Raw genomic sequence first — 57671 nt, 5'->3', positions numbered from 1 at the left:
GTGCTCCTTCGCCGATAAGATTGCCGCTGTGAATATCCATATGCAGCACGGCCAGCCGAAGCGGATGGGGCTCACCGCGGCGTCGCAGACGTTTTAGCACTCTCAGCCAGGTCGCCGTACGGCGCGAGGGCTGACTGCGCTGCCAGTAGCTTATCAGCAAAGGCATGAGTTCAAGTCGGTAGCCAGTCAGCGGCTGGCGATGCAGCCTGGTGATGAGCTCGGCCAGCGGCTCAATCGCCCGATCGAATTCCTCTACGGACAGCACCTCCCCCGGCAGCCAGTCAAGCAGCAGCCAGTTCCGGCTGCGGCCATAGACCGCCGGCACCAGGCCGCTGGCATGAAGTTTACGCAGAATGCGATATTCACGCTGGCGATTAACGCCGGGCATCTGCAGCGATCCGGCTGCACGGCGCGCCAGCAGGGTCAGACCAGGAAGAGAAACTTTCATGCTGTAACCGCTGAGCCCTTCCAGCGGAAAAACGGTACCGGCGGCCTGCGCCGCCGGAAACTGTCGGAAAATCAGCTGCTGCAAATCGGTGTTAATGTTGAACGTCACCATTACCTGACCAGATGATCTCGCCGGTCTGCACCAGCATCAGCTGCATTTGCAACTCGGGCGCTTTCACATCGCCTTGTGCATTGCTGTAGAGCACGTACTGTGCCCCCACGTAGCGCGCCAGACCAATCGCTTTGCTGCGCGATACCAGGCTGTCTTCCGCCGACAGCCCCAGCGTCTGTTTCGCTACCGCCAGCTGCTGGGGTGTCACCAGGGTAAACTGACTGTTGTTAGCCAGCGCACTTTGTAATGCCGCGGTCGCTTTAGCGCTTTGCAGGCTACCGTTGGTGCTGTTTTTAACGTTATCGACCAGCAGCACACTGCCCGCCGTAACGCCGTCGGCTTTCAGCATCTGCGCAACCAGCGGGGCAACGCTGGCCTGCCAGTTAATGGTTTGCATTTTCGGCGGCTGCGGCACGGTTTCAATCGGTCCGGGCTGGGAAGGTACTGGCTGAGGTTGCTGCGGCTGTACCGGCTCAACCGGCGCAGGCTGCTGGGGCTGTTCAGGCTGCTGTTGCTGGTTGAGAACACAACCGCTGAGGATCAGCGCCAGGGCCAGTACACCAGAGAATTTTAACATGTGACTTGTCACGCCATCACTCCTTACAGATACAGGTAAAGGCGAACTTTGCTCGCCGTCAGATTGCCGGTTTGCGAAGAAATGTCGGTTTTACCCTTCGCGGGCACCACCAGCGTGCGTGGCTTCTCGTAAGGCAGGATTTCCAGCCCACGATCGTCATACCAGTAGAAACGATAATTGACTTTAACCGGTTTTTCCTGCTGGTTGACCAGGGTACTGACCGCACTCTGCTGGCCTTCCGTTTCGCTGATAACTGGCTCATCAGTTGTGATACCGGCAGAAAGCACCGATGACTCCATTACCAGTGATTGCGACGTATTAATGGTGGTGCGATCGTTACTGCATCCAGTTAATGCAACCAGTAACGTCAGAGCAGTCAGGCTTGCCCGCATAACATTGTGTCCTGTTCGCTGGCGCTCAGGAAGCCAGCATTGGGCCTAAAGGACGGCCACCGACCAGGTGAAGGTGAATATGATAAACCTCCTGGCCACCGTGTTTATTGCAGTTGATGATCAAGCGGTAGCCGTCTTCAGCAATGCCTTCCTGCTTAGCGATTTTAGACGCGACGGTAATCATTCGCCCCAGCGCGGCCTCGTGTTCAGCCTGAACGTCATTCGCTGTTGGGATCAGCACATTGGGTACGATCAAAATATGGCTCGGCGCCTGCGGTGAGATATCGCGAAACGCGGTGACCAGTTCATCCTGAAACAGGATGTCGGACGGGATCTCACGACGAATGATTTTACTGAAAATGGTTTCTTCGGCCATGTTGCATATCCTTAGCAGTGTTTTTTTATAACCGCAGTATGAGCGAGAAAATCGTTTTCTTTCAACCTGCAACTGATTTTTCTTTCCCGACTGCGCGGCTTTGCAGCAGTTCCGTATCCCGACAGCACGATTTATCCACCTGTTAAATAGCAAAAGGGGAAGCCGCTGGCCTCCCCTTTTGCGTCATCATCCTGTCCGATTACATCTTACGGATATAGTCATCCATATCGGTTTTCAGGTTGTCAGACTTGGTACCGAAAATCGCCTGCACACCGGAACCGGCAACCACAACACCGGCTGCGCCCAGTTTTTTCAGCCCAGCCTGGTCAACTTTGCTGACGTCACCCACACTAACGCGTAAACGCGTGATACAGGCATCGAGGTTAGTGATGTTGTCTTTACCACCGAAGGCTGCAACCAGGTTAGCGGCCATTTCTGTGGCATTCCCGGTGCTCTGCTCGGTGGCGCTGTCTTCACGACCCGGAGTTTTCAGGTTCAGCTTAGCAATCAGCACGCGGAAGATGGTGTAGTACACCAGACCGTAGATGATACCGACGATTGGGAACAGCCAGATTTTGCTGCTGTTACCGCTCAGTACGATAAAGTCGATCAGACCGTGCGAGAAGCTGGTGCCATCACGCATGCCCAGAAGAATACAGATTGGGAATGCCAGACCAGCCAGAACAGCGTGGATCGCATACAGGATCGGCGCAACGAACATGAACGAGAATTCAATCGGTTCGGTGATGCCGGTCAGGAACGAGGTCAGCGCTGCGGAGATCATGATACCGCCCACTTTAGCGCGGTTTTCCGGTTTTGCTGAGTGCCAGATAGCAATCGCCGCCGCTGGCAGACCGTACATTTTGAACAGGAAGCCGCCGGATAGTTTACCCGCTGTTGGGTCACCGGCCATGTAGCGAGGGATATCGCCGTGGAAGACCTGGCCCGCAGCATTGGTGAATTCACCAATCTGCATCTGGAAAGGTACGTTCCAGATATGGTGCAGACCAAACGGCACCAGCGCACGTTCAACCACGCCGTAGATACCGAATGCCACAACCGGGTTCTGATACGCCGCCCACTGTGAGAAAGTCTGAATCGCTGTACCAATCGGTGGCCAGATGAAGGAGAGCACCACGCCCAGGAAAATTGCCGTCAGGCCGGAGATAATCGGCACGAAGCGCTTTCCGGCAAAGAAGCCCAGGTATTCAGGAAGCTGGATACGATAGAAGCGGTTAAACATATAGGCCGCTATCGAACCGGCAATAATACCGCCCAGGACGCCGGTATCCGCCAGATGTTTGGCCGCAATCTCTTCCGCAGGAAGGTGCAGAACCAGCGGTGCCACAACGGCCATAGTTTTCACCATGATGCCGTAGGCAACCACGGAGGCCAGTGCGGAAACGCCGTCGTTATTGGTAAAGCCAAGTGCCACGCCGATAGCAAAAATCAGCGGCATATTGGCAAAGACCGAGCCGCCAGCTTCTGCCATAACCTGCGAAACTACCGCCGGCAGCCAGCTGAAGTTGGCGGAACCAACGCCCAGCAGAATACCTGCAATCGGCAGGACCGATACAGGCAACATCAGCGATTTACCGACCTTTTGCAGGTTCGCAAATGCATTTTTGAACATAGTGTAAAGCTCCTGAGTATGAGTGCTTTTCTTCGCGCCAGGCGCGTTGCAAAGGGGGGAGGGCCCTTTGCGGGTGAGGCATCGTTGTGCCTCTGATATTTATTACGAAGAGTAAAATAAATCCGCGTAAATTTGTTTGATGACTATCACGTTTCGTTGAACGTGCCACCGCTCTTTGAAAGATTTCACAAAGATATGCGACTTTTTTCAGCAAAAAAATGCAGCCACCGATTTTATCGGGCTGCACTTTACAAATTTTCCCTATTAATTACGAGCTATAAAAGAATGTGGTCGGCGATTAATCCGTCAGGCGCGTCATGGGAACATGGAAAAGGCGAGAGAAGTTTTGTGTAGTAGCCTGCACCAGCTCTTCAACGCTCACCCCCTTCACTACCGCCATATATTCCGCCACATCGCGGGTATAAGCGGGCTGATTCTCTTTGCCACGGTGCGGTACCGGGGCCAGATACGGCGAATCGGTTTCGACCAGCATCCTGTCCAGCGGCACATAGCGCGCGGCTTCGCGGATCTGCTCAGCGTTGCGAAAAGTAACAATGCCGGAGAAGGAGATATAGAAGCCCATATCCAGCAGCGTTTCCGCCGTCTCTCGATCTTCAGTAAAGCAGTGAAGCACACCGCCGCAGTCCTCCGCCCGCTCCTCCTGCAGAATGGCCAGCGTATCCTCCCGCGCATCGCGGGTATGAACGATAACCGGCTTGTTCAGATCGCGGCCCACGCGGATATGCTCACGGAAGGAGGCCTGCTGACGCGTTTTGGTCTCTTTCTGATAGAAATAGTCCAGGCCGGTTTCACCCATGGCAATCACGCGCGGATCGGCGGCAAGCTGGCGCAGTTCGGCAAAGTCGTACTCTTCTTCCTGATTCAGCGGATGAACGCCGCAGGAGTAGGCTACGTTAGGGCGATCGCCAATTAGTTCGATCATCGCTTTATAGCCGGGAAGCGTGGTCGCGACCGCCAGCAAAAATTTCACATCACGCGCGGCGGCTTTCGCCAGAACGTCGGAGACATCCTGGTGCAGCGTTTCGTAGTTCAGGCCATCCAGATGGCAGTGCGAATCAACTAAAAACATATTCGTTACTCTTAACCTGTTAAATCGGTTGCGTGAGGATGCAGAATGGCTTCCCAGCTCAGCAGCTGGTCGGTGAGCAGCAGTTCGCGGTTCACCGCCACGATGTTCAGCAGGCGATCGCGGCAGGTCAGCCACTGCCGAAGACTGGCGTCGATCGCCGTTGCCGGTAGCCGGCTGGCAATCTGCATCACCAACGTCTGACAATCCACGTTGCTGATCCAGGCCCCGCCGCCCTGCTGCCACTTCACCGCATCCACCAGCAGCGAGCAGAGCCAGCCAATACGACGTGCCGCGTCATCATGATTTAAGGCGGGCAGCAGGCTGAGCAGGTCACCCTGCACGGCATCGGGCAGAGTCTGACAAACCAGCTGGCGCTGCTGCCAGTTTTTCTCTTCCAGCAGCGCCAGCGCTGCCGCAGGCGCGCCGCTGCTCAACCGCAGCGCCGCAGTGCGTTCATTCAGGCCAGCCGCACACTGTTTTTGTAGCCAGTTCAGACTCTGCATTTCATCCGGCGGCGCAAGGTGCCATTGCAGACAGCGGCTGCGCAGAGTCGCCAACAGACGAGAGGGTTCATGGCAGCTGAGTAAGAACCAGGTATTTTTCGGCGGTTCTTCCAGCGTTTTCAGCAGGGCATTAGCGGCAGCTTCGGTCAGCTGTTCGGCGTCCGGCAGCCAGACTACTTTTGCCCCTCCCTGTTGGGAGTGATGATAAAGCTTTTCTGTTACGCTGCGCACCGCATCAATCCCCAGTGCGCTTTTGCCCTTCTCCGCTTCCAGCCGATACCAGTCAGGGTGGGTTCCCGCCTGCATAAGCTGGCAGGCATGGCAGCTGCCGCAGCTTTTCAGACCGTCAGGCTGGCGGCACATCAACCAGCGGCCGATCCCCCAAACCAGTGCATCATCACCCATACCCGGCAGCGCCTGAATCAGCAGCGCATGATGAGCGCGCTGCGCCTGATGCTGGCTGATAATCTGCCGGTAGCTGTTATTCAGCCACGGATACCAGTTCATTGCTGTTCCTGTAACCACTGCTGCAGCGTTTGCTCCAGCTGCTGCGTCACCTGTAGAAGGTCGCAAGTTGCATCAATGGTTTTAATCCGCGCATCGGCAGCGGCCAGCGCCAGATAGCGGTCACGGGTGCGGATAAAGAAGTTCAGCGACTCTTGCTCAATGCGGTCGAGCGCGCCGCGCGCGCGGGCACGCTGCAGGCCGATTTCAGGGGCGACATCCAGATACAGCGTCAGGTCCGGGGCAAAGTCACCCAGCACCGCCTGTTTCAGGCTGCTCATAAGTTGGTTATCCATACCACGCCCACCGCCCTGGTAAGCCTGAGAAGAAAGATCGTGACGATCGCCAACCACCCAGGCTCCGCGCGCCAGCGCGGGTTTGATCACGTTTTCCACCAGCTGTACACGGGCAGCATACAGCATCAGCAGTTCGGCCTTATCGGTAACCTGTTCGCCTTCAATCCCCTGCTTGATCAGATCGCGCAGCTTCTCCGCCAGCGGCGTGCCGCCGGGTTCACGGGTGAAGACAATGTCGTTAATGCCATGACGACGCAGTTCAGCCACTACCGCATCCCGCGCGGTGGTTTTACCTGCCCCTTCCAGGCCTTCAATAACGATAAATTTACTGTTCATTTTTTTCCTTCAGCGCCAGGCGATACACCTGAACGGCTTTATTGTGGCTTGCCAGATTGGTGGTAAACGTATGGCCACCTTTCCCATCGGCAACAAAGTAGAGGAAGTTAGTTTTCAGCGGGTGAGCTGCCGCTTCCAGTGAGGCTTTACCCGGCATAGCAATGGGTCCGGGCGGCAGGCCATTAATGGTATAAGTGTTCCAGGCCGTCGGCGTTTCCAGATCTTTGCGCGTCAACGTGCCGCGGTAGTCCGGCCCCAGGCCATAGATCACGGTCGGATCGGTTTGCAAACGCATGCCCAGCCGCAGGCGGTTGATAAACACCGAAGCCACTTTGCTGCGCTCTTCGCTGACCGCAGTCTCTTTTTCAATAATCGAAGCCATCGTCAGCATATCATTTTTGCTTTTATAGGGCAGGTTATCCATTTTCCCCTGCCACTGAGCATCCAACTCTTTATCCATCCGCTGGTACGCGCGTTTGAGCAGCGCGACATCGGTAGTATTAGCGGTATACAGGTAGGTATCAGGATAGAACCACCCCTCAACCCCCTTCGCTTCACCTTCCAGCTTAAGGGCAGTAGCGACGGTGGCCAGCTGGTCATCCGCCAGCGTGTGCTTGATATAAGGCGCGCTGCGCAGCTGGCTCAGCCACTCCTGCATGCGCGTGCCTTCTACGAAACGCAGCGGGAACTGAGCTTCTTTACCGCTGGCAAGCAGCGCAAGCATCTCACGGACGGTCATTTTGGGGTCGAGGCGATAAGTACCGGCCTTAAACTTTGCCAGATCCGGCTCAAGTTTCAGCAGCACGCCAAACCACGGACTCTGTTTAATGATGTGCTTAGATTCCAGCTGCGCTTCCAGCACCACCCGACCAGAGCCTGCCGAGAGAGTAAAAATAGTTTCTTTGTCTACCGTCAGCGGTGAGTCGGCGAACTGGCGGGTCTGCCAGTATCCGTAAGCAACGGCCAACAGAGAGACAGCAACGACCCCGGCGATAATTTTGCGTGTTTTAGTCATGAAAATTCCACGGTTGATTAATGGGGGTTAAGCAGACGAAACAAGCGGCGCGAGCTGAAGTGCCGCGCCTCAATCTGACGAACCGGCAACACCGGCATCAGCACATTGGTGATCAGCACTTCATCGGCTCTCTCCAGCACCTCAACGCCTGCACGAACCTCGCTGAGGGTAAACCCCAGTTCCGCGATCTGCTGCATCACCCGCTGGCGCTGGATACCGTTCACGCCGGAGGCGCTTAAGTCCGGGGTAAAAACCTGCTCCCCAATACGCCAGAAAAAATTTGCCGCACAGCATTCCACCAGCATGCTATCAGTGTCAAGCACCAGTGCCTCGTCGGCACCGGTCTGCTCAAGTCGTGTGCGAATCAGCACCTGTTCCAGCCGGTTGAGGTGCTTTATCCCCGCCAGCAGCGGATTCTTCCCCAGCTGAATCGGGCTGAGGGCCAGCCTTGCCCCGGTCTCGCGAAGCGTGAGGTAGTGCGTAGGATAAGCGGAAACGAAAACGATGCGCGTGGGTGACGCACAGCCCGCGGCGCTGTAACCGCGCCCGCCGCTGCCCCGGGTAACAATGGCTTTCAGTACCCCATCGTCACGGCCGGCGGCGGCATGAATCATTTCCTGTCGCAGTAACTCCCAATCCACGCCAGTAATCAGCAGTCGCTCACAGCCCTGTTGCAGCCGCGCGATATGCGCGGAGAACAGTTCAACTTCTCCCGATCTTATGCGAGCGGTGGTAAAGCAGCCGTCACCAAACTGCACGGCGCGATCGCTCGCGGCAACAACGCCCTGCTTCTCGCCATTGACCCACATCATACTGATTCCTCTATTACCGATCATGCTGCAAGATTACCTGCCCGGCCTGCCAGAATCATCTGAATCTGTCGAGGATGATGTGCGATATCAGGCAATAACCCCTAAGCCATAACTCGCGAAGGCGAGTAGGTCGTTCAAAATCCGACACTGGGGTATTCGCTCTACCTACACGCGGGCAAAAAAAAGCCCGCCGATTAGGCGGGCCTTTACGCATGTGAAAATCAGACTTTACGGAAGATCAGTGAACCGTTAGTACCACCAAATCCGAATGAATTACACAGGGTGTATTCCATGTCTTTTACCTGACGCGCAGTATGCGGTACGAAATCCAGGTCGCAACCTTCATCCGGGTTATCCAGGTTAATCGTTGGTGGAACAGCCTGGTCGCGCAGCGCGAGAATGGTGAAGATCGATTCGATCGCACCTGCAGCACCCAGCAGGTGGCCGGTCATGGACTTCGTCGAACTGACCATCACGCTTCCGGCAGCAGCACCGAAGACGGATTTCACCGCCTGGGCTTCAGCGATATCACCGGCTGGCGTTGACGTACCGTGCGCGTTGATATAGCCAATCTGTTCCGGGGAAATCTGTGCGTCTTTCAACGCATTAACCATCGCCAGTGCTGCGCCTGCGCCGTTTTCCGGCGGTGAAGTCATATGATAAGCATCGCTGCTCATACCAAAACCAACGATTTCCGCGTAGATTTTAGCGCCGCGTTTTTTCGCGTGCTCATACTCTTCCAGCACAATCAGACCAGCACCATCGCCGAGAACAAAACCATCACGGTCTTTATCCCAGGGGCGGCTGGCAGCCTGCGGATTTTCATTGCGGGTTGACAGTGCACGAGCAGCACCGAAACCACCCACGCCAAGTGGCGTACTGGCTTTCTCTGCACCACCGGCCAGCATCACATCGGCATCATCATAGGCGATGATACGTGCTGCATGACCAATATTATGCACGCCAGACGTACAGGCGGTAGCAATGGAAATACTTGGGCCTTTCATGCCGTACATAATAGTCAGGTGTCCGGCAACCATATTGACAATGGTTGAAGGCACAAAGAACGGACTTATTTTGCGTGGACCGCCGTTAACCAGTGAGGAATGGTTTTCTTCAATTAAACCAAGTCCACCGATACCGGAGCCAATCGCGGCACCAACGCGCCCTGCGTTTTCTTCTGTAATAACGAGGCCAGAATCTTGCATGGCCTGAACGCCAGCAACAACGCCATATTGAATGAAAGCATCCATCTTGCGCTGATCTTTGCGCGAGATGATTTCATCACAATTAAAATTCTTTACTAAGCCAGCAAAACGCGTTGCGTAGGCACTAGTATCAAAATGGTCAATCAGGCTGATGCCACTCTGACCGGCAACAAGAGCATTCCAGGTAGACTCTACGGTATTGCCGACAGGAGACAACATGCCAAGACCAGTCACAACTACACGACGCTTAGACACGTTCGTCCTCCAGGGAGGGAAAAATTGACGCGATGTGGGATATTTAGATAAAACTCAGGCGGTCGAATGACCGCCTGGAGATGTTCACTTATGCCTGGTGACCATTGATGTAATCAATAGCAGCCTGAACAGTAGTGATTTTCTCAGCTTCTTCATCCGGAATCTCGGTATCGAACTCTTCTTCCAGAGCCATTACCAGCTCAACGGTATCAAGAGAATCAGCGCCCAGATCTTCTACAAAAGAGGCAGTGTTAACAACTTCTTCCTGCTTAACGCCCAGCTGCTCGCCAATGATTTTCTTAACGCGTTCTTCGATAGTGCTCATACTATTAAATTTCCTATCAAAACTCGCTTTCGCGATGGTTTTCGTAGTGTATAAAATGTTGAAAAAGATGCAACTAAATCCCGGCTGGTCAAACCACGATTTTACGCTATTTTGCGGCTTTTGCCTCAAATAACGCAAATAGTTTTCGTGATTATTAGACCATATACATTCCGCCATTGACGTGCAGCGTTTCACCAGTGATGTAAGCTGCTTCGTCAGAGGCTAAAAATGCGACAGCATTCGCGATTTCCTGCGCACTGCCGAGGCGGCCCGCAGGAACTTCCGCCAGAATACCTGCACGCTGATCGTCGTTCAGCGCGCTCGTCATGTCGGTTTCAATGAAACCAGGTGCCACGACGTTAACGGTAATGCCACGTGACGCAATTTCACGCGCCAGTGACTTGCTGAAGCCAATCAAACCTGCTTTTGCTGCCGCATAGTTTGCCTGACCCGCATTACCCATTGTTCCAACTACGGAGCCAATGGTAATAATTCGGCCCACTCGCTTTTTCATCATGGCACGCATTACCGCTTTTGACAGACGGAATACTGAAGTCAGATTGGTGTCCAGGATATCCTGCCACTCATCGTCCTTCATGCGCATCAGAAGATTATCACGCGTGATGCCAGCATTATTGACTAAAATGTCCACTTCGCCAAATTCGGCGCGAATATTTTCCAGCACGGTCTCGATCGAAGCAGGGTCAGTTACGTTCAGGAGCATGCCCTTCCCGTTGTCGCCCAGATAAGCGCTGATGGCTTCGGCTCCGTTCTGGCTGGTCGCCGTACCGACAACTTTGGCACCGCGGGCGACAAGCGTTTCCGCGATTGCACGGCCGATACCGCGACTTGCACCGGTAACCAGCGCGATTTTACCCTCGAAATTCATGTTGTTCCTCGTGTTATTGTTCAAGCGCCGCTGACAGGCTGGCCTGGTCGTTTACCGCCGCCGCCGTCAGGGTGTCAACAATACGTTTAGTCAGCCCGGTTAACACTTTACCCGGACCCACTTCCAGCAGCGACGTCACCCCCTGCTGAGCCATAAATTCTACGCAACCGGTCCAGCGAACCGGGCTGTACAGCTGACGGACCAGCGCACTGCGGATAGCTTCAGGTGAAGTCTCACACTGAACATCAACGTTATTCACCACCGGGAATGCCGGTGCGTTGAAGGTCAGTTGCTCCAGCGCCACTGCCAGCTTATCAGCAGCAGGTTTCATCAGCGCACAGTGCGAGGGTACGCTCACCGGTAGCGGCAGTGCGCGCTTCGCGCCCGCGGCTTTACAGGCTGCACCCGCGCGCTCAACGGCTTCTTTATTGCCGGCGATCACCACCTGGCCCGGTGAGTTATAGTTCACCGGAGAAACAACCTGCCCCTGGGCAGACTTTTCACAGGCTTTGGCGATTGACTCATCGTCCAGACCAATAATCGCCTGCATGGCACCCGTGCCTTCCGGTACGGCTTCCTGCATCAGTTTACCGCGCAGTTCAACCAGCTTGATGGCATCGGCAAACGCAATCACTCCGGCACAAACCAGGGCACTGTACTCACCAAGGCTGTGGCCTGCAAGCATTGACGGTACTTTTCCGCCTTTTTCCTGCCAAACGCGGAAAATGGCAACAGAAGCAGCCAGTAGAGCAGGCTGCGTTTGCCAGGTTTTGTTCAATTCTTCAGCAGGCCCCTGCTGGACCAGCTGCCATAAATCGTAACCCAGCACGTCAGAAGCTTCGCGGAAGGTTTTTTCAACAATCGGATTGCCTGCGGCTAAATCAGCCAGCATGCCCACCGCTTGCGATCCCTGTCCCGGGAATACCATTGCAAATTGCGTCATCGTTATTTCCTGTTAATCAAAAACGAACCAGAGCTGAACCCCAGGTGAAACCGCCACCGAAGGCTTCCAGCAAAATCAGCTGGCCGGGCTGAATACGCCCGTCGCGCACCGCTTCATCCAGTGCAGAAGGTACAGAAGCCGCAGACGTATTGCCGTGGCGATCGAGGGTTACCACCACTTTATCCATGTCCATGCCCAGCTTGCGGGCCGTTGCACTGATAATGCGCAGGTTGGCCTGATGCGGCACTAACCAGTCAATAGCAGAACGGTCAAGGTCGTTCGCCTTAAGCGTTTCATCAACGATATGTGCCAGTTCGGTCACGGCAACTTTGAACACTTCATTGCCCGCCATCGTCAGATAAGCAGGCTGTTCCTGATGCTCGCGATCCTGATTAGGCAGGGTGAGCAGCTGGCCATAGCGGCCATCCGCATGCAGATGCGTGGAGATGATGCCCGGTTCTTCGCTGGCACCAAGAACAACAGCACCGGCACCGTCGCCAAACAGAATAATCGTGCCACGATCCTCAGGATCGAGCATGCGTGACAGCGCGTCAGCACCGATCACCAGTGCATATTTCACTGCACCGTTTTTAACATACTGATCGGCAACGCTCAGTGCGTAGGTAAAGCCCGCACAGGCCGCTGCCAGATCGAAAGAGGCCGCATCGTCAATTTCCAACATCTGCTGGATCATGCAAGCTGAGCTTGGAAACGCGTGACTGGAAGACGTGGTTGCGACCACAATCAAACCGATGTCATTTTTATCAATGCCCGCCATAGAGAGCGCACGCTCGGCGGCATGAAAGCCCATCGTCGCCACGGTTTCATCCGGGCCAGCAATACGACGTTGACGGATGCCGGTTCGTGTGACAATCCACTCGTCCGACGTATCCACCATTTTTTCCAGATCGGCATTAGTCCGCACCTGTTCGGGCAAATAGCTGCCCGTACCGATAATCTTCGTATACATGTACGCTCAGTCACTCTTAGGTAATACAGCCTGTAGGCGGGCAGCAATCCGCTCAGGAACTTGCCGCCGCACCGCCTGCTCTGCCTGTTTTATCGCGACGGTAAACGCGCGTTGATTGGCCGCACCGTGACTTTTAATCACCGTACCGCGCAATCCTAACAGACAGGCGCCATTGTACTGGTCGGGGTTAAGATGGCCAAAATTCTTAGCCAGACGCTTTTGAATCCAGCGACCTAATAGTCTCAGCCACCATGCCTTTTTTTTACCTTCGCCCTGTGATTTCAACAGCGAAAGAAACATTCTTACCACACCTTCCATAGTTTTTAACGTCACGTTCCCGGTGAAACCATCGCACACCAGAACATCCGTCTTGCCGGTAAGAAGATCGTCACCTTCAAGGTAGCCAATATAGTTAACTTCTGCTGAATCATGAAGTGCTGCTGCAGCTTCGCGAATTGCCGTTAACCCTTTAGTTTCTTCCTGGCCTATGTTGAGCAGCGCCACGCGCGGATTGGCAATCTCCAAAATTTCTTCTGCCATCACCGCACCCATAATGGCGAACTGCACCAGCATAGCACTGTCGGATTCTACATTAGCCCCTAAATCCAGCACGACGGTTTTACCCTTCAGCTGATTTGGCAGTACTGTCATCAGCGCCGGACGCTTAATCCCTTCCAGCGGCTGCAATAATATTTTTGCCAATCCCATCAGCGCGCCGGTGCTACCGGCGCTGATACAGGCATCTGCGTGACCCGCTTTGACCTGCTCCAAAGCAATACGCATTGACGATCCGCGACTTGCGCGGATAGCCTGCGAAGGTTTCGCATCACTGGCAATAACTGATTCAGCAGGGATTATCTGCAAACGCGCGCGCAGCGCAGAATCAGCTGTGGCTAGTAATGACGTGATTTTGTCGGGATCGCCGACCAGAAGAAGATGCAGGTGCGAATCAGATGCCAGTGCCTGCATTGCCGCAGGCACTGTCACGCAGGGACCGAAGTCCCCGCCCATGGCATCTATCGCCAGGGTCAATCGTGTCAAAGTATTGCCGCGCTATTCCGCGGAATTACTTAACGATAACCTTGCGACCGCGGTAGTAACCATCCGCAGTGATGTGGTGACGCAGATGAGTTTCACCAGAAACTTTATCTACGGAAAGTGTTGCAGTGGTCAGAGCATCGTGTGAACGACGCATGCCACGTTTGGAACGGGTTGGTTTATTCTGTTGTACGGCCATGGACCTTACTCCTATTACTTACGCTTTAAACTGGCTAATACGGCAAATGGATTTGGTTTTTCTGCCTCAGCAGGCAACTGACCAAAGACCATGTCCGCCTCGGACACTTCACAGTGTTCAGAATCATGCACCGGAACAACAGGCAGGGCGAGGATGATTTCATCTTCAACCATTGCCAGCAAATCGGTTTCACCAAACTCGTTGGTGTCGATTGGCTCGTACGCTTCCGGTAGTGCTTCTGCCTGCTCGTCAGTGACGACCGGGCTGAAACAGTACGATACGTGGACCTGATGCGGGAACGGCTTGTTGCAGCGCTGACAACATAGCGTCACGGAAACTTCAGCTGTACCTTTCAGTACGGCCAGACGCTGATTGTCGATCGCAAACGACATCACACATTCTACATCACTGTCCACACTAACCACCGAGTCGGCAATTCGCTCAACCTGTTCAGGGGTGTAAACACCCTGGTAGTCCAGGCGTTTCTGAGCGGTTCGCACCACATCGAGAGTCAGGGGTAATTTTACCTTTTGCATAGGGCGCGCATATTAACTTTGTAACGACATAGAGTCAAAGAAAAAGGCCGTGTAACGACATCTTTCAGCCATTATTCGCATCCAGTGCGGCGCACAGTTTAAAATGCCTTTCATCGATTCGCTATCTATATCCGGAAAAAAATATGTCACAACTGGTTTTAGCCTCAACATCGACTTATCGCAGCGCACTGTTAACCAAATTGCAGTTACCCTTTATTTCCGATGCGCCGGAGGTGGATGAAACACGGCGAGAAAATGAAGCAGCGGAGCAACTGGTTGTGCGCCTTGCGGCGGCGAAAGCGCAGGCGCTGGCCGAGCGTTATCCTGAGCATCTGATTATCGGCTCCGACCAGGTCTGCGTCGTGGACGGCGTTGTTTGTGGTAAACCCCACACCGAAGAGAACGCCCGCGCCCAGCTTCACGCCGCCAGCGGCCGCAGCGTGGTGTTTTATACCGGGCTGGCGCTGTATGACAGCCGTCATCAGAGCCTGCAAACGCTGTGCGAGCCTTTTACCGTGGATTTTCGCACGCTTAGCGAGACCGAAATCGCTCACTACGTCAGCCGGGAACAGCCCCTAAACTGCGCCGGCAGCTTTAAAAGTGAAGGTTTAGGCATCACGCTATTTGAGCGTTTGTCCGGCCGCGATCCCAATACACTGATCGGCCTGCCTTTAATCGCGCTGTGTGAGATGTTAAGAAAGGCCGGAATGGACCCGCTGGCCTGAGCAACGAAATGCGGCGCATAGACTGCCGCCTTTCGTTGCCGGGATGATTAGCGGTTTTGCTTACGGAGCACCGCAAGACAGCGCTTCAGGCCGTCATCCAGCGGAGCTTCCACTCGCATCACTTCACCGGTGCCGGGGTGGGTAAACTTCAGAGCCGCCGCATGCAGGAACAGACGGTTAAGCCCGGTGCCTGCCAGTTGGCTATCAAACTCTGCCTCACCGTAGCGATCGTCAAAGGCAATCGGGTGCCCGGCATGCAGGGTGTGCACGCGGATCTGATGGGTCCGCCCGGTCACCGGGCTGGCTTTCACCAGCGTGGCGAATGCGTAGCGCTCTTCAACTTTAAACAGCGTTTCCGACGGTTTGCCTTCGCTACTGACCTTCACCACGCGTTCACCGCTTTGCAGGATGTTTTTCAATAATGGCGCGCGCACCGATTTAACATGCGACGGCCACTGGCCGCGCACCAGCGCCAGATAATCTTTCTGCATCCCCTTTTCACGCAGCTGTTCGTGCAGCGAACGCAGCGCGGAACGCTTTTTCGCTACCAGCAAAATACCGGAGGTATCGCGATCCAGCCGATGAACCAGCTCAAGGAAACGTGCCTCCGGGCGCAGCGCCCTCAGCCCTTCAATCACGCCAAAGCTCAGACCACTGCCGCCGTGTACGGCCGTGCCGGAGGGCTTATTCAGCACCAGGATATGCTCATCTTCATAAATGATTGCATCACTTAACGCCGCCACTTTGGCCAGTTTAGGTGAAACACTCTCTTCTTCACGTTCGGCCACGCGCACTGGCGGAACGCGAACCTGATCGCCGTCTTCAAGTTTGTATTCAGGTTTGACGCGTTTTTTGTTCACCCGCACTTCGCCCTTACGCAAAATGCGATAAATCATACTTTTCGGCACACCTTTTAGCTGAGTGCGCAAAAAGTTATCGATGCGCTGTCCTGCTTCATCAGCAGAAATGGCAATTAATTGTACGGCTGGAGTCATGGTTTTCATGGTTGGCGATTCTAAATACCCGGCAGTGATAGCGCCACATCTTTTTCTGTGCTTAACTGACATGGATGACCGCCGCGAGGAAGTTATGGCCGGATTTTATACAGTTTGCTGAAAAGCGCTGCAATTCGTTTTAAAAGACGGGATAAACTTCCCATTGCGGATAAAGTCATCTTGCGCTCTCAAGCTTAGCAATGGAATAATGTTTCCGTTTTTAACGCGACGTCTTGGGAATGCAGGAAAAAGCGTTAACCCAATAGATTTGGGGTGTATTACAACAATTTTGCCGGATAGCCCATACACGCAGCAATGGCGTAAGACGTATTGTGCAATCAGGCATTTAGCGGGCTGCGGGTTGCAGCCTGGACGAAAAAATGGGATTGGTTCACCTGGTAATCTACTGGCGGTTCCCCCCTTACAAAGCGCTGTTTTTCCATATGTAAAACAGGCTACCGTGATTTTGCGCCCCTTGAGCTGCCGACACCCGAGAGGTTGACGACTAAGCGATGAGACACGGGGCCATCGGTTCAATACGTCCAGCGTTACTTTGCCCGCAGCTTTGTCCCTAATGTAAGAATAATGAGTAAGTTACGATGAAAAGAATGTTGATAAACGCAACTCAGCAGGAAGAGTTGCGTGTGGCTCTCGTAGACGGCCAACGCCTGTACGATCTGGATATTGAAAGCCCAGGACACGAACAGAAGAAAGCCAACATCTACAAAGGCAAGATTACCCGCATTGAACCCAGCCTTGAAGCCGCCTTCGTTGATTACGGTGCTGAAAGACACGGTTTCCTACCTCTGAAAGAAATCTCCCGCGAATATTTCCCCGCTAACTATTCCGCTCACGGCCGCCCTAATATCAAGGACGTACTCCGTGAAGGTCAGGAAGTTATTGTCCAGATTGATAAAGAAGAACGTGGCAACAAAGGTGCTGCGTTAACCACCTTTATAAGCCTGGCGGGAAGCTATCTGGTTCTGATGCCGAACAACCCCCGTGCTGGCGGTATTTCACGCCGTATTGAAGGTGATGACCGCACTGAACTGAAAGAGGCACTCTCTTCGCTGGAACTGCCGGATGGGATGGGACTGATCGTTCGCACCGCCGGTGTCGGTAAATCAGCCGAAGCGCTGCAGTGGGATCTGAGCTTCCGCATGAAGCACTGGGATGCCATTAAAAAAGCCGCTGACAGCCGCCCTGCTCCGTTCCTGATCCATCAGGAAAGCAACGTGATTGTCCGCGCATTCCGCGACTACCTGCGTCAGGATATCGGTGAAATCCTTATCGATAACCCGAAAGTGCTTGAGCTGGCTCGCCAGCACATTGCCGCTCTCGGACGCCCTGACTTTAGCAGCAAAATTAAACTGTACACCGGTGAGATCCCGCTGTTCAGCCATTACCAGATTGAGTCTCAGATTGAATCCGCCTTCCAGCGAGAAGTGCGTCTGCCATCTGGTGGTTCCATCGTTATCGACAGCACCGAAGCCCTGACCGCTATCGATATCAACTCGGCCCGCGCAACCCGTGGCGGCGACATTGAAGAAACCGCATTTAACACTAACCTTGAAGCGGCCGACGAAATAGCCCGCCAGCTGCGTCTGCGCGACTTGGGCGGTCTGATCGTTATCGACTTCATAGATATGACCCCGGTTCGCCACCAGCGCGCGGTTGAAAACCGCCTGCGCGAAGCGGTGCGCCAGGACCGTGCGCGAATTCAAATCAGCCACATTTCACGATTTGGCCTGCTGGAGATGTCACGTCAGCGCCTCAGCCCGTCACTGGGTGAGTCCAGCCATCACGTCTGCCCACGCTGCAGCGGTACCGGCACCATCCGTGATAACGAGTCGTTGTCTCTGTCTATTCTGCGCCTGATTGAAGAAGAAGCGCTGAAGGAAAACACTAAAGAAGTCCACGCCATCGTTCCAGTGCAGGTTGCGTCCTATCTGCTAAACGAAAAACGCGATGCCGTCAGCGCTATCGAGAAGCGTCAGGGCGGTGTTCGCGCCATTATCGTGCCAAACGATCAGATGGAAACACCGCACTACTCGGTGCTGCGTGTGCGTACCGGCGAAGAAACTCAAACGCTGAGCTATCACCTGCCGAAGCTGCATGAAACCGAAATGGCGCTCCCGTCGGAAGAAGAGCGCGCCGAGCGTAAGCGCCCTGAGCAGCCTGCGCTTGCCGCCTTTGTGATGCCTGATGCACCTCCGGCACCGCAGGAAACCAGCAGCGATGTCACTGCGGTTCCGGTAAGCAAAAAACCGGTTGAAAAAGCCCCAGCAGAACCTGCACAGCCGGGTCTGATTAGTCGCTTCTTTAGCGGTCTGAAAAAGCTGTTTTCCGGTGAAGAAAAAACCGTTGAACAGGCTCAGCCGGTTAGCGAGAAAAAAGCGACCGATAGCGCTGCACCACGTGGCGATCGTCGTAACAATCGTCGTCAGAACAACAATCGTCGCGACCGTAACGGTGAGCGTACTGAACGTAACGATCGTAATGAACGTAACGATCGTAATGAGCGTAACGACCGCAGTGAACGTAGCGATCGCAACGAACGGAACGACCGCAATGCTACTGAGCGTAGCAACGACCGTTATAACGATCGCAATGAGCGTTCTGAACGCAATACCGATCGCAATGACCGTAGCGATCGTAACGACCGCAATACTTCTCGCGATCGTAACAATGAAGCGCGTGAAGGCCGCGATGACAATCGTCGTAACAAACGCAACGTTGCCACGCAGGTTGAGCAGGCAGACGATCGTCAGAATCTGAACGAAGAGAATCGTGCAGAGCAGCAGCCGCGGCGTGAACCTCGCGCAGATCGCCAGCGTCGTCGCCAGGAAGAAAAGCGCCCGGTAGCGCAGGAAGAGAAAGTCATTGAGCAGGCCGTTGCTGCCGTTGATGAAAATATCGATGCGCTGGAAGAAAATGTGCAGGTTATGCCGCGTCGTAAACCGCGTCAGCTGAACCAGAAAGTACGCATTGAAACCGCAGAGCAAACGGCAGCTCGTACCTTCCGCCCGGAAGAGACTGAGGCAGTACCTGCTCCAGCAGCTCAGCCTTCAGCGACAGAAACGCCAAGCGAAAGCTTCGATAATGACGATCGTGACAGCAACAACATGCCGCGTCGTTCACGCCGTTCGCCACGCCATCTGCGCGTTAGCGGTCAGCGTCGTCGTCGCTACCGCGATGAGCGTTACCCAACACAGTCGCCAATGCCGTTGACCAGTGCTGCTGCATCGCCAGAAATGGCATCAGGCAAAGTGTGGATCTCTTACCCGATAGCTCAGGCAAGCGATGAAGTTGAGCACGAACAGTCCGTGGTTCCAGCTTACGGTCATACTGATGTTGACAACGAAACGGCTGATAATAATGCAGCAGGTGAAGTTGCTGCGGCGGCAAGCGTAGCCGTTGCTGCTGCAACTGCTGTTCAACAGTCACCTGCCGTTGCAACTGAAGAACCAGCAGCAACAGAAGTCGTTTCACAGGTTGAATCTGCACCAGCACAGGCAGAAGCACCATCGATAGAGACAGCGCCAACATTAGCTAAAGCTGCTCCTGCGCAGGTTGAAGCACCGTTGGTAGAAGCCGCACCAGTGCAGGGGGAAGCGCCGTCCGAGGAAACTACACCGGTGCAGGAAAAAGTCACGCCAGCGCAGGAAGATGTTGTAACGGCTGATGCCGCCCCGGCTACAGCGATCCCAACGGAAGAAGTTGTGGAATCTGCTCCAGTAATCGAAACACCGATTGCCGCTGCGCCAGTCACCTTCGCCGAAGAAGTTCAGCCAGAAGCCGAGCCGGTTCATATCTCTGAACCGCTGCCGGAAGTGCAACAGCCAGAGGTTACCGTGGTGAACACCGACGAAACCGCCGCTATCGAAACGCCGGCAGCAGAGGTCCCTTCGGTCATTCCTCCAGCCAAAGAGAGCGTTGCCGCTGACACCATCGCCGAAGCCGTATCGGCTGCCGAAGAGCCTCAGGCTGAATTCGCTCCGGTTGATGCCGTTGCGGATATCGTTGAGGAGCAGCAGATCGCTGAAGTAGCAAGCGAACTGGCAGCAGAAGCCCCGACGAGTGTCAGCGCGGAAACCACGCAGCAGTCCGTTGAAGTGCTGAACGCGAACAACGCGGTAAGTGAAGGTGCGCCGACCATTAGCGAACCATATGCGCCAGTACCGGCACGCGATAAGCCGGTAAGTGATGCAGCCGCCTTTGGCAGCTTTAAGCATCACGCCAGTGCGCCAATGACCAGTGCTCCGGCGCCGGCCTATCAGCCAGAACCGGCTCGCAATAGCGACTGGGTACGCCCGGACTTCAACTTTGAAGGCAAAGGCGCGGCAGGCGGGCACTCAGCCACTCATCAGGCTACCGCTCCGGCGACCCGTCCTTAAGCGTCATTCTCTACGCTAAAGTGAAATCCAGCCCCGGCCATTGTGCCGGGGCTTTTTTTATGCCTTCGGGATAAGCATGCTCCCTTCAATCCCTGCAAAACGCGCTTCCCTTAACGCTGCGAACGACGACTCAGACTTCACCAGCAGCAACAGCAGCGTATATTCTAATGGTGGCCCCGATTTAAAAGGACGATAGCTAACAGACAGTATTCCTGGCTGGTATTTGAGGTGCCCCTTCAGCGGGTAATGCAATAAAAGTAACAGGCTATTCTCTGGGAGTAACATCATCAAGCAATGAATCAGTCATTCAATAGCCGGCACTTCTCTCATATTCCCAGGCGAAAAAAATCGCCCGCAGGCGATTCTTTTTCAGCATTAATCCGCATTGTTTAACGCAAGACGCTAAACCACCGTCCGGCGGGCAAAGTCACGCAGCCGAAAGCCCAACAGCATCAGCACGGCAAAGTACACGCCACCGCCCACGGCGCAAACCGCAGCCAGGCGTATCAGACGCCACAGCATATTACCCGTCGCCCAGTCAGGCATCACGTACAGCACGCCAAGCAGCGCAGCGGCCATAGCCAATACGGCGAACAGCAGACGCACCAGGAAGTTGCGCCAGCCAGGCTGCGGCTGGAAGATATCCTGTTTGCGCAGCTGCCAGTAGAGCAGTGCCGCATTGAGACAGGCTGCCAGACCAATTGATAGCGACAGTCCGGCATGCTTCAGCGGGCCAATAAACGCCAGATTCATTACCTGCGTCATCACCAGCGTCACCATGGCGATTTTTACCGGCGTTTTAATGTCCTGCCGCGAGTAAAAACCGGGGGCCAGTACCTTAACCACTATTAGCCCCATCAAACCGACCGAGTAGGCAATCAGCGCGCGCTGGGTCATCACCGCGTCAAACGCGGTGAATTTGCCGTACTGGAAAAGTGCCACGGTTAGCGGCTTAGCCAGTATCCCCAACGCCACCGCGCTCGGTAACGCCAGCAGGAAGCACAGACGCAGGCCCCAGTCCATCAGGCGCGAATATTCGTCCTGGTTACCGCTGGCAAAGCTTTTCGCCAGCGACGGCAGCAGAATAGTACCCAGCGCCACGCCCAGAACACCGGACGGAAACTCCATCAGGCGATCGGCGTAATACATCCAGGAAACGGAACCAGAGGCGAGGAAAGAAGCAAAGATAGTGTTGATGATCAGTGAGATCTGACTAACGGATACGCCGAGGATCGCAGGTCCCATCTGGCGCATCACCCGCCAGACGCCGGCATCTTTCAGGTTAAGCCGCGGTAGTACCAGCATGCCGATTTTTTTCAGATGCGGCAGTTGATAGCCCAGCTGTAATACGCCGCCCGCCACCACCGCCCAGGCCAGTGCCATGACAGGAGGATTGAAGTGCGGTGCAGCAAACAGCGCAAAGCCGATCATGCTGACGTTAAGCAAGGTCGGAGCAAAAGCGGGTACTGAAAAGCGATTCCACGTATTGAGGATCGCCCCGGCCAGCGACGCCAACGAAATCAGCAGGATGTAAGGGAACGTTACCCGCAACAGGGATGAGGTCAACGCAAATTTATCGGCCGTATCGGCGAATCCCGGAGCCGTCACCAGGATCACCCAGGGCGCGGCAAACATACCCAGAAGGGTGATAACCGCCAGCGCCAGGGTCAACAGACCTGATACATAGGCCACGAAGATCCGCGTAGCTTCTTCACCCTGCTTACTTTTATATTCGGCGAGGATCGGCACAAAAGCCTGAGAGAATGCGCCTTCCGCAAAGATCCTGCGCAGCAGGTTAGGTAATTTGAACGCCACAAAAAAGGCGTCGGTGGCCATCCCTGCACCAAAAATTCGCGCCACAATCGCGTCGCGTGCAAATCCCAGCACACGAGAAAACAGGGTCATAGAGCTGACCGCTGCCAGTGATTTCAACAGGTTCATGTGTTTCCTGATTTGAGTTTTCCGGCCATCGGAGCGGCCGGAATATGGTGGGGATAGTCTACGGAAATGAAAGGAAATAACCACTCACGATTGTTACACCCTATAAACCCATCGCCTCTGTCGGGATGCACACAGGGTTAAGGCAATCGGCCGCAATCCGCGTCGCGCCAGAGTTTTTCCACTAAGCGCTGTGCGACCAGCGCCTGCTCACCAGCGATCTCCGGCATTGTCTGATTTTCAATGCTGCGGATAAAATGATGCGCAGCACCAGTAAAACCGCGCTGTTCGAGGGTCGTTTGCCAGCCTGGAATCGGATCGATAACGATACGTCCCCCGATCTCCTGCTGCCAGTCGCGCATATCGTCGATGCGAAATACCGCCCCATCGTCCACCGCCTGTACCGTTTCCATCTGGCTGCCGGCGCGGCGATGCATACTGGTGGTCACCTGGATGTTGCCAACACGGAAATGATGTTCGGCATACAGCAGCTGCCCCTGCGAATTGGTTTGCAGTACACCGCTCTGAAAAACCCCTTCCCCGCCGCTCAGCCAGAGCGCCGTATCCACCACGTGCAGGTAATCATCCAGCAGGGTGAACAGCGCATCCTGCGGCCCTACGCTGTCACTGCGATGTTTATCCATGCGTAGTGAGGCAGGCTGAGAGAGTGCCGCGCGCAGCTGCAGATAGAGCGGCGCAAATCGACGGTTAAAAGCCACCATCAACTTACGGCCTCTCGACGCGGCAAGCTCTACCAACTGTTCTGCTTCATCGTAGGTGGCCGCCAGGGGTTTATCGACGCAGACGTCTACCCCGGCACGTAACAGCATATCAACAATGCCAAAATGGCTGGCGGTACTGCTGTGCACAAATACCGCATCGCTGACCGCAGCCAGATCGTTAAGGGAAGCCAGTAGCGGAATACGGTAAGCGTCACAAACAGACCGCGCTTTTTGTTGATTGGGCGAATACGCGCCTGAAATCGTCCAGCCGTCAGTGCGGGTGAGAACCGGTAGCCAGGCTTTCTGCGCGATGCCACCCAGGCCGACAATACCTACTCTTAGCGCGGCCATTTATTCACCGTCCCGGCTTTCAAGCAGGACGGCCAACTGCTGCTTCAGCTCCGCCACCTCCCGTTCCAGTTGATCCACGCGTGCACTCAGCCCTTCATCAGCAACATCACTGCCGTCATCTGTCAGGCTGGCCTCATCCGGCTCTCCGCTGAAAAGGTGCATATAACGGCTTTCACGCTTGCCGGGTTCCCGCGCCAGGCGAACCACCAGCGCACCGCTTTCGCGGTTGCTCAATCCTTCCAGCGTTTGTTCAACTTCCGCCATAGTGCTAAAGTCATGCATCCGCGAACTACGGGTGCGCAGCTCACCGGGCGTCTGCGCTCCGCGCAACAGCAACGTGGTAATCAGCGCCACTTCAGCCGGGCTGAATTTCAGCTGGCCAAACTCAGAATTGCAGAAACGCTGCTCATATTTCACCACCCGGCTGCCAAAACCACTGATGGCCGTCAGCTGATGTTTTTTAACCAGCAGATCGAGGGTATTTTGCACCTCGCTGTCGCTGAGCGTCATTACCGGTTCACGGTTAGATTTCTGATTGCAGGCGGTAACCACGCCATTAAGCGACATCGGATATTGATCCGGAGTAGTGACCTGCTTTTCCAGCAGGCAGCCAACTACACGCGCTTCGGTCGCGCTGAAAGGACTCTTAATCATGATATCGTTACGCTCCACGCCGTTCAGGCAGCCATTCGTGCCAGGTCAACGCCGTCAGGACATGATCCTGCCAGCGTCCGTCAATTAACAAATAGTCTTTGGCATAGCCTTCTTTTTCAAAGCCGAGGCGCGCCAGTAAATCGCCGCTGCGCTGATTGTGCGGCATATAATTCGCCATAATACGATGCATACGCTGCTGTCGTTGCATATAGCGAATAGCGGTCTGCAGCGCTTCGAACATCATTCCCTGCCCCTGCCACTTTTCCCCCAGTGAATAACCGAGATAGCAGGCGTGAAACGATCCGCGCAGTACATTGCTAAAGTTAGCCACGCCGCGAATTTCATTTTCGTCCGGGTCCATCACCGCGAAATAGAAAGCGCTGCCCTGCTTTTGCATTTCCGCGATCAGTCCAAGCCGCGCCTGCCAGCCGGAGGGATAACAGTGGCTGTCATCGCGAACCGGTTCCCAGGGTTTAAGAAATGCCCGGTTCTCAGAATAGTAATCAGCCAGGCGCCAGGCATCACGCTCATGGACCAGCCGCACGACCAGCCGGTCGGTAGTCAGGCGCACTTTCGGCGCAACGGTACGATAGCCAAACATCTTTTCTCCTGAAATCCGTGGCCGGGTCAATATTCTCACTCATCAGGCCGGTCGCACCCGCAGGTACTGGCCTCGCTGTCTGCCACTATACCTGCCATCAGAATCCCTGGAAAATACTGACAGCAAAAAATGTGTGAAACAAACATGAAAAATACAGATGGATAAGAACAGGGCCCACGTAGCATTTTTAAATAGTCAGACATATTCAGTTGTGATTTTCCCTCAGGGTAATCGGCTTTGTCCTGGTGACGAATCAAGCCACATGGTGCATGCTATCCCTCCGGTCGGATTGGAAATTGCCGGTGTAATAACAGAGGATAATTATGAAAAAACGTTATTTAGGTCTGTGTGCCCTGCTGTTAGCAGGCGTGCTCACCGGCTGTAATCAGATTGCACAGTACAGTATCAGCGAGCAGGAAATTAATCAGGCGCTGGTTAAGCATAATAACTATGAAAAACAGATCGGCGTCCCTGGCCTGGTTGATGCGCATATTGTTCTCAACGACCTGAACAGTCAGATCGGTCGCGAAGAACCCAATAAAGTCACACTGACGGGAAATGCCAAAGTGAACATCAGCTCGCTTTTCGGCCCACAGCAGGCGGATATGAAGCTGAAAATGAAAGCGCAACCTACCTTTGATGCCGCCGCGGGTGCCATCTATTTGAAAGATATGGAACTGGTTGACGTTGAGGTACAGCCGGAAAAAATGCAGGGTGTGCTGAAAACGCTGACTCCTTATCTCAATGAATCACTGAAAAACTACTTCAATCAGAAACCGGCCTATGTGTTAAGTACCGACCGCAGTAAGGCGGAATCACTGGCCAAACGCTTTGCCAAAGGGCTGGAAGTGAAGCCCGGCGAGCTGGTGATCCCTTTCACTGACTGATGTCATTACGGTACGGAGGCTTTCCGTACCGTTTTTCACTTATCCGCCATAAACTTGGTGCATTCCCTTCGCTTTATCCCTATCCTTAGTACCCGGCCAAAACCTGCTATTACCTTTCTCTTTTGCCGGAGCACATCGCATGACCACACAACCTCAGCAGTTAATTATTCGCCGCCCTGACGACTGGCATATCCATCTGCGCGATGGAGATATGCTGGAAGCGGTAGTGCCCTTTACCAGTGAGGTCTGTGGCCGAGCGATTGTGATGCCAAACCTGGTGCCGCCGGTGACCAGCGTCGCCGCCGCCCGCGCCTACCGTGAGCGTATTCTGGCTGCGGTACCTGCCGGGCACGCATTTACCCCGCTGATGACCTGCTATCTTACCGATGGCCTCGATCCTGATGAAATCGAAAAAGGCTTCCGCGAGGGCGTATTTACCGCCGCGAAACTTTACCCTGCGCATGCCACCACCAACTCAGCTCACGGCGTGACCAGCATCGCCACCATTGCTACCGTGCTGGAGCGGATGCAAAAAATCGGCATGCCGCTGCTAATCCACGGTGAAGTGACCGATGCACATATCGATATCTTTGATCGCGAAGCCCGCTTTATCGAAACCGTGCTGCAACCGCTGCGCAAGCAATTCCCGGAGTTAAAAGTGGTGTGCGAACATATCACTACCAAAGAAGCTGCTGCTTTTGTTCTGGAAGGCAACGAGTTCCTTGGCGCCACTATTACCCCTCAGCATTTGATGTTTAACCGAAACCACATGCTGGTCGGTGGCGTTCGCCCGCACCTGTATTGCCTGCCGATTCTGAAGCGTAATATCCACCAGCAGGCACTGCGTGATGCGGTCGCCAGCGGCAACCGTCGCTTCTTCCTCGGCACCGATACTGCTCCGCACACCCGCGATCGCAAAGAAGCCAGCTGCGGCTGCGCCGGGGTATTCAATGCACCGTCCATGCTGTCGGCCTACGCGACGGTGTTTGAAGAAATTGGTGCGCTGGAGCACTTTGAGGCATTTTGTTCTGAAAATGGCCCGAACTTCTACGGCCTGCAGCTGAACGAGGGTACCATCACGCTGGAACGCCAGCCATGGACCGTGGCGGAAAGCGTTGCTGTCGGTAACGATGGCCATACCGTCATTCCATTCCTCGCCGGCGAAACCCTCAACTGGCGCGTTAAAGCATAAGCATTTTTAGCTGATGCAGTGATTGCCTTTGGTTAACTTACTGTATATATTTACAGTAAATTAGCCGGAGGCTCTCATGCGTGTAGAAGTCACTGTAGCAAAAACCACCTCACTGCCTGCTGGCGCGATTGAAGCGCTGACGCAGGAGCTCAGCAAAAGAATTGATAAACAGTTCCCAGACGGCACCAATACCATTTCGGTGCGCTACGCCGGTGCCAATAGCCTGACGGTGATGGGCGGGGGTAAAGAAGCGAAGGATCTCATTAGCGAAATTTTACAGGAAACCTGGGAAAGCGCCGACGACTGGTTTATTACCGATTAAGCCCTGCCTTTTTATATTGTCTTTCTGCGCGATCGCGGCCATCCAGGGGATAGACGACGTTCAAATTATCCCCTAATCTGAATCACTCATCCCGCCGTTGTTTATTACCGAGGTGTCGTTAATGGTCCATGACAATCCTGAGCAGGCAATGACTTTTGGGGAGCTCCTGGAAGTGATCGGCGAGCAACAGCGCCGCCTTACCGTGTTGGAAAACGCATTCTCCTGGCTGACCTTTTGCCTGGATGACAAAGCTAATCAGCTGTTAATACACAGTCTGCGGCTGGAAGGTCAAAATCAGAACCGCGACGAGCAGCTGCAAAAACACTTCATCAGCTTTGCCGATGATATCGAAAAACGGCTGGGTTTTTCTGCCACACCACCGGACACCCACGAGTGAGATAATTCTGTTTTAAGGGCTGGGGTGACTATTTTTCACTCGCATCAGTACAATTAATATTCAAACAACGTTCTACTGATTACCGTTAAAAAATATAATTCTGTCATACTAAAAAGTGCTGTTATAATTACAAAGCTGCAATAAAAGAAGCCGCATTGAACCTCGATAAATAACTTCGTTGTCATCATTAACACGAGTAAAAAGGGGGTTATAATGGACAGAAACAACAAAGATGTCATCCAGACACATCCCCTCATTGGGTGGGATATCAGTACAGTAGACAGCTACGATGCAATGATGATTCGTCTGCATTCCTTGTCCTCCAACGAGCAACACCGTGATGAAGCGGAAGTCGGCCAGACCTATTGGCTGACCACAGATGTCGCTCGCCAGTTTATTTCCATCCTTGAAGCTGGCATTGCCAAGATCGAAGCGACCGATTACCAGGACCGCGATTACAAAAAACACTGATCTTTAATCTGTTCAACACCAACAGGCACCCCACTGGGTGCCTTTTTCATACCCGCAATAATTTGTTATTCTGCACGGAATAGTGTTCCAACCAGAGGCCGGGTAAAAATGGTTTACGATTTAATTGTGGTAGGCAGTGGTTCCGTTGGGGCCGCCGCCGGGTGGTATGCAACACGTGCCGGGCTGAAAGTGCTGATGATTGACCGTGCCCACCCTCCCCATACGGCAGGTAGCCATCATGGCGAAACCCGACTGATTCGCCATGCCTACGGCGAAGGCGCGCGCTATGTACCAATGGTGCTCCGCGCCCAGCAGCTTTGGGATACGCTGGAGAAAGAGTGTGGCGAACAAATTATGCATCGCAGCGGCGTGCTGAATTTGGGGCCGGAAAACGCCGAGTTCATCCAAAACGTGATGAGCAGCGCGCACGAGTTTAATCTTGAGGTGCAGATACTGCGCGGTGAAGAGATAACCACCCGCTGGCCGCAGATCAGCGTGCCTCAGGGCTATATTGGGGTCTTTGAGTCGCGTTCCGGCTATCTGAAATCCGAACTCGCCATCAAAAACTATATCCGCCTGGCAAAAGAGGCGGGCTGCGCCCAGCTGTTTAACTGCGAGGTTAGTGCGATCGATGAACAGGATGGCCTGCAGACAGTCACTACACCTGAAGGCGTCTATCAGGCACGTAAGCTGCTGTTGAGCGCCGGAACCTGGGTCAAAACGCTTTATCCTTCCCTGCCGGTCACCCCGGTACGTAAAGTGTTTGCCTGGCACCAGGCGGATGGCCGGTACAGTGAGAACAACAAGTTCCCGGCGTTCACTGCCGAAATGCCGAACGGCATTCACTATTACGGTTTCCCGGCGGACAATAACGCCATTAAAATCGGCAAACACGAAGGTGGGCAGCCGATTGATACTCCTGAACAGCGCAAGCCGTTTGGCAGCGTGGCGGAAGACGGCAGCGAACTGTTCGGTTTTTTACGCCAGTTCCTGCCGGGCGTTGGCGTTTGCCTGCGCGGTGAGTCCTGCACCTATGACAACTCGCCGGATGAGGATTTCATTATTGATACCTTCTCCGCTCACCCTGACCGGATGATTATCACCGGCTTAAGCGGGCACGGGTTTAAGTTCGTCAGTGTGCTGGGCGAGATTGCCGCACAGTTTGCCGCAGGCAAAAGCAGCGAGTTTGATTTAACGCCGTTCAGCCTTACCCGTTTTTCCTAATAAAAACGGCTCAATTCTGAGCCGTTTTTATTTGCATAGTTTCTGCTGAACATTACTTCTTGATTTCGCTCGCCAGCGCTTTCTGACTACGCAGGCGCAGCTTATTGACCAGACGGTGCGCCTCGGCACGGCTGCCAACCGAAGGGGCAGAACCACGCAGCGGCTTACGTGCCGTTTCGCGCAGGGTGAAGACGGTAATCACACCAATCGCGCCGGCTCCCATAAGGTAGTATGCCGGCATCAGGTGATTACCGGTTTTCTCCACCAGCCAGGTGGTGACCAGCGGAGTGGTACCGCCGAACAGCGAAACCGAGAGGTTAAAACCTATCGCCAGCGCACTGTAGCGAATATCGGTTGCAAAGAGTGCAGGTAGCGTGGCCGGCATTGAACCGCTGAAGCAGGTATGCAGCGCACCGAGAATAATCAATCCGATGAAGACCAGCAGCATATTCCCCGTGCCAATTAACATCATGCAGGGGATCGCCAACAGGATCAGTCCAACCGCACCGCCCCAGATAACCGGACGACGACCAAGACGATCGTTCCAGTGCCCCCAGAACAGCGTCAGCGGCATCATGACAAACATCACCACCAGAATAAGCAGCAGGCTGCTTAACTCGCTCAGACCGAGTATGCCGGTCAGATAGCTCGGCATATATGAGGTCAGCATATAGTTTGAGACGTTAAACAGCAGCACCAGGCCAATACACTTCAGCATCTGCGCTCTATAAGTCTTCAACATCGCCCACAGCCCCATCTGCGGCTTGCTGTGCTCAAGCTGCTCCTGTTTTTCCATATGCTTCTGAAACGCCGGGGTTTCTTCCAGCTTTAGTCGGATATAGAGGCCAAACAGTCCCAGCGGCGCCGCGATAAAGAACGGGATGCGCCAGCCCCAGTCGAGCAGCGCCTGCTCAGGCATCACCGCTGTCAGGCAGGTTACCAACCCAGCTCCCAGCAGGTACCCGCCGAGCGTACCGAACTCCAGCCAGCTACCCATAAAGCCACGGCGCTCATCGGTAGAATATTCCGCGATAAAAGTAGCCGCACCGCCGTACTCGCCACCGGTAGAGAAGCCCTGCAGCAAACGTGCCAGCAGCAGCAGTACCGGAGCATAGATGCCGATTGAGGCATACCCGGGGATCAGGCCGATACAGAATGTGCCAATCGACATCAAAATCATAGTCAGTGCCAGTACTTTCTGGCGGCCAATGCGATCGCCCAACGGGCCGAACACTAAGCCTCCCAGAGGCCGAACCAGAAATGCTGCAGCAAACGCGCCAAATGTGGCTAACAGCTGAGCGGCAGGGCTACCGCCGGGGAAGAAGACCTTACCTATGGTCACGGCAAGATAGCTATAGACGCCAAAATCAAACCACTCCATGGCGTTACCCAGCGCAGCCGCACCCACGGCGCGCTTAAGCATGTCCTTATCGACGATGGTGATGTCGTCAACGCTCAGCTCTTTTTTAGCTGATTTTTTTTGCCAGAAATGTTTTTTTTGCGATGCATTGTGAACGGATAAGTTGCTCATAGCGCTCCCTGTCACGCAGTAGATTGAGCAGCCTTATAGCTTTCTTCACCAGATCGAGCAGGAATACATAAAGGGGAAGAAAGCTATAACGCAGCGAAATGTGAGATGGCGGTAAGCAACGAATACCGCTGGCACCCTTGCTTACGTATCTTTAATGCATACAAAACTCCGAAATAATTAAAATTAACCGCATTTTAAGCCAAATTACATAAATTCAGTGTGATTAACAAATATCAAAATATCACTTCTTGGTTTTTTCCACCACTGAAACTATACACAAGAGAAAGATATTAGTATTTTTAATATATCTTTATCAGCAAAGATTGACAAAAAATGACAAATAATTGACAATAGTCGATAAAACAAACAAAAAAATAGAATATGTTTTTGCAATACCGAAATGGTTAAAGTTCAACCACAAAACCATAAAACTTCCACTAACCTGCAAAAACAAACTGGTTTACTGAGTGTTTTTTGTGATTAATATTCAAATAATTTGACATAAAAAATTATTTTGTCATTAGGGGAAATTAGCTATTGATTTTAACCTTTCACTTGGCCAGTCTTAATAAAAAAATGACAATCGGTGAATTATGCAGTGGAAAAATAGTGTTACCCGTTATGGCTCTCTGAGCATCAGTTTGCACTGGCTGGTTGCCATCGCCGTCTATGGCATGTTCGCACTCGGACTCTGGATGGTGACACTCGGCTATTACGATACCTGGTATCACAAAGCACCAGAGCTGCATAAAAGTATCGGTATGGTGCTGTTCGCCGTAATGCTCATGCGGGTGGTATGGCGTTTTATCTCCCCACCGCCAAAGCCGCTCAGCAGCTACTCTCCGCTCACCCGTTATAGTGCGATTGCAGCGCATCTTCTGCTGTATGGCGTGCTGTTTGCTATTTTGTTTAGTGGCTATCTGATCTCTACCGCTGAAGGAAAACCGATAAATGTCTTCGGCGTGGTTCCCGTTCCTGCCGCGTTTTCCAACCTCGGTGAACAGGCGGATCTGGCCGGGGATATCCATCTCTGGCTGGCCTGGGCTGTGGTTATCCTGTCAGGACTTCACGGGCTTGCCGCACTGAAGCACCACTTTATTGATAAAGATATTACGTTGAAACGGATGCTGGGTTTTCGCATCGATTAACCTTTGGAGAAGGAGAAGTCTCGTGTTAAAGAATACTATTCTAGGATTAACCACCGCAGCACTACTGATGACCGCCGGTACTGCCGCAGCGGCTGATTATAAAATTGATAAAGAAGGCCAGCACGCCTTCGTTCAGTTCCGCATTAAACACCTTGGCTACAGCTGGCTGTACGGCAGCTTTAAAGATTTCGACGGGGGGTTCACCTACGATCAGGCCGATCCTTCCAAAGATAAAGTCAACGTAACGATCAATACCGGCAGCGTCGATACCAATCATGCCGAGCGCGATAAACACCTGCGTAGCGCAGATTTCCTTAACGCCAGTAAATTCCCGCAGGCGACCTTCACCTCAACCGGCGTATCGAAAAATGGCGATGCGCTGAACGTGGACGGTAATCTGACGTTGAACGGCGTGACTAAACCGGTGAAGCTGGAAGCGAAGCTGACTGGAGAAGGTAAAGATCCATGGGGCGGCGAGCGAGCAGGCTTCGAGGCAACCGGCAAATTTGCCCTGAAAGATTTTAATATCAAATCCGATTTAGGCCCGGCTTCGCAGGAAGTTGAGTTGATTATTTCCGTTGAGGGCGTGCGCCAGTAAGCACGGAGATCGCCACCTTCCCATCGGGGAGGGTGGCGTTTCACTGAAAATTACTCTTCCGGAATATGCATCGTGGTACTGAGCAGACCACGAGACTTATTGAAGATTTTATTGCCATTCTCACGGCCAGCACGGCGGGAACGCTGCTCTTCCGGCGACAGCGCCAGCTCTTCCATGCAAAGCGGGCTACAGCAGTGATTGAATTTCTCGGCGCAGCTCGGGCACTGGATAAACAGCAGATGACATCCGTCGTTCAGGCAGTTCACGTGCGTATCGCACGGTGCGCCGCACTGGTGGCAGTTGGCGATCACATCTTCTGAGATGCGCTCCCCCATTCGCTCGTCAAAGACAAAGTTTTTGCCCTTAAAACGCACCGGCAGCCCCTGCTCACGGGCACGACGCGCGTACTCAATAATGCCGCCTTCAATATGATAGACGTTCTCAAAGCCGTTATGGCGCATCCACGCGCTGGCCTTTTCACAACGAATTCCGCCGGTGCAGTACATGACGATTTTTTTGTCTTTGTCCTGCTGCAGCATATCCACGGCCATCGGCAGCTGATCGCGGAAGGTATCCGCCGGGATCTCCATCGCATTGTCGAAGTGACCCACTTCGTATTCATAATGGTTACGCATATCAACGAAAACGGCTTGCGGATCGTCAAGCATGGCATTCACTTCAGCCGCTTTCAGATAGGCACCCACGTCGCTGGCGTCAAAAGTATCATCGGTAATCCCATCGGCAACAATGCGCTCGCGGACTTTAAGACGCAGCACCCAGAAGGATTTACCATCGTCATCCAACGCGATGTTCATCCGCAGGTTATCCAACTGTGCATGGAACGCATACAGCATGGATTTCATGGTTTCATACTGGCTGGCCGGAACGCTGATCTGAGCATTAATACCTTCAGCGGCGACATAAACGCGGCCAAAAACCTTCAGTTTGGTCAGCGCAACATAAAGCGCATCGCGGAAGGCTTTTGGATTATCAATGTTGAAATACTTATAGAAAGATACTGTGGTACGCGGCTCGGTTTCAGCCAGCATGCGTGCCTTCAGCTCTTCATTGGAAACAAGGTTATGTAACACTGGCATGGTGTTCGTTCCTGAATTCTGAAAGAGAGAAATTTTTGCGGCGCTATCATACCTGAATTATGGCGAATTGCACTTCCCGTTGTTGCCCCTGTTCGGTTCGCGGATTGACAACGCCTCATCGACTTTCTAAGCCGATTCAGTCGGATAAAAGTCCATCACCTAAATTTCAGTACCAGGAAAAAACCACAGGCACATGCTATGATCTTCTTCGTCGGGGATGGTGTCAGCCATTTGCGGCCTGTTAAGACCCGAATAACTTAGTAATCAAGGTGAGATTATTGGGAAGCATTAGGTTTTATTAAAATAATTAGCACCTTGTTTTTCGAGCAAAAATCACCCAAACAGCGCGTTATTTCGCAGGATATACACTAAATGGCACAATAGGCCATAAATAAACCCCCATGGACAGGATAACATTTCCCCCTTTACGATCTGGAAACTCATGACTCAGCTGCCCCAATTTAGCCGCGCATTGCTGCATCCTCGTTATTGGTTTACCTGGTTGGGTATCGCCCTGCTTTATGTTCTGGTCCTGTTACCCTATCCGGTGTTGTATTACACCGGATGTGGCCTCGGACGTCTTTCTATGCGCTTTCTTAAACGCCGCGTTAGCGTCGCCAGACGTAATCTGGAACTATGCTTCCCGGAGATGCCTGTTGCCGAGCGTGAAGCCATGGTGGTTCGCAATTTCGAGTCGCTGGGAATGGGACTGATTGAGACCGGGATGGCCTGGTTCTGGCCGGACTGGCGGGTAAGCCGCTGGTTTCAGGTCAGGGGACTTGAGCATATTGCTAAAGCGGCAACGGATAAAAAGGGGGTGTTGCTGATCGGCATGCATTTCCTGACGCTGGAGCTGGGCGCGCGCATTTTCGGTATCCATAACCCCGGTATTGGCGTTTATCGCCCGAATGACAACGCGCTCCTGGACTGGCTGCAAACCTGGGGACGTATGCGTTCCAATAAGAGTATGCTGGACCGCAAGGATCTTAAGGGAATGATTCGCGCGCTTAAAAATGGCGACATTATCTGGTACGCGCCGGACCACGATTACGGCCCCAAAAGCAGCGTCTTTGTACCCTTTTTTGCCGTTGAGCAGGCCGCCTCCACCAAAGGCAGCTATCTGTTAATCCGCAGCGGTAATCCGGCGGTCATTCCTTTCGTACCTCGTCGGCTGCCGTCCGGGAAAGGTTATGAGATGGTGATCCTGCCGGAAGAACAGGATATACCACTGGAAAATGAAAGCGCCACCGCAGCACGAATGAATAAGATTGTAGAACACGGCGTACTGATGGCCACTGAGCAGTATATGTGGCTGCACCGCCGTTTTAAAACTCGCCCGGAAGGCGAGCCTTCGCTCTACTGATCTGCTGTTTTTTTCCTGCCAGACCGCTTTACCGGGCTGGCAGGCACTCCTCAAACCGTTAACGATTTAGAACGTAATGTCCCCGGCAATACCGCCAACGAACGCGTCCTGCACCTGATCGACACCGCCCGGTTTAGTAATCAGCTGTAAATTAGGCCTGATGCTTAACCAACGCGTTGCCTTCACATTGTAGTAAACCTCGTAGTTCCACTCAGACCCTTTCTGCAGCGGCATATAAGACATATCGTGATAGTCGCTGACCCCTTTATCCTGGTTCTGCTCATTGCGCATCTTCGCATAGTCGTGGTTGACGTGGATGCGCGCCATGCCGATACCAATTTCATCCTTCGGACGCGCATCGAACGGCCCGGCCCATGTTAAGGCGAGCGACTGGTAGTTATCCAACTTTGAAGTTCGGTGATCGTTCATGATGTACTGGAAATTAATGCCCAGGCCACGAGTATTATCACCGTCGGTAGCGGTAAGTTGTTGTTCAGCTAACAAATAACCACCGTAGGCATGATTTGTCTTGCCGTATTTCCCGTCATGCCAGCTGCTGTAATTACCGCCGCTCGTTGAGCTGTAATAGCCGCCCAGACGATAGTTACCCTGGAGTTTGTCGGCACCTAATTTTGGCTGCCAACCAAGTTCCATCGGTACCAGATTTCCCTCGCCGTGGCGCATATCAAAGCGAAAGCCGTTGGCTTTGGTGTTGTTGACCTTGTTCTGATTATAAATACCTACCTGCAGATAAAGATCTTCAGGCAGATTCAGTTTCACCCTTCCGCCCCACTGTGATATCGGGGCGTTAAACCAGCGATCGTTACGCCAGTGTCCAGGCTGTCCGCTCCCCATTGCCCAGTTCTGGAACATCCCCAGTTTTGCCGTATCAAAGTCTTCGTTGGTGGTTACACGCCCCAGTTTTACGTCCAACCAGTTATTGAACAGGCTTTGATTTAACCAGAATTGCGTCAGGCGCAGATAATCACCACGCGCGGAGATCCCCTGCACGTTAGATAAACCGCCAGTGCGCGGATCGTTAATATGAGAGGTTAAATTTTCACCGGAACGATTGGTGATTGTGGCCTGGAAGGTTCCTCCCTGCCAGTTCAACAATTTATCCAGATCGAGCGTGCTGCCAAAGGTCCACTGATCGGCATAACGCATGGTGGTTGCCGTACGATATCCCCCCGCCAGGTTCGCGGCGGATTGCATGGTATAGCCCACCTGAAAATCAACGCCGTCATCAGCCAGCTTCTGGCGATATCCGCCCCAGTCCCCCAGAAGCCAGGGAGAGTTCAGCGAAAATGGCGGGGTATCAGCAAGTGCGGAAAACGAAACCAGTGCAAGTCCCAGAGGTAGCAGTCCGGCCTTTTTCTTTTTCCAGGGTTTACGCGTGGTTAAAATCCTTGCCATATCAGTCATCCTTAAATAGTGAGAGTTCGGGGCGACAGGCTGCCTGGCAGCACATCACTGTGCGCGGCGCTAATTAACCACTTCTCAGGCACTTTCCTTTATTTAAATCGTGCGCTCAGCGGATAAACCGCACAGAGCCGCGTAGACATCGGTGCCTTCGGATGCAGATTACTGCGGTACGGCAACACCATCAGCACATCTGGCAAAAAATTCCTCATCGCCTCCTTGCATCTTGAAACACAGCGATAACACTTAACGATGTTTTTACTTAAACGCCAGCAAGGAGAAGTACATGACCCTTTATGCAACTCTGGAAGAAGCCATCGACGCCGCTCGCGAAGAGTATCTTGCCGCGAATCCGGAAGTGATTGAGGAAGAAGCGTCCGTTGAACAGTTCGCGATGCAGAAATATGTGATGCGGGATGGCGACATCATGTGGCAGGTGGAGTTTTTCACTAACGAAGGTGATGAAGGTGAATGCCTGCCGCTGCGCAGCGGTGAGGCAGCACAGGCAATTTTTGACGGTGACTTCGATGAGATCGAACTTCGTCAGGAGTGGCTGGCTGAAAATACCCTACACGAATGGGATGAGGGCGAATTTCAGCTGGTGCCGCCTGAAGGTACTGAAGAAGCCGATGCCGCCGCTAAGGAGTGGGAGGATGATAACACTGAGTCTGACCGCTGGGCGTAGGCTTCCGCCAGGCCAAACCCCGGAGTGCTATTCGTAAGGTCCGTGTTTAGCATCAATCGGCAGCAACAGGGTATCAACAACCAACGAAAGCGGGAGATCGATGATGGTCAGAAAGCGCCATGGCGTGTCCCTGACGTCCCACTGTACACCCGGATAGTATTGATTGCCGTGTCCCTGCCCGGGCACGGCTCTGCTGATAATACTGCCGCACCCGCTCAACACCAGCACGCAAAGACTAACCGTTAAACCACGTAAGAACATACTCACCGCATCGCACTTTAGGGTAAAAAACGCACTATTCTACTCACAGTTTCACATCACGCCATAGCCCGTAGTGAAAATTATGCGTAAATCCTCGATCGACAGGGATAAAAAAAGCCGGGGCGCATCCCGGCTTTTTATTCACCCGCACCGGCTAAGGCGCGGTTTTACTGAAATGACTTCGCATTATTTAACGCCAGCGGATTGAGCGGCAGCGTGTGGTAATGATCCAACCAGTCGTGATATTTATCCGCGTTCTGCCACAGGCGATAATGCATCCGCGACAGTGTGACCGGGTCGCTCAGCAGCGCAAGGCGGCTGTCGCGACCCAGCTTAGCCGGTGACTGGCTCAGCGCCTGCTCAACGCGACGGTCACGGGCATAGTCGAGGATATCGCTTTTCAGGTGGCGAGACGTTGCCATCGCACTGGCCAGCGCGTTAAACGACGGGTGGAACATCGCATGCATAAAGCCGTTATCCAGCGCGCGCTCGCGATTCAGCTCCACATAGCGATCGGTATCCAGCAGTTCCTGCGGCGGCTGATACTCTTCCGGAATAAGGAACAGTTTACCGCGCTTCGACGCCTGGCCAAGCGTGCGACGGCTGGACCACACCGAAACGAACGGCGACAGGATCAGCGAGAAGACAATCGGCGACAGCCACCAGAGGAAGTTCAGATCCAGCCAGCCCATCCCCCCGGCCCACACCAGGCCGAGCAGCATCTGCGAACCATGACGCTTAAAGGCTTCGCTCCACGGCGTAGCATCATCATCACGCTGCGGTGAATTCCACACCACTTCCCAGCCGAGGAATGCGCTAACCACAAACACCGTATGGAACAGCATACGCACCGGTGCCAGCAACACCGAGAACAGCATTTCCAGGAACAGCGAGGCCAGCACGCGCAGAGCTCCACCGTAAGGTTTCGCCCCCTTGCACCACACCAACACTACGCTCAGCAGCTTCGGCAGGAACAATAGCACCAGCGTGGTCGAGAACAGCGCGATTGCCAGCTCAGGACGCCACTGCGGCCAGACCGGGAATAGCTGCCTTGGCTGCAGGAAGTACTGCGGCTCCATCAGTGTGTGAACCACCTGCAGCGCCGTTGATAGCGCAAGGAACATAAACCACAGCGGTGCGGAGAGATAGGACATCACACCCGTCAGGAATACCGCACGGTGTACCGGGTGCATACCTTTGACCAGGAACAGGCGGAAGTTCATCAGGTTACCATGGCACCAGCGGCGGTCACGCTTCAACTCATCAAGCAGGTTTGGCGGCAGCTCTTCATAAGAGCCCGGGAGATCGTAAGCGATCCATACTCCCCAGCCCGCACGACGCATCAGCGCAGCTTCAACGAAGTCGTGGGACAGGATCGAACCGGCGAAAGACCCTTCGCCCGGCAGCGGAGCCAGCGCACAGTGCTCGATAAACGGCTTAACGCGAATAATGGCGTTATGCCCCCAGTAATGCGACTCACCCAGCTGCCAGAAGTGCAGACCGGCAGTAAACAGCGGACCGTATACGCGGGTAGCAAACTGCTGGCAGCGCGCATAAAGCGTATCCATGCCGGAAGCCTTTGGCGAAGACTGGATAATACCGGCGTTCGGGTTAGCTTCCATCATTCGCACCAGGCCATTAAGGCACTCGCCGCTCATCACACTGTCGGCGTCCAGTACGACCATGTAGCTGTACTGGCTGCCCCAGCGGCGGCAGAAGTCATCGATGTTACCGGATTTGCGCTTCACACGGCGGCGGCGGCGGCGATAGAAAATACGCCCCTCCCCTCCCACGTCACGCACCAGCTCCATCCACGCCTTTTGTTCTGCCATGCAGATATCCGGATTGTAGCTGTCACTCAGAATATAGACGTCGTAATGCTGCTGTTCACCGGAACGCACTACCGATTCCCAGGTCGCACGCAGACCGGCGAAGACGCGTTCCACATCTTCGTTGCAAATCGGCATAATCAGCGCGGTACGGTGTTCCGGGTTGATCGGCTCGTCACCGGTCGTCTTATAGGAAATACTGTACTTATCCTTGCCGATCAGCAGCTGCAGGAAGCCCATTAGCGCGGTCCAGAATCCTGCGGAAACCCAACAGAACAGGATGGCAAACAGGAACAGAATCCCGGTTTGCAGCACGTAAGGCAGGATCTGCAACAGCGACTGCTGCCAGTTCTGATTGATCATATCCATCGGATCGATCAACGCCCATCCCTGGTAAGGCAGGATAGTCTTCATATACCAGGTAGCAATTACCGTCTGGAAAACGGTGAGGAGCAGCAAAATATAGCGACGAATGGAGCCGACATAGCGCCAGTTATCTTCGCTCTTTTGCTCTTCCTTAGTGGCATAGCGATGAGTACTTTTGCGCCCACGCAGCGAGTCCCACGCTCGGGCAACCGGGTTGGTACGCCACTCCTCGGGATACATTGAGGAACGAGTATGCGGCGGCATAGCCTTGAGCGTAGTACGGTTAAGTGCATCCTGATCGAACTGACGGCCTTCATCAATTGACTCGGGCCAGCTCATTTCAACGCGTGCCTTTACCGACTGCTGAGGGACATCATCAGCACGGATGTCAGACGGAGCTTCACCCGCCAGATCAAAATGCAGCTGGCTGAAGCTCTCTTTACCACGCAGTTCCCCCTGCCGTTCAGGGGGAAGCGGCAGCGCGTCAATGTATTCAACGGGTATCTCGGTTGTCTTATTCATTGGCAGGCAGCTGGTAGCTCCAGGTTTCTGTCAGCGTCTTATCACCGTTAACCAGTGCAGCACGCATCTCAGTCGGCTGTTTATTGTCTTTCACTCGCAGACGCATTACCAGGCGCCAGCCTTTAGTGACCGGATTATAGCGAACGCTGTTCTCAACCAGCTCACCGTTATTGCCGATACTTACCTGCGGCGTTACCGGCGTATCCTGCGCCAGTTTGCTCATTTCCGGGCCGACAAAGTCAACAATAAAGGCAACGGTACCGTCCGGCTGGCGTACCAGATTAGACTGCTTAACATCGCCAGTGGAGCGCAACGTGTCTTTCACGTAGGCCGTCTCCGGCGAATGCAGCAGGTTTTCATCACGGGTGAAGTGCAGGCGGTAGGAGAAGTTCATCTCTTTACCCGGTTCAGGCAGACTTTCCGGGCTCCAGAACGCCACGATGTTATCGTTAGTTTCATCGGTGGTTGGGATCTCTACCAGTTCAACACGACCTTTACCCCAGTCGCCTTTTGGCTCAATCCAGCCGCTTGGGCGCAGATCGTAGCGATCGTCCAGATCCTGATACAGGTTGAAATCACGCCCGCGCTGCAGCAGACCGAATCCACGCGGGTTCTCCACGGTAAAGGTGCTGACGGCAAGGTGACGAGGATTGTTCAGCGGACGCCAGATCCATTCACCATTACCAGCATGAATCGACAGGCCGTTTGAATCGTGCAGCTCTTTACGATAGTTGGTCACCGGCGACGGCTGATTTGCACCGAAGAGGTACATGCTGGTCAGCGGCGCAATCCCCAGTTTACCCACTTTGTCGCGCAGATAGACTTTTGAAGTGACATCGACAGTGCTGTCTTTACCTGGAGAGATCAGGAAGCGATAAGCACCGGTCGCACGCGGTGAGTCCAGCAGCGCATAGATAACCAAATGCTTATCCTGCGGTTTCGGGCGCTCAATCCAGAACTCCTTAAAGCGCGGGAACTCTTCACCGGACGGCAGTGCGGTATCAATCGCCAGACCGCGTGCGGACAGGCCGTACACCTGGCCCGCGCCGATGACACGGAAATAGCTTGCACCGAGGAAGCTGCTGATCTCGTCTTTCTTGTCTTTACTGTTTAACGGGTACAGAACCTTAAATCCGGCAAAGCCGAGATTCTTAACCGTATCCGGATCGTGCGGCACATTGCCAAAATTGAAATAGTCCGGTGAGTATTTAATGGCCCGAACGCTGTTGGCGGTCACTTCATTGAGTTTGACCGGCAAATCGAAATACATGCCCTGGTGATAGAATTCAAGCTTAAATGGCGTCTTCAGCTTACCCCAGTAGGCTTTGTCATGATTGAACTGAATCTGCTGATAGTCGGCATATTTCATATCGCGCAGCTGAGAAGGCAGATTACTCTTCGGCGCTTCGTAACCTTTACCGGCCAAATCCTTTGCCTGTTTTGCAACATCGTCAATACTAAACGCCCATCCCGAATTGGCATACATCGCAAGCAAAACTGCAGCACCAACCCAACGTAGCTGCATGAGTTTTGGTTTTTTGTTCATTTTAATCAGCACATCCCCCCCTTTACGGGTGCGAAAATCAATCCTAAACATCTTAATGGATAATTAAGCATTCCGACAGCATGACCGCGTTTTTGTTCCACTATTCCGAACGCGCAAGCGCCGGATTCTCAAGTGGTTAGCGGATACAGATTCGACTGATAGTATACCTGTGTTTACTCTATTAAAGTAAGCAGCAAGCTTTAGGTTGGTTCAGGGCGAACCTGCATTGTAACGCATTGAAAATTGGACATATATGACTAAAAAATCACCACAGCGAGAATATTTCCTGGATTCGATTCGCGCCTGGCTGATGTTATTGGGCGTACCCTTTCATCTGTCGCTAATTTATTCTTCACAAAACTGGTCAGTAAATAGCCCGGCTCCGTCTGAGTGGCTGACATTACTCAATCAATTTATCCATGCTTTTCGCATGCAGGTGTTCTTTGTCATATCCGGCTATTTCTCCTACATGCTGTTCCTGCGCTACACGCCCGGCCACTGGCTGAAGGTGCGCGTTGAGCGTGTCGGTATCCCGATGCTGGCCGCTATTCCGCTGATTACCGTACCTCAGTTCTTCATTCTGAAGGAGCTGACTAATAAGATCGGTGACTGGGGCAAAATGAGTCCCTATCAGAAGTACAATGCGCTGGCCTGGGATTTGATTTCTCACCTCTGGTTCCTGCTGGTACTGCTGGTGCTAACCATTGCCGGCTTTTGGCTTTTCCGGCTACTGCGCGACGGAAAACGGGAAAAAGCAGACTATTCCGACCTGACCTGGGGCAAATTGACCGTCGTTATTCTGCTTTGCGCGTTGGGTTGGGGGGCGTTTCGCCGGATGATTCTGTTGGTAGCACCTCAGGTCACTGCAGATGGTCTGTTCAATATGGCGGTAATGCAGTCGCTGATGTACCTGCCCTTTTTCATGCTCGGCGCGATGGCATGGAAATACCCGGCAATTAAGGCGCTGTTTGTGAAGCCGAATCGGTGGGCGTTTATCGGTGCCGCACTGGCATTTGCTGCCTATGTAGCTAATCTGACATGGAGTTCGGGCGAAGGCTGGCTATACGAGCTGGATGTTATCGCTTCCATGCTCATGGGGCTGTGGATGGTTAACGTGGTGTTCTCCTTCGGCCACCGCATGCTGAATTCCCATTCGCCTCGCGTCACCTACCTGGTGAACTCCTCGCTGTTTATCTACCTCGTGCACCATCCGCTGACCATTCTGTACGGTATTTTTGTTGTGCCGCTGATTGGCAGCAGCACGCTGGGCTTCTTCGTCGGACTGGTGATGATTTTCGGCATCGCGTTCCTGCTGTATGAAATCCATCTGCGCATCCCGCTGCTGCGCTTCCTGTTTTCCGGTAAGCCCCAGCGCTGATCGTCAGGCCCGGCGTCCGCCGGGCTACAGCAGCCACTCAATCGGCAAACGCCACACCAGTCTGACCAGCAGCCGCTGGATGAATCGCGTGCGTGGCTCATGCCGGTGCACGATCTCCTCCGCTTCCCCCGGATATTCCACCCAGTTGATTTTTCCCCGATCATCAAGCCGCAGCGTCCATGCGTGTTCATGCAGATTGACCAGCAGATTTTGATGGATGCTGTTCGCCAGCTCACCGCTTTCGATCACCAGTCCCATTTCGGTGTTCAGTACCGCCGAACGCGGATCGAAATTAAATGAGCCGATAAACACCGTTTTATTATCCACGCTAAAGGTTTTCGCATGCAGGCTGGAGCCAGAGTTCCCGGTCAGGCCGCGATCGTACAGCACGCCGCCCGTAGGCGTACTGTTCGGCTTCAGCTCGTAAAGCGCGATACCGTGACGCAGCAGTTTTTTACGCCACTTCGCATAGCCAGCATGCACCACGGAAACATCATTGGCCGCAAGGGAATTGGTCAGAATGGCAATTTTTACGCCCTTGCGTACCAGCGCCAGCAGCTGTGCTACACCGGCGCGGGTCGGCACGAAGTAGGCAGAGATAATGTCCAGCTGCTCCTGCGGGCGGCCAATCACCGACAGCAGACGCTGGGGCAGCAGGTTTTTCGTTCTGGCTCGCCCCAGTCCTTTGCGCGGGTCGTCACTGAGCAGCTGGCTGCTGGCCCAGATAAACGGCAGCGTACGGCTTTCCAGTCGGGTGATAAACGTTGATTCCTGCAAACGTGTGAAATAGTTTTTCACCTGCTCGTTTTCCCGCCACGCCTCCTGCAGACCGATATCCGCTTCCGATCCAGGGTCGGTATTGACGATCACACTAAACGGCGAAACTGAACGACACTGCCAGTAGCGATCGAAATCAGCTCCAACCTCCTCGACTACGGGCCCCACCGCCAGCACATCCAGATCGGAGAACAGCGGCTCGTCGCCAGCACCAAAGTATTTATCGCCTACGTTACGCCCGCCGACGATGGTAGCCTCACCGTCTACGGTAAAGCTTTTGTTGTGCATTCGGCGATTAAGTCGAGCGAAATCCGTGAGATACCCCAACAGACGCAGCGTGCGAAATGAAAAGGAATTAAACAGGCGAACGTTAATATTAGGGTGGCTGTTCAGCGCACTGAGCGTCTTATCCAGCCCCAGGGTATTGTTGTCATCCAGCAGCAGGCGGACACGTACGCCCCGCCGGGCGGCTTCCAGCACGGCGTTGAACAACAGCTGACCTGACATATCGTTTTCCCAGATATAATATTGTATATCCAGCGTTTTTTCTGCCATGGCGATCAGCAGATAGCGTGCGGCAAACGCATCCAGTCCCTCAGCCAGAGGATAGATACCGCTGTCCTGAGGATGCCCGGAAACCAGCGGCCGGATGGCCTGGGCCAGGCGCGTAAAACCATCGACATCCGGTTGGTTTGAATCGGTCGCTTCACTCATGATCTGTCCTTAGCGGAGTTTCGGTAGATCATATTTGTCAGCGTCCCTCATCCACGGTCTGGTCGTTCTTTTAGTCTAGACTTATCCCATTGTTCCGCTCAGTTCTGCAAACAGGAGAGCATCATGTGCGATGACACCGATTCCTCCCGCTCACGGCACCATCCACGTCTGTTTCAGAGTTTTTTCCAGGGGTGCCTCCCGTGTTCGAATGCGTGCCGCTCGCCGGGCAAGCGTGCCGACCTGATGATCAACAGCGGCCACGATACCCTGGTGGATAAAGATTATGCCCTGTTGGCTGAGTTTCAGCTACTGAGCGCACGTGACGGTGCTCGCTGGTATCTGATTGAAGAGAAACCTGGAGAATACTGCTGGGACAGCTTTCTGCCCCAGCTGGAGGCGGCAAAAAAGTACAATATCCAGATGATCTGGGAGCTGGCGCATTTTGGCTGGCCGGATGAGATGGATATCTGGCAGCCTGAGTTTGTTGACCGCTTCGCGGCCTTCGCGGCCTTCGCGGCGGCCTTTGCCCGCCTTCTGCGCGAGAAAGGCGAAACTCAGCCGCTGATCTCGCCGATGAATCAGATTTCATTTTGGTCCTGGGCCGGGGCTGAAATCGCCTGGTTTAATCCGTTTGATACGGGCCGGGGATACGAGCTTAAGCAACAGCTGACGAAAGCGGCTATCGCGGCGATGTATGCGATACGTAACGAACTGCCTGAACCGATCCGCTGGTGCACGTTGCAGCTTCCGGCTATTCCAGCGCGGCGAAAAGCGCGGCACAGCAGCAGCATGAAGCACAGTTTGCAGTGTGGGACTGGATATCAGGTCGCAGCTTTCCCGAACTGGGCGGCAGTGAAGAATTACTGGATATTATTGGCCTGACCTGGTACCCGGACCATCAGTGGTTTCACAATGGCGATCCTCTGGAGCCTCATCACCCCGATTATCGTCCGCTGCATCTGCTGCTGCAGGATATCGCCCGGCGTTACCAGCGTCCCCTTTTGCTGGCGGAAACGGGTGCCGAAGTGACCAGATGCGCGGAGTGGCTAAATCAGGTATGCGAAGAGGTCAGAATGGCGCTCGATAAGGGCGTTGAGGTTGAAGGCATTTCACTCTCTCCGCTGGTTGACTATCCCTTCTGGGATGATGACCGTCGTTCACCGGCAGGACTGTTTGGGCTGCCCGACGCTAACGGTAATCGCACGGTTAATGAAGCCTGTGCCCTGGCTCTGCGTAGCCAGCAAATTAAATTTAAGCAGGATCAGGATCGTGAAGAGTGATGCCAAGATGAGGAGCAGGTTCGGGTATCCAACGGTTGTTCTGCGGGATACCGCACATCGGAAAGCCAGGTCAGGGTAAACAGTACCGTTACAGTAATCAGTCCAGCGGTAAGCAGTCCGACCAGCGCCAGTAATTTATCGTCTCTGGATTCCATAAAATCCTCAATCCTCAGGATAATCAACACGTCATGATGTCATCTGGAAAAATTACGGCATCAGTAACGTTATAGCGAGCACAAAGATTATAAGAGTAAAAGAGGTGACTGCAAGTACCGCAATCGCAAATGGGGCATCATCCAGCGGCACCCGCGCATGTTTTTCAGCTTCAGATTCGGAGCCAGATTCAGAACTTTTTTTCATGTTAAGCCGCAGCGTTTAAGCAAAACCACCCTGTTTTATAGCCAGAAAACTGTGCAAAATCCTTTTCAAAATTTTTAAGAAAACGTCTCTTTGATTTGATGATATCGGTAATTAAATAAAGAATAATTAACCTGAAAAAATCATAAAAAACCAATCTTAATCAGCTTTCTCACTCCAGATACCGCTAAAACAAGTTTAAAGACAACGATAACATGGCTGATAAACATATTAACACGGCAAATAAGTTAACGCCGCTCTGATTGGCTATAAGATATTCCTTTTTGTCATCACGCCTTAAATCAGCTATGGTGGCGAGTTCCGAAACTCATAAAAAAACATTAGCACAATTGACAAATGCGGTGAATACCGTTAACTCTGAATTATTCGACTAATTTTAAGCAATTTAAGAGATAAAATAGGGTATTCTTTCGGCGAGCTCTTCAGGTGCTTCTTTTCTCACCACCCCGATAGACTTGCGTGAAAAAAGACCGAATAATGCTGGCGCTCATTCAACGGCATCGCCAATTTATCCTGCTGCGCGACCAGGTTTATCATGCATCGATATCGCCTTCCTGAAGAGTGGATGTTCTGGTCAACACGCCTGCGTGAAGAACAGCGCCAGCGGGATACTATCGAAAATGGTTTGCGGCGCGCGCTAAAAGAAGACGAATTTTTCCTTGAATATCAGCCGCAGTTTGCCCGCTGTGGCAGCGTTACCGGCCTGGAGGCACTGCTGCGCTGGCGTACGCCGGACGGACGGTTGATCTCTCCGGCCACCTTTATACCCGTAGCGGAAAACAGTGGGCTGATTCTGAATATCAGCGAGTAGGTGCTGGAGAAAACCTGCGCACAGCTCAAGCTGTGGCAGACTCAGCCCGGAATGGAAACGATGCGTGTCTCGGTCAATATCAGCCCGCGACAGCTGAAACGCAGTGACTTTATTCGGCAAACGGAGCGCATTGTGAGCCGTAGCGGCGTTGATCCTCAGCGTCTGAGTTTTGAAATACTGGAATCAGCGCTGGCCAGCGATATCGATGACGTTCAGCGTAAGCTCGCCGCGCTGCGGGACATGCGCATTAATATCGCGCTGGATAACTTCGGTACGGGCATGGCATCGCTGACCGGGCGGGTATTTTTCCCGCTCTCAGACCCCCGATCGACTGGTCCATCTGTTTAACTAAAGCGGGATCGGGGCAAAAAGCCTGCTGGCAGATATTTACCGCTGCCAGCCACCGCCCAACGCGCGGTAGAGATCGATCTGCGCCAGCAGCAGATTATTTTTTGCCTGCACCACGCTCAGCCGGGTGCTGAACAGCATGCGCTGAGCATCCAGTTCATCCAGATAGGACGCGTAGCCATTGCGATAGCGATTGCTGGCAATATGCAGCGCTTCGCTCACCACCTGTTGCTGTTTTTCCAGTTCGACCAGCTGCTGCTGGTAGCGCGTAATCGCATCAAGATCGTCATTCACCTCAACGAACGCGCTGCGCACCACCTTTTCATAGGTGTAGAGTGCCTGATTTCGCGACGCCATTGAGACATCCACCTGCGCGGTCAGCGCTTCACGGTTGAGCAGCGGCGCCAGCACGCTGCCGCCGATGCTCCAAAGTCGGAAGGGATTGGCCGCCAGCTCATGCAGAACGGAACTTTGCAGCGTGCCGCTGGCGGTCAGATTCAGCGACGGCAGCAAACTGGCGCGGGAAGACTGCAAAGAGGCATCCGCCGCCAGCAGCTGCCGTTCGGCCTGCACAATATCCGGTCGCCGCTGCAGCAGCTGCGATGGCATCACCGCAGGCAGCGATTGCGGTGACAGATGGTCAAAGTTATTCTGACGGGCAATCTGACGTGGATTCATACCGACCAGGATACTCAGCGCATTCTCCTGCTGGGATATCTGATGCTGCAACAGCGGGATCTGCGCTTTTGCCGTCTGATATTCCGATTCCGACTGTACCCATTCCAGCTTTGAGGTATAGCCGGTTTCGAACTGACGTCGTGCCAGATCCAGCGAGTTTTGCCGGGTTGCCAACGTTGCCTCGGTGACGCGCAGTTGCTCATCCAGCGAAACCAGCGTCATATAGCCAGAGGCGACAGAAGTGGCGATGGTCAGCTCCGCTGCGCTGGCGGCGGCCTGCTGCGCTGCCAGCGAGGCTTTTGCCGCGTCGATGCTGCTGCTGCGCGCGCCCCAGAGGTCAACGTTATAGTTTGCCTGCAGTAATCCCTGGAATACCGAGTACTGATAGGGCTGCCCGGTGACGGCCGATATCGCACGGGCGCGAGTGGCAGCTACGCCGGCGTCCAGCGTCGGGAAATTATCGCCCTGGGCACCGCGCAGCTGGGCACGATACTGATCAACGCGCGAACGGGCGATGAGGATATCCGGATTATTGCGCAGCGCCTGCTCCACCAGCTGATTCAGCTGCGGATCGCCAAACGCCCGCCACCAGTTCGCTTCAACGGCAGCTCCCGGACCCACCTGGCTACGCCATCCCTCAGGAATAAGCAGTGAAGCGGGAGCCTGATCTACCTGTGTTGCACACGCCGACAGCATGGATACCAGCAGCACCGCGAGCAGGGATTTTTGAGCCGACATCAGCGTTTCTCCCTTCCGCTATCATTTCCTGTGGTGTCGATGTTCACTTCCACCGACATACCGGGGCGCAGTTGCTCCGTATTCTCACTGGTAATGCGAATACGCACCGGAATACGCTGGGCGATTTTCACGAAGTTACCGGTGGCGTTATCCGGTGAAATCGCGCTGAACTCCGACCCCGCCGCAGGCGAGATAAACTCCACTTCCCCGTCGTAGCGCGTGTTGTTCAGCGCATCGACGGTAAAGCTTACCGGTAGCCCCGGACGGATGTGCGCCATCTGGGTTTCTTTCATATTGGCGATCACCCACTTCTGCTGCGGTACCAGCGGCGTCAACCGGGTACCGGCGGTCACGTATGCACCCGGACGCACGGAAATCTGGCCCAGCTGGCCATCGTCCGGGGCAATAATGCGGGTGTTATCCAGATCGATCTGCACCAGCTCCAGCGCCGCCTGCGCGCTGGTCACATCGGCCTCCAGCGAGGCACGATTAACGATGGTGGTCTGAAGATCCTGACGGGATACTTCCAGCGTCGCCTGCGCCTGCTGCACATCCGCCTGCGTCTGGCTGTTACTGGCGCGTGAAGCATCGCGCTCGCGCAGCGACAGCGATCCGTCCGCCACCAGATTTTCCACGCGCTTCAGATCCAGGCCGCTTTTCACCGCCTGGGCTTTGGCATTTTGCAGGGCGGCTTCATTACGCTTGATTACCGCCTCCGCGCTGCGCCGCTCCTGCTGGTTATTCGCCAGAGCCGCTTTTTTCATCTCCAGCTGCGCCTGAGACTGATGCACACGTTGACGATAAATACGATCGTCAATAGTCATCAGCAGGTCACCACGCTTTACCGGCTGTAAATCCAGCACTTTAACGGAAGTGATATAGCCGCTGACCTGCGGACTGATAAAGGTCACCTGGCCGCGCACGTAAGCATTTTCCGTCGATTGCACCTGGCTGGTAAACGGCGGCAGTTGCCAGGCGTAAAGGATCACCAATACACCGACGATGGCGATGCCCGACCCCAGAGCAATGGATAAAATTCGCAGCTTATTATTTCTCTGGCGCTCGGCCTGCTGCTGTTCCTGTTGGCTCATTATTTCCCCGTCGCGATCGTTGTCGCTGTTTGTTGCATTGCCTGCTGTTCGGCTTCCGCTTCCCGTTTTGCCTGCTGCCAGTTAAGGTAACGCAGGCGGGACAGCCGCCACAGCACCCAGAGTAAAGTGACGGCGGCAATCCCCGCCGTCAGAAGATAGACATCGTTATAAGCCAGGACGTTTGCCTGTAGAGTGGTAACCGTTTGTAGCTGCGTGGTGCCCTGCGCACTGGTGAGAATGGAATCCGTCAGCTGGTTGCTGAACAAGCTGGAATACTGCGCGAGGCGATCGGTAACGTTAGGATCGAGCAACGAAAGCTGGTCACCAAGCAGGCTGGAATGATACTTCTCGCGCCATGTCTGAAACGTCCCCAGCAGCGCCGATCCCATCAGCCCACCAATGTTCTGACTCATGCCGAACAGCACCACAAAGCTCACCAGATTTTTAGGCTGGGTGGCCACCCCACCCACCCCCAGCAGCATCGCCGGTGCGATGAAAAATGAGGTACTGAAACCGAGCAGAAACTGGCTGAAATACATATTATGCGCCCGCGTTAGCGGGTTGGACTGTGCATCTATCAGTGAAGCCACCATCACAATAATAAGCGACACAACGATCGGCCAGCTCAGATGCTTCGGATTGATCGTCAGCGCACTGAAGATGATACCCGATGCCACACCAGCAAGAATGGCCAGCGCCAGCCCCTGCATCTGATCGTTTAACATCCCGATCGTTTGCAAATATCCTACCGCGCCGGTGTTTTGCTCGGCCAGCATAATACGCAGCAGGATCATCACGATCCCGAGCCGAATAATCGCCCCGCTGCCCAGCCACCGCGTATTGATCAGCGGGTTACTGCGGTTATGTTCCACCAGCACCGCGGCCGTCACCAGCACCAGGCCCAGCGCCGTGCAGACGCCCAACCACGGTGTACTCGTCCACCATTCAATGCGGCCCAGCGATAGCACACCGCAAAACAGCGCCATGCCAGGCGCCATCAGGAAGAAGGTGAGAAAATCTTTTTTCTCAAACACGCGGGTCCGCTCGCCCGGCGGCAGTTTGAGGATCAGCACTGCGCCCAGTGCCATCAGCGCCAGCCCCAGCTCAAACAGATACAGCCCCCGCCACTCCTCAAGCTGCAGCAGCTCGGAAGAGAACAGCCGCGCCAGCGGGATCGCCAGCTGCGATGCGCCCAGCCCAATAGCCAACGCCTTCAGCCGATGCTTCGCAGGCCAGGCCTGAATCTGATAGTAAATACCCAGCGAACTCAGCGCTGCCCCCACCATACCGTGCGCCGCACGCACGATAATTGCCGAGCTCAGATCGTTAACCAGCAGATGGAAGAACGCCACCAGCACGTACAGGACCAGGAATGCTTCGGTAAACACCCGCAGGCCGAACTGCTGGCGAAACTTGACCAGCAGCAGGTTGATGGAGATGTTGCCCATCACATAAACTGCCGGCAGCCAGGCGATTTCATTGCTGTAAGCGCCAAAGACGCCCTGCAGATTGGTCAGATTGGCCGTCACCAGCGCATTGCTCAATGCACCGGTGATGGAGATCAGCAGGCCGACAATGCCGAAAGCGATACGCTTATGGCCGGGATGTAGCGGCGTGGAGGGCGAACCGGGCAACATCGGTTTTTCACCGGGAGCCCATTCACGCGGCGCATAGGGGTTAGGCTTATCGCGGCGCACTTACTTACCCTCGGTGGCAATCAGTAGCTGTTGCAGTACCCGCTGGGTGACCGCCAAGTCATCTTTATCAACATTTGCCAGCAGCTCATTACGCAGCGCATCCGCCTCAACCTTCAGCCGCTGATAAAGCGTTTCGCCCTGAGGAGTTACGTGCAGCAGCCGCTTGCGCCGATCTTCTTCCGGCTGGATGCGCTCCACCAGCTGCTGTTTGACCAACCGATCGATCAATGGCACCACGCTGGCGTCTTCCAGCCCCAGCGCCTGAGCCAGCTCTTTCTGACTGATTGGTATTTCCTGAATGGCGATAGTGGCTACCGCCATCCAGCTGCTCATGCTCAATCCGTTATCTTTCATCCGCCGATCGATCGCCTGACGCCAGGCATGCGCCGTAAGATGCAACAAACGGGAGAAGTTCAGTTCCTGGGAGTTCAATATATAGAGACCTGATGATTAGATTTCTAACTAAATTACCTGGCAATTATAAACGTGCTCAGATAAAAATGGGAAGACGATCGGAAAAAGTTTAGATAGTTCCTGAACTTTCCGCCAGGCGGTGGAAATGAATTCACGCATCGGAGAAGACTCAATGGAGATTATTGCGCTGCGCCAGCAGCCGGAAAGAAGCCTGGAGATAGCACAGCTGCTGCACAGCGAATGGTCAGCGCTGCAAAACTGGTCTTCGATAGCGCGGATTAAAGAACGTCTGCTTTTACGCAATCACCCGGACCGCAGCAGTTTTACCCTGCTTGCCGACCACACAGACGGCAGTCTGATGGGAACCGCCAGTGTGATTGAGTTCGAACTCGACGATGATCCATCACGGCGTTTCTGGTTGGGAGAGGTATTCACGCCGGTTATCTGGCGCGACGACTAAGAAAGGTAATGACGATGAGCTATGGTAAACGCATTAACGCTTCCTTTGAACGTCCTGACCCGCAGGTCCTGGCGCGGCTGGCGGTGTATGCCACACCGGATTTATGTGATGTTGCGGGTATCTTCGACTGCATGAACAGCAGTATCAAACCCTGGGTATCCGCAGGTAAAATCGTTGGGCCGGCCCTGACCGTCAGAGTGCCACCTGGTGAAGGCGGTATTATTCCTACCGCCATCGAACTGGCTCAGCCTGGTGATATCGTGGTGATTGCTGGCAAAGGCAACACTGAAAGCGCCTACTGGGGCGATCAGCGCAGCAGCCTTGCTGTAAAATACGGTGCAATCGGGGTGATCATTGACGGTGCGTTCCGCGATATAGATGACTGCGAGAAAATTGGCCTGCCCATTTTTGCCCGAAGCCTGACCTGCGGAGCTTCAGGTAAAGCAGGTACCGGTGAAATCAACGTTCCGATCAGCTGCGGTGGCGTCGTTGTTTGCCCCGGCGATATCGTATTTGCCGATCGCAACGGCGTATGCGTTATTCCGCTGCAGTATGCTGCTGAAGTGGCCGATATGCTTGAACAGCGCTTCCCGCGATAAGTTACTCTTCGTTTCGGGGAATCCTGCCGGAATTGCTCGCTGGCGACTACCGGGAACGATCGAGGGTTGTTGCTGGACTCATTCATCCGGAATCTGGCGTTTTTATGCTGCACGTTTTCTAAATATCGTTGCCAACGAAAGATAAAGCAGCCCTGCACCGATAATTATCAGAAAAACATAGCTAAACAGCTTAGACAGCCAGATTCCGGCAATCCCACCGACAAAAAACGCTAAAAGGGTTGATGAGTGTAGCCCCAGACGCTCCAGGTAAAACGGCGCATCCTTAGGCGATTCTTTACGCCGGAAGACATCAATCAGCATCGCAACCTCAATGCCAATATCCGTCGCGGTGCCGGAAACATGGGTAGTTCTGACCCTGGCATTGGATATACGCGTGACCACGGCATTCTGCAGGCCCATCAAAAAGCTTAATGAAAAAATCAGCAGCAGCCCGGGATACGAAGGGTTACACCACATTTCAACGATGCCGAGTGCGATAAGAGCCAGCGCTTCAACCAGGATATTCGCCGCAAAAATAGTGCGAATCCCCCTTCTTCTCCCGGCATTAATGATTATCGTAGAGAAAGCTGAACCGGCAATAAACAGCAGCACCACAGCCATAAACAGGGCACCCGATTTCAGGTTTGCTTTCGCCAGATTGTCTGACAGTGACGAAACGTTGCCGGTCATATTTGCCGAGAAAAAACCAACGATCTCAAATGCCGCCGTATTCAGTGCCCCTGCAACGGCGGCAAGCGTGCAGGCCAGACGGCTGTCGGTATTAATGGTTCTGGCATCGTCGGTACTGATTAACATGTGCGTGGCTCATTCTCGGGCATAATTCGTGCCATCATCGGCTTAATTGTGCCTGAGGACAAGTAGAGGTGCGGCTTGTTAAGAACTTTTGAGGCGGAAACAAAAAAACCGCCCTTAGGCGGTTCACAACATTACTACATATTGCTTTGATTTTATTCGTTTTAATCGACATTGCGAATATGGTGCCCGAACTCGCGAACATTCAGCTACCTATTAAATTGAATTTCATCATAAATCTGCTTTCGGTTTTTTGTCAAGACCCTGAGTCTGACCCCTGTTTTTTCTTCCAAATCAAAATAGTGGGAAAGCTTGTGTGGAAAGGTATCCGGTTCGATCCTCTGGTACGATTCCCTTTGGATATTTCCGTAATGACATCAGCGTTACGTATGGCGTATAATTATTATCCAGAGACACACCAGAGGACAACACCATGCCAGCCGCAAACAGCCTGTCTATCAAACGTGAAACGCTGAACCTGCGTATCAAACCCGCCGAGCGCGATCTGATTGACCGAGCGGCGAAAGCCAGAGGAAAAAACCGCACGGATTTTGTGCTGGAAGCCGCCCGTGCCGCAGCCGAGGAAGCACTGATCGAGCAGCGTATCATTATGGCTGACCCAGAGGCTTATCAGGCGTTTCTTACCCGTCTGGATCAGGCTCCTGCGCCAAGCGATGCACTGCGTAAAACCATGCAGACGCCTGCGCCGTGGGAGCTGAAAAAGTGATCTCCGCTCCTGAGCCTCTCCACGCCGGACATATTCTTACCTCTTTCTGCTGTGGCGTGGACTCGATGGATAGCTGGCTGAAACAGCGGGCGATGAAAAATCAGGTCACTGGCGCATCCCGAACTTTTGTTTGCTGTGACAGTAATTCTAAGGTGATGGCGTATTACTCGCTGGCTTCCAGTGCCGTAACGACAAACACCGCGCCCGGTCGCTTTCGTCGCAATATGCCCGACCCGATCCCGGTTGTGGTGCTGGGCCGTCTGGCGGTGGATAAATCGCTTCATGGCCAGGGGATTGGGCGGGCGCTGGTTCGCGATGCCGGGTTGCGGGTGATTCAGGTGGCGGAAACTATCGGCATTCGCGGGATGCTGGTTCATGCACTATCTGACGAAGCGCGGGAGTTTTATCTGCGAGTGGGGTTCGAGCCGTCGCCGATGGATCCGATGCTGCTGATGGTGACGCTGGGGGATTTGGTCGGGAGTGTTTAATAGACATATTTCTATCATTCTGTATTTAGATCAAGTTATTTAGGGAATATAAATGCTACATCGGATTGATGAAATACTGGGATATTTGAATCGTTGTGAGCGCACTAAATCAAATCAGGCAGATCCATTAGAGCTTCTGGCTAAAAGACTCTCTTTACGTGGGTTGATCGTTAGTTTTATTTTACTGCTGTTAATGTTACTCCCTCTTGGGAGCTACGCATTTTTTCCTGAGAAGCTATTCATTCTGGTGAGCAAGTTTTTCTTCATTTTGATGCTGCTGTGTGGAATATTTACTTTATTGGTTGAACCAGCACTGATGTTATTAGGTCTATTTAAATGGAAAACAATGACGTTGACTCGTTTTCTGACGGAAGTTCAGGAGGATGAAGGGCATGTAGCAGCATTGAGCCGCTATGAAGAAAATGAACTCCAGTACGCGGAATTTCAACTGATGAAAAAAATTACCGCTAATGAAAATCGAGTCAAGGCCTTCTTTGGTGAGAAAACAGCGGTATTTGCGTTACTGGCATTTTCGGTTCTGTTTATGAAAGAACTTTTCGGGTGGGATGTTAATTTTTCGGTATTTGGCTGGGGGAACGGTTTTTCTGGTTATGCTAATACCTTGCTGGGGTTTGTCTGGGCATTAATTTTTGGTATGTCTCTAGGCGCAATTGCTTTAAAATTAGCGACTGAACGGTATAAATACCAGTTATCCTTACTTAAACAGACGCTCTGGATTAGAACTCTTTAGTATTGAGTAAAGAACACTTCCAGTTGGAGCTGGCAACATCATGAATCAGAAGATACTTCAAAAGGTACCAATGGGCTTTAAGATACCGCCCATTGGTGAGGAGTGATATAAAACCAAAAAAATGTCAGTTATCACTTTTTTTTCGCATTCCATACCAAAGAACAGCGGGTACAGGTGTTCTAAAATGTCGGTAGGCAATGAAATCGAGTATAGTTAAACCTGCCTGTACCGCACTTGACTCTTTGAAAAAATTATATCGTTCGTTTTTTCGTAGCTCATCCATTCTGTTCTTGTAATCACTCATATTATCCGGAAATGCTATTGGTGCCTCGGTCTCACCAGTGAAGGATTGTGCCGGATGAAAGTAAAGGTGTTTATAAAGATCATTCGTTGGATGCCATAGCTGAGAGCATATTTTAGTATATGATTCTTTTATACCCGTTAATAATGCACAATATCCTTCTTCTTTTTCCAGTATCACACACCATCCCATTAAAGTGGGGATGATCCATGACATATTTGTTGTTTTTTCTTTTAAATATGTATCGTCGCTATTGCATTCCATACTGATAAGATCGTCAATAGAGTCTGTTGATATCGGATGTTCTCGTCCAATCCTGAGTACATAGTCCAGCCTCGAAATTAGTTCTCTAAGCCACTTTTCGATAGTGTCCTTTCTCTCCATCAGAGAAAGAAATATCAATCCCAGAGTAATTTCAATGACATTCTCATCAAGACGTGGCGAACCAGATGCAGGATTATTTATGATTAATGCACACAAGCTATCGGCAACGATATTGGCATTATGAATGTGAAGCGCTCCTTCATTATTATCTTTTCTAAGTGCGAGGAAAAAATTATTTAATCCGAGAGTTGCAAGTATACCAATATGTTCAAATACAGTTATATTGACCAGTGAACTTTCAGTTGAATATAAAGAAAGAAGATATTTTTCATGGAAATATGGCTGAAGTTTGGCAAAATATTCATCAGAAATATTAACATAACTTTGCCATATAACTTCAAAGGCAGGAAAGTATTTTTTTGGATCTTTTTCAAGATTGATACGATGCCATACCCATAACAGGCATCGTTCTGATACAAATAAAGCTTGCTTGGTGTTGCCATCCTGTATCGCCCAGTGGGCTAATATATTAGCCGCGAGATAGCAGGTGCGGATTGATTTCTCCAGGTCTGCTTTCTTGATTTCTTTAACTTTTTTTCCTTCATTATCAAGCATCAGTGTTCGTAGTAGTAATCGATGGAAATCAATCCGTGAATAATCATTTTCACTAATCAATGATAACGACTTTCTTAAATCGGTTCTGTCAATATCATTAAATATATGTTCATTTAACATGTATTTTTCAATAAAAATGGAAAGTTTATCTGCGCCCCAGAAATCAAACTCATGGGATTTATTATCATCAAGATATCCGGCCCAGTTTTGATTTATTTCTTCTTTCATGTCACCGCTGGTGGATAATATTATTTTCGTTGGCAACTTTTTGTGTTTTGGTTGTAGATGATTTCTAAGGTAAACATCAAAAACTTCATTTAAACTCTGTCGTATGGACTGTGGCCCGGAATCCCATTCAGATCTACCTAGATCTTTTTGTTTAATTACAAATATAAATAATTTTTTTTCTCCATCGTCAGGATCTTTACCTATTGCAGAAATATCGACACCATATTGTCTTGTGCCCGTTTGTGTAGTAAATAGAGGGACGATATCCATTGATAATAATAAATGGCGAAGAGGTCGTTCCCGCATCTGAACTTGCTGCTGCCAATAAGCAAATCCGCGAGCTGCAGCGCCTTCCGGGCAA

General features: G+C 53.1%; 55 protein-coding genes and 2 pseudogenes (1 of these 57 running past the window's edge). 20 read left to right on the top strand and 37 right to left on the bottom strand.

The annotated features are described in order from the left end of the window. The 18 genes from thiK to yceD all read right to left on the bottom strand — a co-directional run. A protein-coding gene (gene thiK, locus AC07U6_RS18205) for a thiamine kinase (protein ID WP_494762299.1) crosses the window boundary here: on the bottom strand, positions 1–559 show its 5' portion. It extends 293 nt beyond the left edge of the window; the window shows 559 of its 852 coding nt (coding positions 1–559); the start codon lies at positions 557–559; its stop codon lies beyond the left edge, outside the window. Beyond that, positions 540–1136 carry a penicillin-binding protein activator LpoB gene (gene lpoB, locus AC07U6_RS18200; RefSeq protein ID WP_494764467.1) on the bottom strand — a complete coding sequence of 199 codons (597 nt, stop codon included), beginning with the start codon at positions 1134–1136 and terminating at the stop codon, positions 540–542. Before lpoB ends, thiK begins: the two co-directional genes overlap by 20 nt. Positions 1137–1159: 23 nt before the next feature. Then, positions 1160–1528: a YcfL family putative periplasmic lipoprotein gene (locus tag AC07U6_RS18195; RefSeq protein WP_494762298.1), complete on the bottom strand. Its 369-nt coding sequence runs from the start codon at positions 1526–1528 to the stop codon at positions 1160–1162. A 25-nt stretch (positions 1529–1553) separates the two neighbouring features. Further along, a complete protein-coding gene (hinT, locus tag AC07U6_RS18190; protein WP_105592803.1) occupies positions 1554–1904 on the bottom strand; it encodes a purine nucleoside phosphoramidase in 351 nt (116 codons plus the stop codon). 199 nt (positions 1905–2103) lie between these two features. Beyond that, a complete protein-coding gene (ptsG, locus tag AC07U6_RS18185) occupies positions 2104–3537 on the bottom strand; it encodes a PTS glucose transporter subunit IIBC (RefSeq protein ID WP_494762297.1) in 1434 nt (477 codons plus the stop codon). Positions 3538–3835: 298 nt separating this feature from the next. After that, positions 3836–4627 (bottom strand): metal-dependent hydrolase, encoded by a 792-nt coding sequence (locus AC07U6_RS18180; RefSeq protein ID WP_494762296.1) that lies wholly within the window; start codon positions 4625–4627, stop codon positions 3836–3838. Between the two features lie 11 nt (positions 4628–4638). Then, positions 4639–5637, bottom strand: a complete 999-nt coding sequence (gene holB / locus AC07U6_RS18175; protein ID WP_494762295.1) for a DNA polymerase III subunit delta' — start codon at positions 5635–5637, stop codon at positions 4639–4641. Continuing rightward, a complete protein-coding gene (gene tmk, locus AC07U6_RS18170) occupies positions 5634–6266 on the bottom strand; it encodes a dTMP kinase (protein ID WP_494762294.1) in 633 nt (210 codons plus the stop codon). The genes holB and tmk overlap by 4 nt, the downstream gene beginning before the upstream one ends. Further along, positions 6256–7281: a cell division protein YceG gene (yceG, locus tag AC07U6_RS18165; RefSeq protein ID WP_494762293.1), complete on the bottom strand. Its 1026-nt coding sequence runs from the start codon at positions 7279–7281 to the stop codon at positions 6256–6258. Before yceG ends, tmk begins: the two co-directional genes overlap by 11 nt. A 17-nt stretch (positions 7282–7298) precedes the next feature. Next, entirely contained in the window at positions 7299–8093 is a 795-nt protein-coding gene (gene pabC, locus AC07U6_RS18160) for an aminodeoxychorismate lyase (RefSeq protein ID WP_494762292.1), read from the bottom strand. A 221-nt stretch (positions 8094–8314) separates the two neighbouring features. Continuing rightward, a complete protein-coding gene (gene fabF / locus AC07U6_RS18155; protein WP_494762291.1) occupies positions 8315–9556 on the bottom strand; it encodes a beta-ketoacyl-ACP synthase II in 1242 nt (413 codons plus the stop codon). Between the two features lie 88 nt (positions 9557–9644). Continuing rightward, the gene (gene acpP, locus AC07U6_RS18150; RefSeq protein ID WP_004157115.1) at positions 9645–9881 is read right to left on the bottom strand and encodes an acyl carrier protein; all 237 of its coding nucleotides are present in this window, start codon (positions 9879–9881) and stop codon (positions 9645–9647) included. A 154-nt stretch (positions 9882–10035) separates the two neighbouring features. After that, on the bottom strand, positions 10036–10770 hold the full coding sequence (fabG, locus tag AC07U6_RS18145; protein WP_105592811.1) for a 3-oxoacyl-ACP reductase FabG: 735 nt from the start codon (positions 10768–10770) through the stop codon (positions 10036–10038). A gap of 13 nt (positions 10771–10783) precedes the next feature. Beyond that, positions 10784–11713 (bottom strand): ACP S-malonyltransferase, encoded by a 930-nt coding sequence (gene fabD, locus AC07U6_RS18140; RefSeq protein WP_494762290.1) that lies wholly within the window; start codon positions 11711–11713, stop codon positions 10784–10786. A 16-nt stretch (positions 11714–11729) separates the two neighbouring features. Continuing rightward, positions 11730–12683 (bottom strand): beta-ketoacyl-ACP synthase III, encoded by a 954-nt coding sequence (locus AC07U6_RS18135; protein ID WP_494762289.1) that lies wholly within the window; start codon positions 12681–12683, stop codon positions 11730–11732. A 6-nt stretch (positions 12684–12689) separates the two neighbouring features. Beyond that, on the bottom strand, positions 12690–13724 hold the full coding sequence (plsX, locus tag AC07U6_RS18130; protein WP_494762288.1) for a phosphate acyltransferase PlsX: 1035 nt from the start codon (positions 13722–13724) through the stop codon (positions 12690–12692). A gap of 25 nt (positions 13725–13749) precedes the next feature. Beyond that, the gene (gene rpmF / locus AC07U6_RS18125) at positions 13750–13920 is read right to left on the bottom strand and encodes a 50S ribosomal protein L32 (protein WP_013025362.1); all 171 of its coding nucleotides are present in this window, start codon (positions 13918–13920) and stop codon (positions 13750–13752) included. Positions 13921–13934: 14 nt separating this feature from the next. Continuing rightward, positions 13935–14456 carry a 23S rRNA accumulation protein YceD gene (gene yceD / locus AC07U6_RS18120; RefSeq protein ID WP_494762287.1) on the bottom strand — a complete coding sequence of 174 codons (522 nt, stop codon included), beginning with the start codon at positions 14454–14456 and terminating at the stop codon, positions 13935–13937. 143 nt (positions 14457–14599) lie between these two features. On the opposite strand from yceD, the gene AC07U6_RS18115 reads away from it, so the two are divergent. Then, positions 14600–15181 (top strand): Maf family protein, encoded by a 582-nt coding sequence (locus AC07U6_RS18115; RefSeq protein ID WP_494762286.1) that lies wholly within the window; start codon positions 14600–14602, stop codon positions 15179–15181. A 47-nt stretch (positions 15182–15228) separates the two neighbouring features. Here AC07U6_RS18115 and rluC read toward each other — a convergent pair whose 3' ends face one another. After that, a complete protein-coding gene (gene rluC, locus AC07U6_RS18110) occupies positions 15229–16185 on the bottom strand; it encodes a 23S rRNA pseudouridine(955/2504/2580) synthase RluC (protein WP_494762285.1) in 957 nt (318 codons plus the stop codon). A gap of 590 nt (positions 16186–16775) precedes the next feature. Here rluC and rne point away from each other — a divergent pair. After that, positions 16776–20573 (top strand): ribonuclease E, encoded by a 3798-nt coding sequence (gene rne, locus AC07U6_RS18105; protein WP_494762284.1) that lies wholly within the window; start codon positions 16776–16778, stop codon positions 20571–20573. Between the two features lie 402 nt (positions 20574–20975). Here rne and murJ read toward each other — a convergent pair whose 3' ends face one another. From murJ to rimJ, 4 genes are all read right to left on the bottom strand, one after another. Further along, positions 20976–22514 (bottom strand): murein biosynthesis integral membrane protein MurJ, encoded by a 1539-nt coding sequence (gene murJ, locus AC07U6_RS18100; RefSeq protein WP_494762283.1) that lies wholly within the window; start codon positions 22512–22514, stop codon positions 20976–20978. 137 nt (positions 22515–22651) lie between these two features. After that, the gene (locus AC07U6_RS18095) at positions 22652–23584 is read right to left on the bottom strand and encodes a Gfo/Idh/MocA family protein (protein WP_494762282.1); all 933 of its coding nucleotides are present in this window, start codon (positions 23582–23584) and stop codon (positions 22652–22654) included. After that, the gene (locus AC07U6_RS18090; protein WP_494762281.1) at positions 23585–24238 is read right to left on the bottom strand and encodes a DUF480 domain-containing protein; all 654 of its coding nucleotides are present in this window, start codon (positions 24236–24238) and stop codon (positions 23585–23587) included. A 7-nt stretch (positions 24239–24245) separates the two neighbouring features. Continuing rightward, positions 24246–24839 (bottom strand): ribosomal protein S5-alanine N-acetyltransferase, encoded by a 594-nt coding sequence (rimJ, locus tag AC07U6_RS18085; RefSeq protein ID WP_494762280.1) that lies wholly within the window; start codon positions 24837–24839, stop codon positions 24246–24248. 323 nt (positions 24840–25162) lie between these two features. Here rimJ and AC07U6_RS18080 point away from each other — a divergent pair, with 323 nt between their 5' ends. From AC07U6_RS18080 to solA, 6 genes are all read left to right on the top strand, one after another. Beyond that, positions 25163–25726, top strand: a complete 564-nt coding sequence (locus AC07U6_RS18080) for a lipoprotein (RefSeq protein WP_494762279.1) — start codon at positions 25163–25165, stop codon at positions 25724–25726. A 139-nt stretch (positions 25727–25865) separates the two neighbouring features. Further along, positions 25866–26918 (top strand): dihydroorotase, encoded by a 1053-nt coding sequence (pyrC, locus tag AC07U6_RS18075; RefSeq protein ID WP_494762278.1) that lies wholly within the window; start codon positions 25866–25868, stop codon positions 26916–26918. Between the two features lie 76 nt (positions 26919–26994). After that, positions 26995–27240 carry a DNA damage-inducible protein I gene (gene dinI, locus AC07U6_RS18070; RefSeq protein WP_205065177.1) on the top strand — a complete coding sequence of 82 codons (246 nt, stop codon included), beginning with the start codon at positions 26995–26997 and terminating at the stop codon, positions 27238–27240. A 121-nt stretch (positions 27241–27361) separates the two neighbouring features. Then, the gene (locus AC07U6_RS18065) at positions 27362–27637 is read left to right on the top strand and encodes a hypothetical protein (RefSeq protein ID WP_494762277.1); all 276 of its coding nucleotides are present in this window, start codon (positions 27362–27364) and stop codon (positions 27635–27637) included. Between the two features lie 213 nt (positions 27638–27850). Beyond that, positions 27851–28108 carry a biofilm formation regulator BssS gene (bssS, locus tag AC07U6_RS18060; protein WP_494762276.1) on the top strand — a complete coding sequence of 86 codons (258 nt, stop codon included), beginning with the start codon at positions 27851–27853 and terminating at the stop codon, positions 28106–28108. 108 nt (positions 28109–28216) lie between these two features. Further along, positions 28217–29332, top strand: coding sequence for an N-methyl-L-tryptophan oxidase (gene solA, locus AC07U6_RS18055; RefSeq protein ID WP_494762275.1), 1116 nt, complete (start codon positions 28217–28219; stop codon positions 29330–29332). A 52-nt stretch (positions 29333–29384) separates the two neighbouring features. Here solA and proP read toward each other — a convergent pair whose 3' ends face one another. Next, the gene (gene proP, locus AC07U6_RS18050; protein WP_494762274.1) at positions 29385–30863 is read right to left on the bottom strand and encodes a glycine betaine/L-proline transporter ProP; all 1479 of its coding nucleotides are present in this window, start codon (positions 30861–30863) and stop codon (positions 29385–29387) included. A gap of 593 nt (positions 30864–31456) precedes the next feature. On the opposite strand from proP, the gene AC07U6_RS18045 reads away from it, so the two are divergent. After that, entirely contained in the window at positions 31457–32011 is a 555-nt protein-coding gene (locus AC07U6_RS18045; RefSeq protein ID WP_494762273.1) for a cytochrome b, read from the top strand. Between the two features lie 22 nt (positions 32012–32033). Further along, positions 32034–32609, top strand: coding sequence for a YceI family protein (locus AC07U6_RS18040; RefSeq protein WP_494762272.1), 576 nt, complete (start codon positions 32034–32036; stop codon positions 32607–32609). A gap of 50 nt (positions 32610–32659) precedes the next feature. Here the strand turns inward: AC07U6_RS18040 and trhO are convergent, their stop codons facing one another. Beyond that, positions 32660–33706, bottom strand: a complete 1047-nt coding sequence (trhO, locus tag AC07U6_RS18035) for an oxygen-dependent tRNA uridine(34) hydroxylase TrhO (protein WP_494762271.1) — start codon at positions 33704–33706, stop codon at positions 32660–32662. 442 nt (positions 33707–34148) lie between these two features. Here trhO and AC07U6_RS18030 point away from each other — a divergent pair, with 442 nt between their 5' ends. Beyond that, positions 34149–35069 carry a Kdo(2)-lipid IV(A) acyltransferase gene (locus tag AC07U6_RS18030; RefSeq protein WP_494762270.1) on the top strand — a complete coding sequence of 307 codons (921 nt, stop codon included), beginning with the start codon at positions 34149–34151 and terminating at the stop codon, positions 35067–35069. 66 nt (positions 35070–35135) lie between these two features. Here the strand turns inward: AC07U6_RS18030 and AC07U6_RS18025 are convergent, their stop codons facing one another. Beyond that, positions 35136–36485, bottom strand: a complete 1350-nt coding sequence (locus AC07U6_RS18025) for a carbohydrate porin (RefSeq protein ID WP_494762269.1) — start codon at positions 36483–36485, stop codon at positions 35136–35138. Positions 36486–36777: 292 nt separating this feature from the next. On the opposite strand from AC07U6_RS18025, the gene AC07U6_RS18020 reads away from it, so the two are divergent. Next, positions 36778–37176, top strand: a complete 399-nt coding sequence (locus AC07U6_RS18020; RefSeq protein WP_494762268.1) for a MysB family protein — start codon at positions 36778–36780, stop codon at positions 37174–37176. A gap of 27 nt (positions 37177–37203) precedes the next feature. Here AC07U6_RS18020 and AC07U6_RS18015 read toward each other — a convergent pair whose 3' ends face one another. The 3 genes from AC07U6_RS18015 to AC07U6_RS18005 all read right to left on the bottom strand — a co-directional run bounded on the left by AC07U6_RS18015 (position 37204) and on the right by AC07U6_RS18005 (position 41700). Further along, positions 37204–37437 (bottom strand): YceK/YidQ family lipoprotein, encoded by a 234-nt coding sequence (locus AC07U6_RS18015; protein ID WP_494764466.1) that lies wholly within the window; start codon positions 37435–37437, stop codon positions 37204–37206. A gap of 167 nt (positions 37438–37604) precedes the next feature. Continuing rightward, complete coding sequence (gene mdoH / locus AC07U6_RS18010; protein WP_494762267.1) at positions 37605–40154, bottom strand: glucans biosynthesis glucosyltransferase MdoH; 2550 nt, start codon at positions 40152–40154, stop codon at positions 37605–37607. Then, positions 40147–41700 carry a glucan biosynthesis protein G gene (locus tag AC07U6_RS18005; RefSeq protein WP_494762266.1) on the bottom strand — a complete coding sequence of 518 codons (1554 nt, stop codon included), beginning with the start codon at positions 41698–41700 and terminating at the stop codon, positions 40147–40149. The genes mdoH and AC07U6_RS18005 overlap by 8 nt, the downstream gene beginning before the upstream one ends. Before the next feature lie 253 nt (positions 41701–41953). On the opposite strand from AC07U6_RS18005, the gene mdoC reads away from it, so the two are divergent. Beyond that, a complete protein-coding gene (gene mdoC / locus AC07U6_RS18000) occupies positions 41954–43078 on the top strand; it encodes a glucans biosynthesis protein MdoC (protein WP_494762265.1) in 1125 nt (374 codons plus the stop codon). 24 nt (positions 43079–43102) lie between these two features. Here the strand turns inward: mdoC and AC07U6_RS17995 are convergent, their stop codons facing one another. Continuing rightward, positions 43103–44569, bottom strand: a complete 1467-nt coding sequence (locus tag AC07U6_RS17995) for a phospholipase D family protein (protein ID WP_494762264.1) — start codon at positions 44567–44569, stop codon at positions 43103–43105. Between the two features lie 123 nt (positions 44570–44692). On the opposite strand from AC07U6_RS17995, the pseudogene AC07U6_RS17990 reads away from it, so the two are divergent. Continuing rightward, positions 44693–45849 (top strand): annotated as a pseudogene (locus AC07U6_RS17990) (beta-glucosidase). A gap of 207 nt (positions 45850–46056) precedes the next feature. On the opposite strand, the gene AC07U6_RS17985 reads toward AC07U6_RS17990, so the two are convergent. Further along, positions 46057–46209: a hypothetical protein gene (locus AC07U6_RS17985; RefSeq protein ID WP_494764822.1), complete on the bottom strand. Its 153-nt coding sequence runs from the start codon at positions 46207–46209 to the stop codon at positions 46057–46059. Between the two features lie 553 nt (positions 46210–46762). Here AC07U6_RS17985 and AC07U6_RS17980 point away from each other — a divergent pair. Then, positions 46763–47386 (top strand): annotated as a pseudogene (locus AC07U6_RS17980) (EAL domain-containing protein). Between the two features lie 39 nt (positions 47387–47425). On the opposite strand, the gene AC07U6_RS17975 reads toward AC07U6_RS17980, so the two are convergent. The 4 genes from AC07U6_RS17975 to AC07U6_RS17960 are packed head-to-tail and all read right to left on the bottom strand — an operon-like array spanning position 47426 to position 52022. Next, positions 47426–48802, bottom strand: a complete 1377-nt coding sequence (locus AC07U6_RS17975; RefSeq protein ID WP_494762263.1) for an efflux transporter outer membrane subunit — start codon at positions 48800–48802, stop codon at positions 47426–47428. Beyond that, positions 48802–49893 carry an HlyD family secretion protein gene (locus tag AC07U6_RS17970; RefSeq protein WP_494762262.1) on the bottom strand — a complete coding sequence of 364 codons (1092 nt, stop codon included), beginning with the start codon at positions 49891–49893 and terminating at the stop codon, positions 48802–48804. Before AC07U6_RS17970 ends, AC07U6_RS17975 begins: the two co-directional genes overlap by 1 nt. Beyond that, entirely contained in the window at positions 49893–51530 is a 1638-nt protein-coding gene (locus AC07U6_RS17965) for an MFS transporter (RefSeq protein ID WP_494764465.1), read from the bottom strand. The genes AC07U6_RS17970 and AC07U6_RS17965 overlap by 1 nt, the downstream gene beginning before the upstream one ends. A 60-nt stretch (positions 51531–51590) precedes the next feature. Then, the gene (locus AC07U6_RS17960; RefSeq protein ID WP_494762261.1) at positions 51591–52022 is read right to left on the bottom strand and encodes a MarR family winged helix-turn-helix transcriptional regulator; all 432 of its coding nucleotides are present in this window, start codon (positions 52020–52022) and stop codon (positions 51591–51593) included. A gap of 127 nt (positions 52023–52149) precedes the next feature. On the opposite strand from AC07U6_RS17960, the gene AC07U6_RS17955 reads away from it, so the two are divergent. Next, positions 52150–52464, top strand: coding sequence for a hypothetical protein (locus tag AC07U6_RS17955; RefSeq protein ID WP_494762260.1), 315 nt, complete (start codon positions 52150–52152; stop codon positions 52462–52464). 14 nt (positions 52465–52478) lie between these two features. Next, positions 52479–53063, top strand: coding sequence for an RraA family protein (locus AC07U6_RS17950; protein WP_494762259.1), 585 nt, complete (start codon positions 52479–52481; stop codon positions 53061–53063). Positions 53064–53165: 102 nt separating this feature from the next. Here AC07U6_RS17950 and AC07U6_RS17945 read toward each other — a convergent pair whose 3' ends face one another. After that, the gene (locus AC07U6_RS17945; protein WP_494762258.1) at positions 53166–53879 is read right to left on the bottom strand and encodes a YoaK family protein; all 714 of its coding nucleotides are present in this window, start codon (positions 53877–53879) and stop codon (positions 53166–53168) included. A 430-nt stretch (positions 53880–54309) separates the two neighbouring features. On the opposite strand from AC07U6_RS17945, the gene AC07U6_RS17940 reads away from it, so the two are divergent. From AC07U6_RS17940 to AC07U6_RS17930, 3 genes are read left to right on the top strand one after another with little or no spacing between them, the layout of a single operon-like run. Next, positions 54310–54603, top strand: coding sequence for a type II toxin-antitoxin system TacA family antitoxin (locus AC07U6_RS17940; RefSeq protein WP_494762257.1), 294 nt, complete (start codon positions 54310–54312; stop codon positions 54601–54603). Then, on the top strand, positions 54600–55091 hold the full coding sequence (locus tag AC07U6_RS17935; protein WP_494762256.1) for a GNAT family N-acetyltransferase: 492 nt from the start codon (positions 54600–54602) through the stop codon (positions 55089–55091). Before AC07U6_RS17940 ends, AC07U6_RS17935 begins: the two co-directional genes overlap by 4 nt. A 52-nt stretch (positions 55092–55143) precedes the next feature. Beyond that, positions 55144–55842 carry a YuaM family protein gene (locus AC07U6_RS17930; RefSeq protein WP_494762255.1) on the top strand — a complete coding sequence of 233 codons (699 nt, stop codon included), beginning with the start codon at positions 55144–55146 and terminating at the stop codon, positions 55840–55842. 124 nt (positions 55843–55966) lie between these two features. On the opposite strand, the gene AC07U6_RS17925 is transcribed toward AC07U6_RS17930, so the two are convergent. After that, positions 55967–57671, bottom strand: a 1705-nt coding sequence (locus tag AC07U6_RS17925) for a hypothetical protein (protein WP_494764823.1), incomplete at its 5' end; no start/stop codon positions are given.

This window comes from Erwinia sp. GW821-FHT03D09 (assembly GCF_059420805.1).
The sequence above is the reverse complement of the archived record's forward strand: the minus strand, read 5'-3'. Positions and strand labels throughout refer to the sequence as shown.

Excerpts from the sequence above, each read along its gene's own strand:
- AC07U6_RS17985 (WP_494764822.1), bottom strand. The coding sequence starts at position 46,209 with ATGAAAAAAAGTTCTGAATCTGGCTCCGAATCTGAAGCTGAAAAACAT.
- AC07U6_RS18115 (WP_494762286.1), top strand. The coding sequence starts at position 14,600 with ATGTCACAACTGGTTTTAGCCTCAACATCGACTTATCGCAGCGCACTG.
- hinT (WP_105592803.1), bottom strand. The coding sequence starts at position 1,904 with ATGGCCGAAGAAACCATTTTCAGTAAAATCATTCGTCGTGAGATCCCG.
- AC07U6_RS17965 (WP_494764465.1), bottom strand. The coding sequence starts at position 51,530 with ATGTTGCCCGGTTCGCCCTCCACGCCGCTACATCCCGGCCATAAGCGT.
- AC07U6_RS17930 (WP_494762255.1), top strand. The coding sequence starts at position 55,144 with ATGCTACATCGGATTGATGAAATACTGGGATATTTGAATCGTTGTGAG.
- AC07U6_RS18030 (WP_494762270.1), top strand. The coding sequence starts at position 34,149 with ATGACTCAGCTGCCCCAATTTAGCCGCGCATTGCTGCATCCTCGTTAT.
- rimJ (WP_494762280.1), bottom strand. The coding sequence starts at position 24,839 with ATGTTTGGCTATCGTACCGTTGCGCCGAAAGTGCGCCTGACTACCGAC.
- solA (WP_494762275.1), top strand. The coding sequence starts at position 28,217 with ATGGTTTACGATTTAATTGTGGTAGGCAGTGGTTCCGTTGGGGCCGCC.
- AC07U6_RS17950 (WP_494762259.1), top strand. The coding sequence starts at position 52,479 with ATGAGCTATGGTAAACGCATTAACGCTTCCTTTGAACGTCCTGACCCG.
- mdoH (WP_494762267.1), bottom strand. The coding sequence starts at position 40,154 with ATGAATAAGACAACCGAGATACCCGTTGAATACATTGACGCGCTGCCG.
- proP (WP_494762274.1), bottom strand. The coding sequence starts at position 30,863 with ATGAGCAACTTATCCGTTCACAATGCATCGCAAAAAAAACATTTCTGG.
- yceD (WP_494762287.1), bottom strand. The coding sequence starts at position 14,456 with ATGCAAAAGGTAAAATTACCCCTGACTCTCGATGTGGTGCGAACCGCT.
- rluC (WP_494762285.1), bottom strand. The coding sequence starts at position 16,185 with ATGAAAACCATGACTCCAGCCGTACAATTAATTGCCATTTCTGCTGAT.
- yceG (WP_494762293.1), bottom strand. The coding sequence starts at position 7,281 with ATGACTAAAACACGCAAAATTATCGCCGGGGTCGTTGCTGTCTCTCTG.
- holB (WP_494762295.1), bottom strand. The coding sequence starts at position 5,637 with ATGAACTGGTATCCGTGGCTGAATAACAGCTACCGGCAGATTATCAGC.
- AC07U6_RS18195 (WP_494762298.1), bottom strand. The coding sequence starts at position 1,528 with ATGCGGGCAAGCCTGACTGCTCTGACGTTACTGGTTGCATTAACTGGA.
- lpoB (WP_494764467.1), bottom strand. The coding sequence starts at position 1,136 with ATGTTAAAATTCTCTGGTGTACTGGCCCTGGCGCTGATCCTCAGCGGT.
- AC07U6_RS18135 (WP_494762289.1), bottom strand. The coding sequence starts at position 12,683 with ATGTATACGAAGATTATCGGTACGGGCAGCTATTTGCCCGAACAGGTG.
- AC07U6_RS18180 (WP_494762296.1), bottom strand. The coding sequence starts at position 4,627 with ATGTTTTTAGTTGATTCGCACTGCCATCTGGATGGCCTGAACTACGAA.
- acpP (WP_004157115.1), bottom strand. The coding sequence starts at position 9,881 with ATGAGCACTATCGAAGAACGCGTTAAGAAAATCATTGGCGAGCAGCTG.
- AC07U6_RS18020 (WP_494762268.1), top strand. The coding sequence starts at position 36,778 with ATGACCCTTTATGCAACTCTGGAAGAAGCCATCGACGCCGCTCGCGAA.
- murJ (WP_494762283.1), bottom strand. The coding sequence starts at position 22,514 with ATGAACCTGTTGAAATCACTGGCAGCGGTCAGCTCTATGACCCTGTTT.
- AC07U6_RS17945 (WP_494762258.1), bottom strand. The coding sequence starts at position 53,879 with ATGTTAATCAGTACCGACGATGCCAGAACCATTAATACCGACAGCCGT.
- pabC (WP_494762292.1), bottom strand. The coding sequence starts at position 8,093 with ATGATGTGGGTCAATGGCGAGAAGCAGGGCGTTGTTGCCGCGAGCGAT.
- pyrC (WP_494762278.1), top strand. The coding sequence starts at position 25,866 with ATGACCACACAACCTCAGCAGTTAATTATTCGCCGCCCTGACGACTGG.
- AC07U6_RS18065 (WP_494762277.1), top strand. The coding sequence starts at position 27,362 with ATGGTCCATGACAATCCTGAGCAGGCAATGACTTTTGGGGAGCTCCTG.
- AC07U6_RS17995 (WP_494762264.1), bottom strand. The coding sequence starts at position 44,569 with ATGAGTGAAGCGACCGATTCAAACCAACCGGATGTCGATGGTTTTACG.
- AC07U6_RS18080 (WP_494762279.1), top strand. The coding sequence starts at position 25,163 with ATGAAAAAACGTTATTTAGGTCTGTGTGCCCTGCTGTTAGCAGGCGTG.
- AC07U6_RS17970 (WP_494762262.1), bottom strand. The coding sequence starts at position 49,893 with ATGAGCCAACAGGAACAGCAGCAGGCCGAGCGCCAGAGAAATAATAAG.
- AC07U6_RS18025 (WP_494762269.1), bottom strand. The coding sequence starts at position 36,485 with ATGGCAAGGATTTTAACCACGCGTAAACCCTGGAAAAAGAAAAAGGCC.
- AC07U6_RS18015 (WP_494764466.1), bottom strand. The coding sequence starts at position 37,437 with ATGTTCTTACGTGGTTTAACGGTTAGTCTTTGCGTGCTGGTGTTGAGC.
- tmk (WP_494762294.1), bottom strand. The coding sequence starts at position 6,266 with ATGAACAGTAAATTTATCGTTATTGAAGGCCTGGAAGGGGCAGGTAAA.
- fabG (WP_105592811.1), bottom strand. The coding sequence starts at position 10,770 with ATGAATTTCGAGGGTAAAATCGCGCTGGTTACCGGTGCAAGTCGCGGT.
- AC07U6_RS17975 (WP_494762263.1), bottom strand. The coding sequence starts at position 48,802 with ATGTCGGCTCAAAAATCCCTGCTCGCGGTGCTGCTGGTATCCATGCTG.
- fabD (WP_494762290.1), bottom strand. The coding sequence starts at position 11,713 with ATGACGCAATTTGCAATGGTATTCCCGGGACAGGGATCGCAAGCGGTG.
- rne (WP_494762284.1), top strand. The coding sequence starts at position 16,776 with ATGAAAAGAATGTTGATAAACGCAACTCAGCAGGAAGAGTTGCGTGTG.
- AC07U6_RS18090 (WP_494762281.1), bottom strand. The coding sequence starts at position 24,238 with ATGATTAAGAGTCCTTTCAGCGCGACCGAAGCGCGTGTAGTTGGCTGC.
- trhO (WP_494762271.1), bottom strand. The coding sequence starts at position 33,706 with ATGCCAGTGTTACATAACCTTGTTTCCAATGAAGAGCTGAAGGCACGC.
- mdoC (WP_494762265.1), top strand. The coding sequence starts at position 41,954 with ATGACTAAAAAATCACCACAGCGAGAATATTTCCTGGATTCGATTCGC.
- AC07U6_RS18005 (WP_494762266.1), bottom strand. The coding sequence starts at position 41,700 with ATGAACAAAAAACCAAAACTCATGCAGCTACGTTGGGTTGGTGCTGCA.
- bssS (WP_494762276.1), top strand. The coding sequence starts at position 27,851 with ATGGACAGAAACAACAAAGATGTCATCCAGACACATCCCCTCATTGGG.
- dinI (WP_205065177.1), top strand. The coding sequence starts at position 26,995 with ATGCGTGTAGAAGTCACTGTAGCAAAAACCACCTCACTGCCTGCTGGC.
- AC07U6_RS17955 (WP_494762260.1), top strand. The coding sequence starts at position 52,150 with ATGAATTCACGCATCGGAGAAGACTCAATGGAGATTATTGCGCTGCGC.
- AC07U6_RS18045 (WP_494762273.1), top strand. The coding sequence starts at position 31,457 with ATGCAGTGGAAAAATAGTGTTACCCGTTATGGCTCTCTGAGCATCAGT.
- ptsG (WP_494762297.1), bottom strand. The coding sequence starts at position 3,537 with ATGTTCAAAAATGCATTTGCGAACCTGCAAAAGGTCGGTAAATCGCTG.
- AC07U6_RS17940 (WP_494762257.1), top strand. The coding sequence starts at position 54,310 with ATGCCAGCCGCAAACAGCCTGTCTATCAAACGTGAAACGCTGAACCTG.
- AC07U6_RS18095 (WP_494762282.1), bottom strand. The coding sequence starts at position 23,584 with ATGGCCGCGCTAAGAGTAGGTATTGTCGGCCTGGGTGGCATCGCGCAG.
- rpmF (WP_013025362.1), bottom strand. The coding sequence starts at position 13,920 with ATGGCCGTACAACAGAATAAACCAACCCGTTCCAAACGTGGCATGCGT.